The sequence below is a fragment of the Agromyces sp. NPDC055520 genome (assembly GCF_053619715.1).
The window spans coordinates 227,686-285,356 of record NZ_JBSHJY010000001.1; the positions used below are offsets into that span (position 1 = coordinate 227,686).

Below are 57,671 nucleotides of genomic sequence, written 5' to 3' on the forward strand. Positions count from 1 at the left end.
TCGACCGGGCCGGGAGCGCCCGAGCCGAGCCGCTGCGCGAGCAGCTTCAGGTCTTTGCCGGTGAGGTCGGGGTTCTGCTCGCTGCCCGAGAGCGCGAACTCCTTCTCGATGATCTTCTGCGTGAGCACGAACCACGAGTGGTCGTGGCCGGTCGTCATCAGGTGCTCGAGCGTGCCGAGTGTGTCGAATCCGGGGAAGAGCGGCACGGGCAGTCGCTTGCCCGTCGCGTCGAACCAGAGCGATGAGGGGCCCGGCAGGATGCGGATGCCGTGCATCGGCCAGATCGGGTCCCAGTTGGTGATGCCCTCGGTGTAGTGCCACATGCGGTCGCCGTTGACGAGCCGCGCACCGGATGCCTCGGCGATGCCGAGCATTCGCCCGTCGACGTGTGCCGGCACACCCGAGAGCAGGTGCTCGGGGGGCGTGCCGAGGCGGTCGGGCCATGCCGCGCGCACGAGGTCATGGTTACCGCCGATGCCGCCCGAGGCGACGACGACGGCGGGTGCGCGCAGCTCGAACTCGCCGACGACGTCGCGGTTCGAGGGCTCGCCGCGGCCTGCACCGTCGGGGGCGAGTTCTGCGCCGCGGATGCCGACGACGGCTCCGCCTTCGACGACGAGCTCGTCGACGCGGTGCCGGTGGCGGAACTCGACGAGTCCTGCCGCCTCACCCGCCTTCACCTTGGCGATGAACGGCGCGAGCACGCCGGGGCCGGTGCCCCAGGTGATGTGGAACCGCGGCACGGAGTTGCCGTGCCCGATGGCGTTGTAGCCGCCGCGCTCGGCCCAGCCGACGATGGGGAAGAAGCGCACGCCCTTCTCGTGCAGCCATGCGCGCTTCTCGCCAGCGGCGAACTCCACGTAGGCGTCGGCCCAACGCCGACCCCAGTCGTCTTCGTCGTCGCGGTCGAAGCCCGCGGTGCCGTCCCAGTCCTGCTTCGCGAGCTCGAGCGAGTCCTTCACACCCATGCGGCGCTGTTCGGGGGAGTCGACGAGGAACAGCCCGCCGAACGACCAGTGCGCCTGGCCGCCGAGGCTCGCCTCCGGCTCCTGGTCGACGATCACGACGTGCTTGCCGGCGTCGACGAGCTCGGCCGCGGCGACGAGACCGGAGAGTCCGGCGCCGACGACGATGGCGTCGGCGGGCTTCTGCGTGCGTTCAGTCGCGGCGGGTGCGGGGGAGGCGGCCACAAGGACTCCTTCGTCTCGGGTGGTGAGGGGGTGCGTCGGGTGGGGTGGTGGTGCGTCGGGTGGGGTGCTGCCGGCCGGCTACTCGTCGAATGTGTTGATCATCGCGAACGCCGCCCGCTCGAGATAGTCCCACAGGGTCTCTTCGGCGAGGGGCGGCAGTTCGAGCGAATCGAGCGCGACGCGCATGTGGGCGAGCCAGCGATCGCGCGCATCGGGGTTCACCTTGAACGGTACGTGCCGTTGGCGCAAGCGGGGGTGTCCGCGCTGCTCGCTGTAGGTGCCGGGGCCGCCCCAGTACTGCTCGAGGAACATCGTGAGCCGCTCGGCGGCGGGTCCGAGATCCTCTTCGGGATACATGGGCCTCAGCACAGGGTCGTCGGCGACGCCGCGGTAGAACTCGGTGACGAGCTTCTCGAAGGTCGCCCGGCCGCCGACGATCTCGTAGAACGAGGCGCCGACCGACCCGTCGTCCTGGGTGCTGCGGGGCGGCACGTTCGCCGGGCGGGGGCCGCCGGACGCCTCGATCGGCAGTTGCTCGCTCATGATGTCCCTCCGGCCGGCGGGGCCGGCGGCTTCGGTGCGCGGGGTGCCCGCGGCTTCGTGACGGCAGCACGGGCTGCGGCCGCTCCGGTGTCGCCGGCGACGACGGCGTTCGGCGAGGTCTTCGGGGGCTTCGCGCCTTTGACGCGGGTGGCGCCGTCGAATCCGGCCAGCACGACGCTGTTCAGGCTCGGGAGCTTCACGCCCATCTCGTCGAGCGCGTGCTTGAGTCGCATGCGCAGCTCGCGAGCGACGTCGTCCTTCGCCGAGGAGCGCACTTTCATGACCACGCGGATGACGAGAGCTTCGGCCGTGATCGACTCGAGTCCCCACACCTCGGGCTTCTCGAGGATTCGGGAGCGCCACTTGCCCGTCTGGGACATGTCGGTGGCGGTGCGCAGCAGTTCGGCCTCGACCGCGTCGACGTCCACGTCGTACGGAACAGCGAGGTCGAGGATGACCCGGGCCCAACCCTGCGACATGTTGCCGACACGCAGGATCTCTCCGTTGCGCACGAACCACAGCGTGCCGTTCACGTCGCGCACCTTGGTGATGCGGATCTGCACCGCTTCGACGATGCCGGTGGCAGGCCCGAGATCGACGATGTCGCCGACGCCGACCTGGTCTTCGACGACCATGAAGAGGCCGTTGAGCACGTCTTTCACGATGTTCTGCGCGCCGAAGCCCAGACCTGCGCCGATCGCGGCTGTGAGCAACGCGAACGAGGCGAGCACCTCTTGATTGATCGTGTTGACGACGAGCAGTACGACGATGATGAAGAGCGTCACGTTGACGATGTTCGTGAGCACCGAACCGAGGGTTCGGGTTCGCTGCACGAGGCGCACGGCGGCGAGCGGTGAGGCGGTCGCCTGCAGCGCCTGGGTGTCGGTGACGTCCTGCTTCTTCTTGACGCCCGTGACGATCTGCTTGACGACACGTTCGATGACGAAATGCAGCACCCAGCGGATGAGCAGCGCGATCGCGATGATGAAGATGATCGAGATGAGGTTGCCGAGCACGTCGTCCCAGTTGGCGACCCAGTAGTCGACGATGCCAGTCCAGAAGTCACCGCTCACCGGATTGTCCTCACCTGGGGTCGCTGCGAATCCGAACATGGTGTGAAAGTCTACTGAGCCGCGCCCGAGAGCTCGCTGGCATCGCGTGCCTGCGCGGCGAGTGCCCGCTCGAGTTCATCGAGGTGCTCGGAGACGAGCCGGTGCAGCGGCGCAGGCGTCGGGTTCGCCGCGAGCCAGGTGCGGGTCATGGCCGCGAGCTCGGTCGAGACGAGCGGCGCCGGGTACAGTCGCTTCACGATGAGCGAGCCCATCGTGAAGCTCCGACTCGCCCAGATGCTCTGCAGCGCGTCGAAGTACCCGATTGCGGTGCTCGCGAGCAGTTCGGGTTGCGTCGTGCGCTGCCAGCCGTCGGCGATCGCACGCGCGAGGTCGTTCGAGAGCGAGTCGTCCGTCGCGACGCGTCGCCACGCAGCATCCTTCACCGCCTGATCGGGCCGGGCGGCACGCGCGGTCTCGGCGAGGAGCCGCCCCTTGGCGGTGTCGTCACGAGCGAGCGCCTCGTCGATCTCGTCGTCGGAGGCGGCGCCGAGCGCGGCGCGGGCGACGACCAGCTCCCAGTGCAGGTCGAGGTCGACGTCGAGCCCTGCGAGCTTGATCGAACCGTCGAGCAGGCTGCCGAGCACGTCGGCGTGCGCCGCGGTCGAGGCGATGCGCGTGAATCCCTTGACGAACTGCAGCTGGGTGTCGGAGCCCGGCTCAGCGAGCTCGGCGAGCGCCCAGACCGCGTCGCCCGCCTCGGCTGCGACGCGTTCGCGGTGCTCGTCGGCGAGGTAGCGGCTGATCGCGAGTTCGAGGCGGGCGAGCGCGAGACCACGCGCCGACGACTGCGTCTCGTGGCCGACGCTGCCGATCACGAGCCGCACGAAGTCGATCGTGGGCACTTCGGCGTCACGCAGGGCGTCCCACGCGGAGCCGAGCACCACGGCGCGTGCGACGGGGTCGGCGAGCTCGGGCAGGTGATCGATCGCGATGCGCAGCGAGTCGGGGTCGAGCCGTACCTTCGCGTACGTGAGGTCGTCGTCGTTGACGAGCAGCAGCGCCGGGCGCGCGAGTCCCACGAGTTCGGGCACCTCGGTCACCGCGCCGTCGACGTCGAGTTCGATGCGATGCGTGCGCTCGAGCCCGTCGTCGCCGAGTTCGTAGCAGCCGAGCGCCAGGCGATGCGGTCTGAGGGTCGGATGCCCCGGGGCCGCGCTCTGCTCGATGCGGGCGGCGGTGATCGTGCCCGCGTCGTGCTGGTCGAGCCCGCTCGAGACCTCGATCACGGCGCGCAGCGTGTTGACGCCCGCCGTCTCGAGCCAGAGCGCCGACCAGCGCGTGAGGTCGCGGCCGCTCGCGGTCTCGAGCTCGTCGAGGAGGTCGCGGAGCGTCGCGTTGCCGCCGGCGTGGGCGGTGAGGTAGGCGCCGACACCGCGCTGGAACGCGTCGAGGCCGACCCAGGCGACGAGCTGCTTCAGCACCGAGGCGCCCTTGTCGTAGGTGATCGCATCGAAGTTGACCTCGACGTCGGCGAGGTTCGCGATCTCGGCGACGATCGGATGCGTCGACGGCAGCTGGTCCTGCTCGGCCGCGTGGGTCTTCTCGTCGCTCGCGAACGTCGCCCAGACACCCGTGAACTCGGTCACCGCCGCGGTCGCGAGCGTCGAGGCCCACGTCGCGAACGACTCGTTGAGCCACAGGTCGTTCCACCACTTCATCGTGACGGAATTGCCGAACCACATGTGCGAGAGTTCGTGCAGCACGACGATCGCGCGCTGCTCGCGCCGCGCGTCGGAGACCCGGGAACGGAAGAGGTAGGACTCGTTGAACGTGACGGCGCCGACGTTCTCCATGGCGCCCCAGTTGTACTCGGGCACGAAGATCTGGTCGTACTTGCCGTACGGGTAGGGCACGCCGAACGCGGTCTCGTAGAAGGCGAGGCCGGCCTGCACGAGTTCGAACATGACCTCGGGTTCGGCGTACTGCGCGAGGCTCGCCCGGGTGAGCACGCCGAGCGGGATGTCGCGGCCGTCGACGCTGCGCGCGCTGCCGTGCCAGGCGGCGTAGGGGCCGGCGACGATCGCGACGATGTAGCTCGAGATGACCGGGCCGGGCTCGAACGACCACGTCGCGAAACTGCTCCCTGAGCGTGTCGAAGAGAGCTCGACCGGAGTGCTCGATTCGACGGGCTCAGCGAACGGTGACGGCTCGGGCGAGGCAGCATTGCTCAGCACCGTCCAATCGGCGGGCGCCGTGATCGTGAACGTGAACGACGCCTTCAGGTCGGGCTGGTCGAACACCGCGAACACCCGGTTCGCCTCGGCGACGGCGAACTCGGTGTAGAGGTAGCGCGCTCCGTCGACGGGGTCGACGAAGCGATGCAGGCCCTCGCCGGTGTTCGTGAACGCGGCCGTCGAGACGACACGCAGCTCGTTCTCGGCGGCGAGATCCTCCAGGCGGATGCGCGTGCCGTCGCTGGCCGTCGCGGGGTCGAGCGGGCGGCCGTTCAGTGTGATCTCGTGCACCTCGGTCGTGCAGGCCTCGATGAAGGTCGACGACCCCGGAGCCGCCCCGAACGTCACGAGCGTCTCGCTGCGGAACGTCTCACCCGTGCCCGTCAGGTCGAGGCTGATGTCGTAGCGCGGCGACCGCACGAGGCGGGCGCGTTCTTCGGCTTCGAGTCGGGTCAGATCGGCAGCGGGCATGCAGGGGCCTCCGTGGTTTCGTTGCCCCGTCAGCCTACTGACTCAGGATGCGCCGGGCATCGGCAGCAGCTCGTGCTCGTAGGCGTAGATCACGAGCTGCACCCGGTCTCGGGCGTCGAGTTTCTGCAGCACCCGGCCGACGTGGGTCTTCACCGTCGACTCCGACAGGAAGAACGCCTCGGCGATCTCGGTGTTGCTGCGGCCCTCGGCGACCGCGATCAGGATCTCCCGCTCGCGAGGGGTGAGCGCGTCGAGACCAGGAGCTTCGCGCGGTGCCGCGTCTCCGGGCAGATCGCTCGCGAAGAGCTCGATCATGCGGCGCGTCACGCGGGGCGCGAGCGCGGCCTCACCCGCGTGCACGGTGCGGATCGCGCCGACGAGCTCGGCGGGCCGCGAGTCCTTCAGCAGAAACCCGCTCGCGCCCGCGCGAATGGCGGCGAACGCGACCTCGTCGAGGTCGAACGTCGTCAGCACGAGCACTCGCGTACGCCGACCACCGCCCACGATCGCCTCGGTCGCGGCGATGCCGTCGACCTCCGGCATCCGAACATCCATCAGCATGACGTCGATCTCGTGGCGCTCGGCGAGATCGATCGCCGCGCGCCCGTCGCCCGCTTCGCCGACGACGGCGAGGTCGGGCTCGGCTTCGAGCACCATGCGCAGCCCGGTGCGCACGAGGGCCTGATCATCGGCGATGGCGACTCTGATCGGTGGTCGGGCGGGAGTCACTCGGTCTCCTTCGGGTGGGGCGGCGTCGTCTCGGCGCGGAGCACGGCGTGCACGCGCCATCCGCGCACCGGGCGGGGGCCGGCTTCGAGTGCGCCGCCGTACACGGCGACCCGCTCGCGCATGCCGACGAGCCCGTTGCCGCCCCCGGCGATCTCCGGTGCCGACGAGGTCGTGGCGGCAGGCGCCGGGGTCGCGGTGGCAGCTGCGCCCGCGCCGCCGGCGGCGGGCGCGTGGGACGAGGGCGGAGCGTCGTCGACCACGTCGACGCGCACGATGCCGTCGGCGTGGTCGACGGTGACGTCGACCCGATGCGCGGTCGCGGCGTAGCGCAGTGCATTGGTGAGCCCCTCCTGCACGATGCGGTAGACCGTCAGCTGCAGGTTCGGGTCGCCGACCGGCGCACCGATGGTCGTGAAGTGCACCGGCAGCCCTGCGGTGCGGAAGCTCTCGACGAGCGCGGGCATGGCGGCAGCGCCGGGTTGCGGGGCGAGTTCGTCGACGGGTGCGCCGGGCTCGGCGAGCACACCGAGCATGCGGCGCATGTCGGCGAGCGCCGCACGGCCGGTTTCGGCGACGTGCCCCATCGCTTCGGCGGCGCGGCCGGGATCGCGGGCCGTCGTCACGGCCGAGCCGTCGGCGAGCGTCACCATGACGGTGAGGCTGTGCGAGACGATGTCGTGCATCTCGCGGGCGATGCGGGAGCGCTCGAGCGCGGTCGCGAGCTGCGCCTGTTGGTCGCGTTCGCGGGCGAGGTCGTGGGCACGATCGATGAGCGCGTTCAGGTAGCGGCGCCGATTGCCGACGGTCACACCGACGAGGGTCGCGATCAGCAGCAGCACGGTGAACTGCGTGGCGGATGCCGCTGGCGGCGCGCCGAACGGCGTCACCGAGTCGCGGCCCTGCACGAACACGGCGAGTTGGGTCGAGATCGTGGCGACGACGACCGAGCCGGCGAAACCGATCCAGGCGTCGCGGGTCGAACGGTAGACGGCGAGCGCATACAGCGCGAAGACCATCGGCAGCACGTCGACCGAGCTGAACGGATACACGCACAGTGCCGCGATCCAGGCGACGGCCGTGAGCAGCCAGGGCCGGCTGCGCCGAACGAACACGAGCGCGGCCGCGGTGCCCACGACGCCCCCGACTCCCGCGAGGATCGCGGCGGGCGGCCTCGGTTCCGGGAGGAACCCGCCGGCGAGGGTCGCGGCGAAGGTCGGTACGAAATACAGGATCGCGACGAGCCAGTCGACGAGTCGCGGATGCCTCGCCCAGAACTGCCGGATCACCCCGGGTGGTTTCGGCAGACGAAGTTCTCCCCCGACTACCGAAGCCGGGTAGCCGGGGGAGAGCGGTGCTTCCGTCATGGACTGGACTCTACGCGTCCCGTCGCTTCAGCAGCACCGCAGCGCCGGCCATGGATGCCCCCACCCAGGCGAGCACGATCAGGAGGTTCACCCAGGCGCCGAGTTCGTCGGCGGTCGGCGCGGCCGTCGTCGACGTGAAGATGCCGAGGCCCGCGCTCGAGAAGAGGTACGGGATGACCTCGCGCGCCCAGTCGGCGGGGATCATCTGCAGCACCGTCGGCAGCAGCAGCATGACGCCGAGCACCGTGGCGATGCCGCCCGCGCTGCTGCGGATCATGGTGCCGACACCGAGCGCGAACACCGAGACGAGCGCGAGGTAGAGCGCACCGCCGAGCAGCGGCAGGAAGATCGCGGCGTCGGCGATGTTCGCCGAGACGTCGATGCCCGCGAACACGACCGACGAGACCAGGAACGCACCGAGGTTTGCGAGAAGCCCGACGACGAACGTCGCGACGAACAGCACGATCGCCTTGGCGGTGAGGGCCGGCAGCCGCTTCGGCACGGCCGTGAGCGTCGAACGGATCATGCCCGTGGTGTACTCGCCGCTGACGACGAGCACGCCGAGCACGCCGGCGACCAGTTGGCCGAAGAAGACTCCGAACACCGACGACTGCATGATCAGCGTGGACTGCTCGGAGGCGGGGGCGCCCGCCGCATCCGCTCCGCCGTTCATGCCGCTGACCATGCTGAGCGACATGATGAGCGCCATGCCGAGCGAGATCGCGATGACGATGAGGTACGACCAGGTGGTCGAGCGGAGGCTCTTGAGCTTGATCCACTCGGAGCGGAGCACGCCGCCGAACGTCAACGAGGTGGAGTGCGCGCGCTGCGACGGGTGCGCCGGCGGGGTGATCGTGGTCATCGGACTGCCTCCGTGCGGTATTCGACGGCGTCGGAGGTCAGGGCCATGTAGGCCTCTTCGAGCGACGCGCTGAGGGGAGTGAGTTCATGGATCGTGAGCTGGTTGAGGGCCGCGAGGTCGCCGATTCCGGATGCCTCGACTCCCGTCACCTCGAGCACTCCCGCCTCGGAGCGGATGACCGCGACCTCGGGGGCCGCGAGCAGCTCGGCGAGCTGCGACGAGTGCGGTGAGCGCACGAGCACGCGGGGACGCGTGCCGCCCGCGATGATGTCGGCGACCGGTGCGTCGGCGATGATCTCGCCGCGGCCGAGCACGATGAGATGGTCGGCCGTGAGCGCCATCTCGCTCATGAGGTGCGAGGAGAGGAAGATCGTGCGGCCCTCCGAGGCGAGGTGGCGCACGAACTGGCGCACCCACAGCACGCCCTCGGGGTCGAGGCCGTTGACGGGCTCGTCGAGGATGAGCGTCGCCGGGTCGCCGAGCATCGCCGCCGCGATGCCGAGTCGCTGGCCCATGCCGAGCGAGAACCCGCCGACGCGCTTGCGGGCGACGGACTCGAGGCCGGTGAGCTCGATGACCTCGCGCACGCGGCTCGCGCCGATGCCGTGCGTGGCGGCCATTGCGAGCAGGTGGTTGTAGGCGCTGCGGCCGGTGTGCACGGCCTTCGCGTCGAGCAGGGCGCCGACCTCGTGCAGTGGCGCCCGGTGCGCGGCGTACGGCTTGCCGTTGACCGTGACGCTGCCGTCGCTCGGGCGGTCGAGCCCGACGATCATGCGCATCGTGGTGGACTTGCCCGCGCCGTTCGGTCCGAGGAACCCGGTGACCTGCCCCGGGCGGACGGTGAAACTGATGTCGTTGACGGCGGTCTTCGCGCCGTAGCGCTTGACGAGCCCTTCTGCCGTGATCATGCTTCAACGCTAGAGATCGCGCGGCTCGGCGACATCCGTCTTGAGAATGGTTCAGGGCGGGCCGAGGTGGTACCGAAGTACCACTCGACCCGCCCTGAGCGGTCGTGCGAGGTTCTACTCTGCGTCGCGCGCCTGCGCGGCGAGTGCGCGCTCGACGCCGGCGACGTTCTCGACGACGAGGCGGCGCAGTGCCGGCGCCGCGTCGGCGTTGGCCGCGAGCCAGGCGTGGCTCGCATCGACGAGCTCGTGGCTGGCGAGCGGCGCGGGGTAGAGCAGGTCGACGAGCTTCTCGGCGATCGCGTAGCTGCGGCTCGTCCAGACGCCGTCGAGCATGCCGAAGTACCGCTCGATGTACGGCGCCAGCAGCGACTGGTCGTCGGCGCGCACGAAGCCGGCCGCGGTCGTGCGCACGATCGAGTTCGTCGCCGTGTCGACGTCGATGATCGAGGCCCACGCGCGCTGCTTGCCCTCGGCGGTCGGCGTCGCCGCGAGGGCATGCGCGGCCGACTCCTGGCCCGTGGCGGTCTTGTCCGAGGCGAGGCGTGCGTCGATCTCCGCATCGCCCGCTCGGCCGGCGGCGACGAGCGCGATGAGCAGCTCCCAGCCGAGGTCGGTGTCGATGTCGAGACCGTCGAGCGTGATCGAGCCGTCGAACAGGCCCGCGAGGGCGTCGATGTGCGATCCGGCCTCGGCGATCGAGGCGAACGCCTTCACGAACTGGAACTGGGCGTCGCTGCCGGCCGCGGCCTCGCGTGCGAGCTGCCAGAACCCGTCGGCGAGGGTGCGGCGGGCGTCGGCCCGGCGCTCGGGGGCGACGTACGAGCTCGCCGCGAGCTGCGCGTTCGCGAGGATGATGCGCAGCGTCGTCGACTCGGTCTCGCTCGCGATGTTGCCGAGCACGAGCTCGAGGTAGTCGCTCGCGCTCGTCTCGGCGTCGCGCACGGCGTCCCACACCGAGCTCCAGACGAGGGCGCGTGCGAGTGGGTCCTCGATCTTCGACAGGTTGGCGATCGCGACCTGCTGCGACGCCTCGTCGAGACGGATCTTCGCGTAGGCGAGGTCGTCGTCGTTGAGCAGCACGAGGTCGGGGCGGACGAGACCGACGAGCTCCGCGACATCCGTTTGCTCGCCGTCGATGTCGAGCTCGACGCGGTGCTCGCGCACGAGCTTGCCGTCGACGAGGTTGTAGAAGCCGATCGCGGCGCGGTGCGGGCGGATCGTCGGGTAGTCGGGGTGCGCCGACTGCAGCACGGTGAACGCGGTGATCGTGCCCGCGTCGTCCGTCGCGATCTCAGGGCGCAGGGTGTTGACGCCCGCGGTCTCGAGCCAGAGCTTCGACCAGGCCGACAGGTCGCGGCCGCTCGCGACCTCGAGCTCGGAGAGCAGGTCGGCGAGGGTCGTGTTGCCCCACGCGTGCTTCTTGAAGTACGCCGAGACGCCCGTGAAGAACGCCTCGATGCCGACCCAGGCGGCCAACTGCTTGAGCACCGAACCGCCCTTGGCGTACGTGATGCCGTCGAAGTTGACGAGCACGTCTTCGAGGTCGCGGATCTCGGCGACGATCGGGTGCGTCGAGGGCAGCTGGTCCTGACGGTACGCCCAGCTCTTCTCCATCGAGTTGAAGGTCGTCCACGCGTGGTGCCACTCGGTGGCCTCGGCGGTGGCGATCGTCGACGCCCACTCGGCGAACGACTCGTTCAGCCACAGGTCGTTCCACCACTTCATGGTGACGAGGTCGCCGAACCACATGTGCGCGAGCTCGTGCAGGATCGTGACGACCCGGCGCTCCTTGATCGCGTCGGTGACCTTCGAACGGAACACGTAGACCTCGGTGAAGGTCACCGCGCCCGCGTTCTCCATCGCGCCGGCGTTGTACTCGGGCACGAAGAGCTGGTCGTACTTCGTGAACGGGTATGGCACGTCGAACTTGCCCTCGAAGTAGGCGAAGCCCTGCTTCGTCTTCTCGAAGATGTAGTCGGCGTCGAGGTACTGCGAGAGGCTCTTGCGGCTGAACACGCCGAGGGGGATGACCCGCCCGTCGGAGCTCGTGAGTTCGTCGCGCACGACGTCGTAGGGGCCGGCGATGAGCGCGGTGATGTAGCTCGACATGCGCGGCGTCGGCTCGAACGCCCATGTGGCCGTCGAGACGTCTCCGGTGGTCGACCCGCCCTCTCCGCTGGTTGAGCCTGCCGAAACCGGCTCGGGCGTCGGCTGGTTCGACACGACCTGCCAGTGCGACGGCGCGGTGACCGTGAACCTGAACTCGGCCTTCAGGTCGGGCTGCTCGAACACGGCGAACATGCGGCGCGAGTCGGGCACCTCGAACTGGGTGTAGAGGTAGACCTCGCCGTCGGCGGGGTCGACGAAGCGGTGCAGGCCCTCGCCCGTGTTCATGTAGCGGCCGTCGGCGACGACGACGAGTTCGTTCTCAGCGGCGAGGTTCGGCAGCTGGATGCGCACGCCGTCGCTCACCTCGGCGGGGTCGAGTTCGACGCCGTTCAGGGTGACCGAGTGCACGGTCGCCGTGATGGCGTCGATGAACGTCGACGCACCCGCGGTCGCGGTGAATCGCACGGTCGTCTGGCTGCGGAACACCTCCGGCCCTGTGGTGACGTCGAGCACGACGTCGTAGTCGCGCACCGAGACGAGCGCTGCACGCTCCTCGGCTTCGATTCGGGTGAGGTTCTCTCCGGGCACGTCTGCTCCTTCGGCAGTCATCGACGCGGCTCGTGGCCGCAGGCAACGTGCATCAGCCTAGCTCTCGAGGCGGGCTGCGGTCATCAGGTCGGGCGGTCGAAGGGCGAGCGGATGCCGCGGCTCACGTCACCAGTCGGCGCGCGAGTAGTCCTTCAGGAACACGCCCGTGACGTCTTCGCCGGCCTCGCCGCGCACGATCGGGTCGTACACCCGCGCCGCGCCGTCGACGAGGTCGAGCGGGGCGTGGAATCCCTCCTCGGCGAGCCGGACCTTCGTGGGGTGCGGCCGCTCGTCGGTGATCCAGCCCGTGTCGACGCTCGTCATGAGGATGCCGTCGGCGAGCATCTCCTTCGCGCTCGTGCGTGTGAGCATGTTCATCGCGGCCTTCGCCATGTTGGTGTGCGGATGCCCCGGGCCCTTGTAGCCGCGACTGAACACGCCCTCCATCGCCGAGACGTTGACGACATAGGTGCGACGGGCCACCGACGCGGCCAGCGACGCCCTCAGGCGGCTCACGAGGATGAACGGGGCCGTCGTGTTGCAGAGCTGCACCTCGAGCATCTCGAGCGGATCCACGTCCTGCACGACCGCGCTCCAGCTGTTCTCGTGGTGCAGGTCGGGCACGAGGCCGCCGGCGTCGATCGCGGTGCGGTCGGCGAGCTTCGCGAGCGAGCTCGAACCGGGGGCGAGGGCGAGGGCCGTGAGGTCGTCGGCCGTCATCGTGCCGGCGAAAAGCCCCGACGAGAGCACCGGGTGGCTCGACACGGAGTCGGCCAGCGCGAGCGGGTGCGCGTCGTTCGTGTGGCCGAAGCTCACGAGCTCGGGCATCGGGCCGCCCGGCAGCGGCGAGGACTCGGCCTCGACGAGGGGCGAGTACGAACCGGGGGAGCGGCGCACGGTCTGGGCCGCGTTGTTGATGAGGATGTCGAGGGAGCCCTGCGCAGCGACGTCGTCGGCGAGCGCGATGACCTGTGCGGGGTCGCGCAGGTCGATGCCGACGATCTTCAGTCGGTGCAGCCAGTCCCCGGCGTCGGGCATCGCGGCGAACCGGCGGGCGGCGTCGCGCGGGAACCGGGTCGTGATCGTGGTGTGCGCGCCGTCGCGCAGCAGGCGCAGCGCGATGTACATGCCGATCTTCGCGCGGCCCCCGGTGAGCAGGGCGCGCTTGCCCGTGAGGTCGGTGCGAGCGTCGCGCTTCGCGTGGCTCATGGCCGCGCAACTCGGGCAGAGCTGGTGGTAGAACGCGTCGACGAGGGTGTAGCGCTGCTTGCAGATGTAGCAGGGTCGCGCCACCTGCAGCTCACCGGCGGTGCGCGCGTCGGTGCCGCTCACGAGGTCGGCGCCGCGGGTCTCGTCGTCGATGCGGGTCGGTGCGCCCGTCGCGGTCGCGGCGATCACGGCTCGGTCGGCATCCTGCACGATCTTGCGCTTGGCGAGGCGGCGGGCGACCTTGACCGCCTTGAACATCTTCGCCGTCGCGCGGCGCACGGTCTCGAAGTCGGGATCGTCTTCGTCGAGCTCGCTGAGCGTGGCCAGCACCCGCAGCGTCGTCTCGAGATCGCGCGCGTCGATCGTGGGCGCGCTGACGGAGGCGGAGGCGTCGGAGGGCATCCGGCGATTCTACGTGCCGGAACCCCTGATCACCTGTGTGTGCCGCCACCCCGTTGGTCGAGTAGCGCGTCATTCGTTGGTCGAGTAGCGACGAAGGAGCGTATCGAGACCGCACCAGGTCTCGATACGGCGCTGGCGCGCCTACTCGACCAACGGAAGCGGGGGTAGCGTGACGCCATGAGCACCAGCACCGACGCCTCGGCATCGACCGCCGACCGGTACCGTGCGTTCGCCGAGGTCGAGGCGCACGGCATGTCCGCAACCTACGAGGCCTGGGCGGCGGGCGTGGCGATGGATGCCGCGGTGCTCGCCCTGATCGACGAGCTGCCATCGCAGAAGCGGCAGCCGAACCTCGTCTTCTCATCCGCTCGCCTGCTCGGCGTCCCGAGCGGCGACTACGCGGTGTTCGCGGCGTGGTTGGCCGAACACTGGAGCGCGGTGCGCGATGTCGCGTCGACCCACGCCACGCAGACGAACGAGGCCGCCCGATGCGCTCTGCACCTACCTGTGCTCGGCGGTATCGACGGCCCGATCGCGCTGCTCGAGGTCGGGGCATCCGCCGGCCTCTGCCTCTACCCCGATCGGTACAGCTACCGCTATTCGGGGCGAAGGCAGTTCGACCCCGTCGACGGCCCGAGCGAGGTCGTGCTCGACTGCACCCTGCGCGGTGGCGTGCCCGCGCCCGTTCCCGCGGTCATGCCCGAGGTCGTGTGGCGCGCCGGCATCGACCTGCACCCGCTCGACGTGCGCTCCCCGGCCGACGTCGACTGGCTCGACGCCCTGGTGTGGCCCGAGCACGATGATCGTCGAGCGCGGCTCCACGCCGCCGCCGAGATCGCGGCCCGCACTCCGCCGATGCTCGTCCGCGGCGACCTCAACGAGCAGCTCGCCGCGCTCGCCGCATCCGCCCCCGCCGATGCCACGCTCGTCGTCTTCCACACGGCGGTGCTCATGTACCTCGACGAGGCCGGCCGCGAGGACTTCGTCCGGCAGGTGGGTGAGCTGCCCGGTCACTGGCTCTCGGTCGAGGGGCGGAGCGTGGTTCCCGGCATCCGCGTGCGCGACGACGTGCCGAACGAGCGCAGCGATCTCGTGCTCGCCGTCGACGGGGTGCAGCGGGCCTGGGCGCAGCCCCATGGGCGTGCGCTCACCTGGGCGCCGAATCCCTAGACTTGGCGCATGCGCATCCACATCGCGACCGACCACGCCGGCCTCGAATTCAGCCGCACGCTCGTCGATCACCTGACCAACGGCGGTCACGAGGTCGTCGACCACGGCCCGGCCGTCTACGACGCCCTCGACGACTACCCGGCGTTCTGCATCAACGCGGCGCTCGGCGTCGCCCGCGACCAGGCAGCCGGCGTTCGCGCGCTCGGCGTCGTATTCGGGGGGTCGGGCAACGGCGAGCAGATCGCGGCCAACAAGGTCCGCGGCATCCGCGCAGCCCTCGTCTGGAGCATGGACACGGCGATCCTCGCGCGCGAGCACAACGACGCGAACGTCATCTCGATCGGCGCGCGCCAGCACACCGTCGAAGAGGCGATCCGCTACATCGACGCCTTCATCGCCGAACCCTTCTCGGGCGACGAGCGCCACGTGCGCCGCATCGCCCAGCTCGCCGAGTACGAGACGACGGGCGACATCGCGGGCAAGGGCGTCGACGTCTCGACAGGCACGACCAGCGGGCTCTGACGTGCCCGAGGGTCACTCCGTCCACCGCATCACCCGCCAGTTCGAGCGCAACTTCGTCGGGCGCGTCGTGCACGCCTCGAGCCCGCAGGGCCGGTTCGTCGCCGGGGCCGCCGAGATCGACGGTCGGCGCATGACCGATGCCCGGGCCGTCGGCAAGCAGATGTTCCTCGGTTTCGAAGGCGACGTCTGGCTTCGCGTGCACCTCGGCATATACGGCGCGTGGGACTTCGCGGGCGAGATCCTGATGGACGCCACGATCGCCTCGGCGAACGGGCGCATGGGCCAGACGAACCAGGCGGGCACGTTCCTCGACCGCCCGAACCCCGACGCGGTCGTCTTCGACTCGGCGGGCGAGAACTCACTGCAGTCGATCGGCGCGCCCCGCAAGACCCGGCTGCGCATGTCGGAGTCCGAGAAGGAGAGCGGCGCCAACGGTCTCGACACCTTCCCGCCCGAGCCGGTCGGGCAGGTGCGGGTGCGCCTCCTCACCGACACGATCTGCGCCGACCTGCGCGGCCCCACCGCGTGCGAGGTGCTCGACCCCGCCCAGGTCGAGGCCGTCGTCGGCCGTCTCGGCCCCGATCCGCTGCTCGACGACGGGCCCGAGGCCGAGGAGCGCTTCACCCGCACGATCCTGAAGAAGGCCACGCCGATCGGCCTGCTCCTCATGGACCAGAACGTGGTCGCGGGCATCGGCAACGTCTACCGGGCCGAACTGCTGTTCCGGGCGAAGCAGAATCCGCACACGCCGGGCAAGCTCGTGCCCGAAGAGCACGTGCGCCACCTGTGGCGCGACTGGGCGAAGTTGCTGCGCATCGGCGTCGAGACCGGGCAGATGATGACCATGGACGACCTCGACCCCGAGGCGTACCGCGCTGCAATGGCCAGCCGCGACGACCGGCACTGGGTGTACAAGCGCGAGGGCCTGCCCTGCCGGGTGTGCGGCACGAACATCGTTCTCGAGGAGATGGGCGCCCGCAAGCTCTACTGGTGCCCCTACTGCCAAGCATGACCCCCACCCCCACCCCACCTCGCACCGCCGAGTGTTAACGTTGCCGACGCGGGCCGGCGTGGTAGCGACCTCACTCGCGGGCCGGCGTTAACACTCGCGGAGGGCGACCAACGATGAGACAGAACCCCAGCTTCGCACTCGCGAGCGACGACGGCCTGAAGCGCCTCGTGCGCGAGCACCCGTGGATGACGATCGTCAGCATGACGGATGCCTCGGGCCTCGTCGCCTCGCACTACCCCGTGCTCCTCGACGAGACCGCCGACGGCATTTCGCTGCTCACCCATGTCGGGCGCCCCGACGAGGTCCTGCACGAGCTCGGTCGCCACGAGGTCATGGTCATCGCGCAGGGACCGCACGGCTACATCTCGCCCGGGTGGTACGACGCGAAGCCCGCACTGCCCACCTGGAACTTCGTCTCCGCCCACATGTACGGCACGCCCGAGATCCTCTCCGACGAAGAGAATCTCCGGGTGCTCGAAGCGCTCGTCGATCACTTCGAAGACGCCATGCCAGAGCCGCGGCGCATGCGCGGAACCATCGAGAACGCCGAGTACGCCGACCGCATCGCTGCAGGCACCGTCGGCCTCCGCATCCCGATCACGCGCTTCGTCGCGAAGAACAAGATGAGCCAGAACAAGCCGGCGGAGACCGTCGAGCGCATCATCGGCGAACTCGAGGGCGACGGCCGCTACGCCAGCCCCGCGCTCGCCGCGGAGATGCGTCGTACGCACGACGAGATGCGGGCGGCCACGGCATGAGCGACGCGATCGTCGCCGGCGCGCCGGCTGGCCGAGCGGATGCCGCTGAACCCCTCATCCTCGCCGGTGTGCGACTGCCCGGCACCGAGGGGATCGTCGACGTGCACCTCGCCGACGGCCGCGTTGTCGCGGTGGTGCCGAGCGGGGAGACGCCGGGGGAGACGCCGACGAGCGGCATCCGTCGTCTCGAACTGGACGGACGCTTCGTCGTGCCGGGCCTCTACGACCGGCACGTGCACTTCTCCCAATGGGCCATGGTCTCGCGCCGTCTCGATCTCGACGGCGCGGAGTCGGCCGCGGCCGTGGCGTCGCTCGTGGGGGCATCCGTCGACCGCGGCGAGCGCGAGGTGATCGGCTTCGGCTACCGTGACGGGCTCTGGGCCGACGCCCCGACCCGCGCGGTGCTCGACACCGTCTCCGGCGACGTGCCGGTCGTGCTCGTCGCCGCCGACCTGCATGCCTGCTGGCTGAACTCCGCTGCCCTGCGCCGATACGGGGTGGAGGAACTCACCGGTGCGAGCGGGGTGCTCCGCGAAGACGACTGCTTCCGGCTCGTGCGCGAGATCGACGACGTCGCCGATGACGTGCTCGACGGCTGGGTCGCCGATGCCGCGCGCCAAGCGTCGCGCCGGGGCGTGGTGGGGATCACCGAGTACGAGATGCGGTGGAACCGCGACGACTGGGTCCGCCGGGTCGCCGGGGGAGCCGACGCGCTGCGCGTGTCGTTCGGCATCTACACGCAGCACCTCGAACGTGCGATCACCGAAGGGCTCCGCACGGGTGACGAGGTGCCGGGCTCTGCCGGGCTCGTCACGGTCGGCGGATACAAGGTCATCACCGACGGCTCGCTCAACACCCGCACGGCGTGGTGTTTCGACCCGTATCCCGGTCTCGGCGCCGACGAGCACCCCTACGGGCTCGCCACCGTGCCGTACGACGAGCTCGTGCCACTCATGCGACGCGCCCACGAGGCGGGCATCACCCCGGCCGTGCACGCCATCGGCGACCAGGCCAACGCCCGGGTGCTCGACGCGTTCGAAGCCGTCGGCTGCACCGGCTCGATCGAGCATGCGCAACTGCTGCGCCGCGACGACGTCGCCCGCTTCGCACGACTCGGCGTCGTCGCGAGCGTGCAGCCCGAGCACGCCATGGATGACCGCGACGTCGCCGACCGGTACTGGGCCGGGCGCACCGACCGGGCGTTCATGCTCGCCGGCCTCGCGGCGGCGGGTGTCGAACTGGCCCTCGGCTCCGATGCCCCGGTTGCCCCGCTCGACCCGTGGGTCGCGATCGCCGCCGCAGTGGGCCGTACCCGTGACGGGCGCGAGCCCTGGCATCCCGAGCAGGCGATCGAAGCACGCATCGCGCTCGCCGCATCGACCGGTCGGCACGGCGCCGACGTGCGCGCCGGCGGCCCCGCCGACCTCGCCGTGCTCGAACTCGACCCGTTCGCGGCATCCGTCGACGAACTGCGCGCCATGCCAGTCGCGGCGACCCTGCTCGCCGGGCGCCTCACCCACTCGTCGTCGGTCGAGTAGCGACGAAGGGGGAAAACCCCCGCACCGATTCGGCTGCGCACCGGCTGTGGCGGATTCGTGCCGCTCGCGAGGCTTGAATCATGCCAGCGACACGCCATCACCCCTCTCGCCTTCGTCGACCCCGAGCCGTGCTCGGCACCGCGCTCGCCGCAGTGGCCGCCGGGGGCCTCGTCGCGATCGCGTTCGCCGGGTGCGGCGTCGTCGGGCCCGGCCCGATCTCGACCGTCGGCGAGGTCGCCTTCGACACGCCGCTCGCGATCCCGCCGCTCGCCGAGTCGACCGTCGACGTCGACGGCACGCGGGTGTTCTCGCTCGACGCGCAGTCAGGCACGACCGAGTTCACGTCGGGCGTGCCGAGCGACACCTGGGGCTTCAACGGCAGTTACCTCGGGCCGACCCTCGTCGCCGAGCGCGGCGAGCACGTGCGCGTCGACGTCACGAACTCGCTCGACGAACCCACGACCGTGCACTGGCACGGCATGCACCTGCCGGCCGAGATGGACGGCGGCCCCCACCAGATGGTGGCCCCGGATGCCTCGTGGTCGCCCGAATGGGACATCGACCAGCAGGCCGCAACGCTCTGGTACCACCCCCACCCGCACGGCGAGACCGAGAAGCACGTCGCCAAGGGGCTCGCGGGCATGTTCATCGTCAACGACGAGCACGAACGCTCGCTCGGCCTGCCGTCGGAGTACGGCGTCGACGACGTGCCCGTCATCGTGCAGGACGCGGGCTTCTCGGCGGGCGGCGAGCGGGAGTCGACGCAGCGCGGCTACGCCGGCGGGATGGGCGACGAGCTCATCGTCAACGGCACCCGCGGGCCGTTCCTCGACGTGTCCGACGAGCTCGTGCGCCTGCGATTGCTGAACGCCTCGACGGCGCGTACCTACGCATTCACGTGGAGCGATGCGCGCCCCGTCGAGCTCATTGCGACGGACGGCGGGCTGCTCGAGTCATCCGTCTCGCTCGATCACGTGCGGCTGTCGCCCGGTGAGCGCGCCGAAGTGCTGCTGCGCGTCGCACCCGGCGAGCGGGTCGTGCTGCAGTCGAAGATGACGCCGGAGATCGCGGGACTCGTCGGACCGGTCGCCGCGACCAACGGCGGCAGTGACGCATTCGACGTGCTCGAGGTGCGCGCCGCCGGGGCGCTCACGCCGTCGCCGCCGGTGCCCGCCGTGCTCAACACGATCGACGACTTCGACGAGGCCGAGGTCGCGACGACCCGCACCTTCACGCTGGGCGACAGCTTCGAGATCAACGGACGGTCGATGGACATGGGTCGCATCGACGAGACCGTGACCGTCGACACGCTCGAGCGCTGGATCGTGGAGAACCCGAACGCCGTGCCGCACAGCTTCCACGTGCACGACGTGCAGTTCCGCATCGCATCGATCGACGGCGCGGCACCGCCGCCGGAACTCGCCGGCTGGAAGGACACGATCTTCGCCGAGCCCGAGAAGAAGTACGAGCTGCTGATGCGCTTCGAGGACTACACCGACCCCGACACGCCGTACATGTACCACTGCCACCTGCTGTGGCACGAGGACCAGGGGATGATGGGCCAGTTCGCCGTCGTCGAGCCCGGCCAACGTGCGACGATGACTGAAGGAACCGAACATGAGCACTGACACCAGCATCACCGCCACGCCGTCCGCTCCTGCAGCGACCACGGAGGCGGCAGCGAAACGCCGCGGCTACTGGTCGCTCTGGGCCACGGTGCCGCGGGAGTTCGCCTTCCTGATCCTCACGATGCCCATCGCGATCACCGGGCTGGTGGTGCTCTCGACGACGTTCTTCACCGGTCTCGGCCTGATCTTCCTCGTCTTCGGCATCTTCATCGTGGTCGCATCGCTCTTCGTCGCCCGCGGTTTCGGCACCCTCGAGCTCGTGCGGCTGCGCTGGGCGGGCCGCGCCGAGATCGTTCGACCGGCGTGGGAGCGCGGCAACCGCGAACAGGGCTTCTGGCGTTCGTTGTTCGCACCGTTCGTCGACGGGCACTACTGGCTCTACATGTTGCACGGGTTGGTGATCAACCCGATCATCAGCGTCATCTCGTGGAGCATCACGGTCGCATGGACCTCGGTGGCCCTCGGCGGCACGACCGGATGGATCTGGCAGCGCTTCATTCCCGACGGCCGAGACGACCAGGACTTCTGGCTCTACGACGTCGTCGTCGACTGGATGTTCCCGGGCAACACGCTGAACGTCGACGCGCGAGTCGGTGAGGCGGTCTTCGAGTTCGTCATCGGCGTGATCTTCCTCGCGACGCTGCCGTTCGTGTTCCGCGGACTCACCCTGCTGCACGACGTCATCGCACGCGGAGTGCTCGGAACCTGGCGCTCGGAGGCGCTCGAGCGCGAGGTCGCACAGCTCGACGCGTCGCGCGGCGCTGCGGTGCAGGCCGAAGACGCGTCGCTGCGGCGCCTCGAACGCGACATCCACGACGGCCCGCAGCAGCGGCTCGTGCGACTGCAGATGGACCTCGCCGCGATCGAGCGCAAGCTCGAGCGCGACCCCGAGTCGGCACGAGAACTGCTCGGCGAGGCCCGCGACCAGGCCCGCGAGACCCTCGACGAGCTGCGTGCGCTCTCGCGCGGATTCGCCCCGCCGATCCTGCAGGATCGCGGACTCGCCGTCGCCCTGCAATCGGTCGCGGCGCGCAGTCCGATTCCGGTGACCGTCGAGATCGAACTGCCGACGGATGCCTCGCTGCCCGCGTCGATCGAGCGCAACGCCTACTTCGTGGCCGCCGAACTGCTCACGAACGCCGTCAAGCACGCCGAGGCGAGCGGGATCCGCCTCGCCGTCGCGACGCGTGACACGGGAGCGACCGGGCACTGGCTCGACCTGTGGGTGACCGACAACGGCCGCGGCGGGGCAGCGCTCACCGCCGGACACGGCCTCGCCGGCCTCGAAGAGCGCGTGCAGGGCCTCCGGGGCATGCTCGTCATCGACAGCCCCGTCGGCGGCCCCACGACGATCGGTGCACACATCCCGTTCGCGCCGCTCGCGGGCACGCTGGTCGAGTAGGCCCGGACCACCGGTGCTCCGGTGATCGAGTAGGCCCGCCAGGGCCGTATCGAGATCCCGCAACGACCCGCCGATAGTGTGGGGGCATGACCGATCGCGCCCCGCTCCGCATCGTGCTCGCCGAGGATTCGGTGCTGCTCCGCGAGGGGCTCGTGCGGCTCTTCGACGAGGCCGGGTTCGAGACGGTGGCGGCGTACGGCGAGGCCGATTCGCTGCTCGCGACGCTCGACGAGACCCGGCCCGACCTCGCGATCCTCGACGTGCGCATGCCCCCGACCTTCCGCGACGAGGGGGTGCGCGCGGCCATCGAACTGCGGCGCCGCATGCCGAAGGTGGGCGTGCTGCTGCTCAGCCAGTACGTCGAGGGAACGTACGCCCACGAACTGCTGTCGTCGGGCGAAGGCGGCATGGGCTACCTGCTGAAAGACCGCGTCGCCTCGCTCGACGAACTCGAAGACGCCGTCGAGCGGGTGAGTCAGGGCGGCACCGTGCTCGACCCGCAGGTCGTTCGCGAGCTGCTCGCCCGGCGCAGCGACCCCCTCGAGACCCTGACCCCCCGCGAGCGCGAGGTCATGACGCTCATGGCCGAGGGCCGCACGAACGCGGGCATCGCGAAGCAGCTCTTCATCGGCGTCGGCGCGGTCGAGAAGAACGTCACCTCGATCTTCCAGAAGCTCGGCCTCGAAGACTCGGGCACCGACCACCGCCGCGTGCTCGCCGTGCTCACCTGGCTGCAGCGCTGAGCTTTGCCCGTCATGCAGCCGTGCGCGCGTCGTCGGCTCGGCCGCTCGGCCGCTCGGCCGCTCAGCCGCTCAGGCCGTGGGACCGCTGCGGAGCGGGACGTGCGTGCGCAGCACCTGCAGGTAGCTCCGGTAGCCCCGAACCATCCAGAACAGGAACGAGATCACCGCGACGACCGAACCCGCGGCGATCGACCACCCCACCGACGCGCTGAGGGCGTAGATCAGCGCACCGGTGAAGAGCCCGATGAGTGCGGTGTTCACGACGAGCATCACCATCATCGAGCTCGCGAACACCTGCGAGCGGTCGCGTGCCGCGAACGGATAGTAGGTGATGCCGATGCCCGTCTCGTCATCGCTCGTGCCCATCAGGAAGTACCGCCCGATGCCCGGGTCGAGATCGAGGTAGGCGCCGCGCAGACGATTCATCGCGAGCACGTACGCGAGATCCTCGGTCGCGGTGTTGAACACCCGCAGTTGGGTGATCACTCCGAGCAGCACGAGAAGTGCCAGCACGCCGAGGGCTGCGACTCCGAACCATCCGCGGAACCCGGTCGCGTTGCCGAGCACGCCGAGCGTGACGAGCCCCGCCGACACGAGCGTGAGGAAGATCGCGATGCGGGTGAGCACTTCGCTCTGCGTCGTCGATCGCGAGGCGAGCAGGCTCCAGTGCTCGGTGGCCAGCATCTGCGCGCGCAGCGACTTCTGCGCATCGGTCAGGGGCGGGCCGGATGCCGCGGCCGAACCTGCGCCCGCGGCATCCGCCGAAGACGAAACAGGCCCGGGTGCGTCGGCCGTCATACCGGCATTCTGCACCCGGGCCCGTCAGCCCGCCATCGCGCGTTACTTCACGGCGACGTGGGAGAAGAGGAACCAGCGGTCCTTGTCGAGCCCCTGACGGATCTCGATCACGATGTCCTGGCTCACCGGGTCGAGCTCGGCCAGGCCGTCAATCGCCTCGGCGACCTTCGCGGCCGCGATGTCGATCTGCGCGACGACGTCGGCGATCGCCTCGTCGTAGGGCTGGAACCCGAGCTTCGGGTTGACCGCACCGCTCTTCTCGGCCACCGACTTCAGGCGGCCGTCGACGGGGAGGCCGAGGGCGACGACCCGTTCGGCCGCGAGATCGGTCCACTCCTGCGCGTGTGCCACGACGACGTCGAGCAGCTCGTGCACCGCGATGAAGTTCACTCCGCGCACGTGCCAGTGCGCCTGCTTGGCGTTGACGCCGAGGGCCACGAGCTCTTGCACGACGGGAGTGAGGAACTGGGCGACGCCTGCGGCGACATCGGCGTTCGCGCCGGCGTTGAGGGTCGTGGAGGCAGTCTTGGTGTCGGTCATCGGTAAACCTTCCCTTGAACGTGTGTGCTAACTACAACGCTACGTGGGTGCCCCGATATTTCAAGGAAGGGAAGGCTCGGCTGATGCGGGGGTGACCGTCGCCACCATCATCGCGGTGATGGCGACCTCGTTGCGGCGGCGGCGGTGGCGTCGATCGTTGGTCGTCGAACCGTTGTGCGGCCGACGAGAGCGGTTGGAGAGTCGTGGACGACACGGGTGATCTACCGTGTCTCGATGGAGGGGATGACGGGAATCGAACCCGCGTAATCAGTTTGGAAGACTGAGGCTCTACCATTGAGCTACATCCCCGCGCACCCGTTCGCGGGCACTGGATCATCGTAGTACACGATGGCCCCTGTCTCGTTTCGCACGCACGCTCGGCGCCGGATCGAGCCCTACCGCAGCGCCGCGATCGACCGGATCGTGCCGCGCGCGAGCCGCAGCTGCCGCTCATACGTCGCGGCGAGCACGACGAGCAGCACCCCGGCGACGCCGAGCCACAGCCACCACCAGTCGGCGTCGTAGAGCGCCGTGATCCACGGCCAGAGCTGCACGAGTGCGTGCGCGAGCAGCACCGCGCCTCCGAGTAGCAGAGGCGCTTGCAGTCGCCGCGTCGCACCGACGGCGACGGCGACGACCGCGACCATCCCGAGCGTCACGATGCGCCAGAGCTCCGGATCGGTGAAGTCGGCCGCGAGCGGCGGAACGAGCAGCACGGCGAGCCCCGGCCCGAGCGCGGGCCAGCTGCCGAGCTCGGGGGAGCGCCGCATGCGGAACACGCCTGCGCCGAGCAGCGCGACGCCGAGCGAGGCCGTGACGAGGTCGAACGGGTCGACGTGTCCCGACGCGAGTGCGATAGTGCCGCCGACGGCGAGCACGCCGAGCGTCGTCCACCCGACCCCCGCACCCGCGATCGGTCGCGCGGTCGTCGCGGCACTCGCGATGTGCACCAGCGCGAGCGCCGGGAACAGCACGGCCGCGCGCACCAGCGGCGCGTCGTCAGAGACGATCGCGACGAGCGTCGGCACCGCTGCGAAGGCGATGGATGCCGCGAGCAGCACCTCCGCCGGCCAGGCTGGTCGTGACGCGGTGCGGGCCCAGATCAGGGCGATCGCGGCGCCTGCCACGAGTGCGATGAGCGGCCAGAACTCGGTGAAGAGCACGCTGTCGCCCGCGACTGCGCCCGAGGCGACGTCGCCCGCGACCGCGCCCGAGGCGACGGCCGAACCACGCACGAGCGCGGCGCCCGTGAATGCGACCCACCCGGTCAGCACTCCGAGGAGCCGCACGGGCACTCCGCGCGCGATCTCGGGCAGGAACGACGCGGCGATCGCGAGGACGAGGCCGATGGCGACGAGCATGAGGGTGCGCAGCTCGGAGTCGCCCGCCATGCCGACGCTGGGCAGCACCGCGACGGCAGCCGCCGACCCGAACAACGCCGTGCGGCCGTCGGCGGCACGCGCGCCACCTCGAGCACCCGTGCCGGCCGTGCCGGCCGTGCCGGCCGTGCCGGCCGTGCACCGCCAGGTGATGAGCCCGCCCGTCACGGCGAGGGCCGCGGCGAGCGGCAGGGTGTACGCCTCGACATCGTCGACCCCGTCGCCCGAGAGCCGGGTCCACACGGTCGCGACGCCGAGCCCGAGACTCACCCAGCTCAGATGCCGCAGCGGCCGATCGCCGCCGATCGGGTCGCCGTCGAGTGCCGCGATCACGAGCGGTACCGGGGTGAGCAGCAGCAGGACGAGCCATGGCTCCGCGACGGAGAAGGGGCCCGAGAGACCCGAGACGAGCGCAGTCAGGCCGATCAGCCCGACGGCCATGGCCCAGACAGCTCGGGTCGGATCCGCGCGTGGCGGCACGACGTGCGCGAGAGCCGCGGCGAGCAGGGCGGCGCCGGCGAGGCCGATGCCGATGAACTCGGGGCCGAACACGAGATCGACGACCACAGCCGAGCCGAACGCGAGGGCGATGGGCGCCACGGCTGCGAACGCGACGCGAAGAGCCGTGGGCGTGCCGAGGCGGAGCCACAGCACTCCCGCGGCGACGAAGAGCGCCGCGGGCAGCCAGCGCAACGAGGCATCCGCTTCGAATGCGAGCCCGAAGATCGAGACGACGGATGCCGCGAACAGCGGAACCACGGCGGCCAGGCGATCGACCGCACTGCCGACGCCAACGAACACGGCGGCGACGAGCAGCGCCGCGGCGACGGTGGCGAGCCACATCCACGGCGACGACCACGCGGCGACGAGCGGGGAGAACCCTGCCTCGACCCAGAGCGGAATGGAGAAGACCGCACTCGCGACGAGCGTCGAGGCGATCGCGAGATGGGCGGCGCCGATCGCCGGAGCCGTCGTGGCGGGCCAGACCCGAACAGCGAGCACGCGCCCGGCGACGGTCAGCACGATCACGAGCGCCACCGCCCACGGCCACACCGGCGAACTCGAGTACCCGACCCACCAGGCGAGGCCGGAACTCGCGACACCCGCGGCGGCGAGCACCGTGAGCAGGCCAGGGATCGCGAGACGGCGCGTGGCGATGGCGAGCGCGGCCGCGGCGAGCACGAGCAGCACTGCAGCGGCGATGCCCGGGCCAGGGGAGACCGCGGCAGCGGTGATGCCGCCCGCGAACGCCGCTCCGGCGGGGATCGCGGCGAGCGCTCGGCCGCGGCGCAGCAGCATCGTCACGACGAGCGCGCCGGCCGAGACGACGAACGGCACGAGCACGACCGCGAGGTCGTGGTCGGGCGCGGCCGACGACAGCGGCTGTGCGACGTCGAGACCCCACGGCGGCACGCTGGCCGCGAGCCGCGACCCGATCGCACCGAGGCCGAGGAACGCGCCGGGAACTGCGGAACCGCCGGCGACGAGCACCGCGGCCATGCCCGCCGCGAACGCATCGCGTGCCGGGGAGCCCTGCAGTCGCGTGCCCACGGCGAGCACGCTCGCGACGAGGCCGGCGGCCGCCGGCGCGAGCCACAGCGAGGGCTCGTCCGCGAGCTCGCGGAAGATCGCCGCGGACGGGGCGAGCGCGAGCGCCAGCCCGAACGCCGGTGCCGCGATCTGCCCCCAGGCCGGCGCCATCGCGCGCCGTCTGCGCACCGCGACGAGCGCGATGAGCCAGGCGGCGGCGACCGCGAGATACTCCCACAGTTGGCTCCAGGCGACCTCGGGCACCGCCCAGTACGCCGGCAGGAAGGCGAGGGCTGCGGCGAAGAAGCCCGCCGCCATCACGATCACGCGCTCGACCATGGCCGGCAGCAGCACCGCGACGGAGCCGAGCAGCGAGACGGCGAGCAGCCCCACCAGGAACGGCGTGCTGAGCTGATCGTCGGGGGCGGCCTCGCTCGCGAGGAGGAACACGCCGACCGGTGCGAGCACGGCAGCGGCGAACCCGGTGACGCGGATGCCGCTCGCCGCGCGCACGCCGACGAGCGCGACGGCGACGATGAGCAGTGCGCCGCCGGTGTACGCGGCGCTCTCGATCGCGTCGGTGCCGAACAGCGCGTTGGCACGCACGATCCAGACGTCGAGCAGCAACAGCACGATGGCGACGGATGCCACGCCCTCCGCCGTTCCCGGAAGGCGGCGCGCCCGAAGCAGCCAGGCGACGCCGAGCACGGCGACGCTCGCGACGGCGATGATGACCGAGCGCACCTCGAGGCTCGCGACGAGGTAGGCGACGAAGAGGAAGACGATCGCCGTGATCGAGATGAGCACGACGCCGAGCGTCAGGAGCAGCACCTGCACGCCCGAGCGACCGGATGGCGGGGCGGCCGGTGTCGGGGCGACCGGCGCCGGGGCGGCGGGTGTCGGGGCGGCCGGTGTCGCAACCGCTGCCGCGCCCGTTGCGACAGCTCGGACTCGTACCGCCTGCGCCGCGCGCAGGCTCGTGATGAGCGATTGCCGCGCGACCTCGTCGTCGAACACCCGGCGACCGGCGCCGAGGAGCCCGGCGGCCGCCGGCACCGACAGGTCGAGACCGCAGCCGGCGCACACCGCCGAACCGAGCACGCTGAAGCACGCCGGGCAGAGCGTCGTGTCGATGAGGTGCGCGGGGGAGGCGGGCCAGCGTCGCAGGTCGCGGCGATCGGCGGGGTGCTCGGTCATGGCGACACTCTGCCACGGCGAGGGTCCGGTCCGTCGAACTCGTCCACAAGCACCGGCGGGGCGACGCTCGGCGCTTGCACATCGAGTGCCCCGAGCTGTGCAGTAGACTTTCCGGGGTCCATCCGTCTGACGCATGCTTCGGCATGCCCGCGCGGCTGAATCGACGAGTTGAGAGTCGCGACTCGGGGCGTAGCTCAGCTTGGTAGAGCGCCCGCTTTGGGAGCGGGAGGTCGCAGGTTCGAATCCTGTCGCCCCGACGAGTTGCACGACTCGACACGAACTTCCACACAACAGGAGAACTTCCACATGCCGACCACTTCGGTTGAGAAGCTGAGCCCCACTCGCGCCAAGCTCACCATCTCGGTGACGCCCGAGGAGCTGAAGCCCAGCATCGCCCACGCGTACGAGCACATCGCCGAGCAGATCAACGTGCCCGGCTTCCGCAAGGGCAAGGTGCCGCCGCCCATCGTCGACCAGCGCGTCGGCAAGGGTGCCGTGCTCGAGCACGCCGTCAACGAGGGACTCGACGGCTTCTACCGCGCCGCGGTCGCCGAGCACGAGCTGCGCCCGCTCGGCCGGCCCGAGGCCGACATCGTCGAGTGGCCCAGCGACAAAGACTTCTCGGGCGAGCTGCTGCTGGCCATCGAGGTCGACGTGCGCCCCGAGATCGAACTGCCCGCCTACGACGGCCTCGAGCTCACGGTCGACTCCGTCGAGGTCGCCGACGACGAGGTCGCCGAAGAGCTCGATCGTCTGCGCAGCCGCTTCGGCACGCTCATCACGGTCGACCGCCCCGCCAAGGCCGGCGACTTCGTGACCCTCGACCTCGTCGCCAAGATCGACGACGCCGAGGTCGACACCGCGAGCGGCATCTCGTACGAGCTCGGCTCCGGCGACCTCATCGAGGGCATCGACGAGGCGCTCGACACCCTCTCGGCCGGCGAGGTCACGACCTTCGAGTCGAAGCTCCTGGGTGGCGATCACGAAGGCGAGACCGCCGAGATCACCGTCACCGTCTCTGCGGTGAAAGAGCGTGAGCTCCCCGCAGCCGACGACGACTTCGCGCAGATCGCGAGCGAGTTCGACACGCTCGCCGAGCTGACCGACAGCCTCAAAGAGCAGGTCGCCCGCAACAAGTCGTTCGGTCAGGGCAGCCAGGCCCGCGACCTCCTCGTCGACAAGCTCCTCGAGCTCGTCGAGGTTCCCGTCGCACAGGCCGTCATCGACGACGAGGTGCACCGCCACCTCGAGAACGAGAACCGCCTCGAAGACGACGAGCACCGCGCAGAGGTCGCCGAGTCGAGCGAGAAGGCGTTCAAGACGCAGATCCTGCTCGACACGATCGCCGAGGCCGAGGAGGTGCAGGTCAGCCAGGACGAACTGACTCAGTACCTCGTGCAGGGCGCAGCCCAGTACGGCATGGACCCCAACGAGTTCGTGCAGATCCTCAGCCAGAACGGCCAGATCCCCGCCATGGTCGGCGAGGTCGCGCGCAACAAGGCGCTCGCGATCGCGCTCGGCAAGGCGAAGGTGACGGATGCCGCGGGCAAGCCCGTCGACCTCTCGGAGTTCACCGCCGTGGCCGCTGCCGAGGCCGAGGCCGAGGCAGAGGTCGTCGACGAGGCTGAAGAGATCGTCGAAGAGGCCGAGGCCGCCGAGAAGCCCGCGCCGAAGAAGCGCGCGCCCAAGAAGGCCGCCGCCGCTGCTGACGAGGCCGAGGCCGCTGCCGAGAAGCCCGCGCCGAAGAAGCGCGCTGCCAAGAAGGCCGACGCCGAATAATCGAGCATCGAAACGACAGGAGGGGCCGGGCGATTCGCTCGGCCCCTCCTGCGTTCGAACCGTCGCGGGAGCACATCGAGACCAGGGGAGTGCGATGAACTCGGGCGCCCGAGGCCGGGGAGCTGTGCGACGCGGTCGTCGCGTTCCGCGCCCTCGCGCGGGTCGATGCTGGCGACGCCCGCCACGCGGCATCCGAAGCCCTCATGGCCCTCGCACCGCACCTGCAGCGGTACCGCGTGTCGCTCGCCGCATACGCTGCGGAGCTCGCGGCATCCGCCTAGGGCGAACAGCCCCGTTCGCGTGCGTTGCACCGGATAGATTCGAGTGAACGCGACAACGGAAACGGAGCGACACATGGCCGAACCGACACCAGGCACCGGTGTTTTCGATCGACTGCTGAAAGACCGCATCATCTGGCTTGGCTCCGAGGTGCGCGACGACAACGCCAACGAGATCGCGGCGAAACTGCTGCTGCTCGCCGCCGAAGATGCCAAGAAAGACATCTTCCTCTACGTCAATTCGCCCGGTGGCTCGATCACTGCCGGCATGGCGATCTACGACACGATGCAGTTCGTGCCGAATGACATCGTCACCGTCGGCATCGGCATGGCCGCTTCGATGGGCCAGCTGCTGCTCACGGCCGGCACCAAGGGCAAGCGGTACATCACGCCCAACGCCCGTGTGCTGCTGCACCAGCCGCACGGCGGCTTCGGCGGCACCGCGAGCGACATCCAGACGCAGGCGCAGCTCATCCTCGACATGAAGAAGCGGCTCGCAGAGATCACGGCGGCGCAGACCGGCAAAACCGTCGAGCAGATCAACGCCGACGGCGACCGCGACCGCTGGTTCAACGCGCAGGAGGCCCTCGAGTACGGCTTCGTCGACCACATCCGCGAGTCGGCCCTCGACGTGGCCGGCGGCGGCGGAACCGACCAGGCGTAGGCACTCGAGAGAAGAGAGAACGAGCGAATGAACATCCCCGCTTTCGGTGGTACCGCCTTCAACGGCGTCCAGGCACCGGGCTCGCGCTACATCCTGCCGAGCTTCGAGGAGCGCACGGCCTACGGCTACAAGCGTCAAGACCCCTACGCCAAGCTGTTCGAAGACCGCATCATCTTCCTCGGCGTGCAGGTCGACGACGCCTCGGCCGACGACATCATGGCGCAGCTGCTGGTGCTCGAGTCGATGGATCCCGACCGCGACATCATCCTGTACATCAACTCGCCCGGCGGCTCGTTCACGGCCATGACGGCGATCTACGACACGATGCAGTACATCCGTCCGCACATCCAGACGGTCGTGCTCGGTCAGGCGGCGTCGGCCGCAGCGGTGATCGCCGCCGCGGGCACGCCCGGCAAGCGCCTCGCGCTGCCGAACGCGCGAGTGCTGATCCACCAGCCCGCCATGGGCGAGGCGGGGCACGGTCAGGCGTCCGACATCGAGATCCAGGCCGCAGAGATCCTGCGCATGCGCGAGTGGCTCGAAGCGACGCTGTCGCGCCACTCGAACCGCTCGCCCGAGCAGGTGCACACCGACATCGACCGCGACAAGATCCTGTCGGCTGCAGAGGCGCTCGAGTACGGCCTCATCGACCAGGTGCTCACCTCGCGAAAGAGCGTGCCCGAGATCACGCGATAGGGCGCACCGCCGTGAACGAACGCGGCGGACGGTCGGCTGCATGAGAGCCGCGCCGTCCGCCGCGTTTCGTCGTCTCGGGATGCCGCGGCGCGCCCATGCCCGTCGGCCCGGGTCCGGTTCGCGACGCGCGAACAGCCGAGCGTGTCGAATCCCGCGGGCTACCCTCGATCGGCCCGATCTCGGGCTAGGCTCGGAACAGACTCGTCGACAGGGAGGGTTTCGATGGCACGCATCGGAGAGAGCGCCGACCTGCTCAAGTGCTCGTTCTGCGGAAAGAGCCAGAAGCAGGTGCAGCAGCTCATCGCCGGACCAGGCGTCTACATCTGCGATGAGTGCGTCGAGCTCTGCAACGAGATCATCGAGGAGCGCCTCGCCGAGGCCGGCGACACCGAGGCCGGCGAGTTCGAGCTGCCCAAGCCGAAAGAGATCTTCGGCTTCCTCGAGGAATACGTCATCGGCCAAGAGGCTGCGAAGAAGGCGCTCGCCGTCGCGGTCTACAACCACTACAAGCGCGTCCGCGCCCGCACGACCCTGACCTCCGCCGACGCGCGTGACGACGTCGAGCTGTCGAAGTCCAACATCCTGCTCATCGGGCCCACCGGCTGCGGCAAGACCTACCTCGCGCAGACGCTCGCGAAGCAGCTCAACGTGCCCTTCGCCGTCGCCGATGCCACCGCGCTGACCGAAGCCGGCTACGTCGGCGAAGACGTCGAGAACATCCTGTTGAAGCTCATCCAGGCCGCCGACTTCGACGTGAAGCGCGCCGAGACGGGCATCATCTACATCGACGAGGTCGACAAGATCGCCCGCAAGGCCGAGAACCCGTCGATCACGCGCGACGTCTCGGGCGAGGGCGTGCAGCAGGCGCTGCTCAAGATCCTCGAGGGCACGGTCGCCTCGGTGCCGCCGCAGGGCGGCCGCAAGCACCCCCATCAGGAGTTCATCCAGATCGACACGACGAACGTGCTGTTCATCGTGGCGGGGGCCTTCGCCGGACTCGAAGACATCATCTCGTCGCGGGCGGGCAAGCGCGGCATCGGCTTCGGCGCACCGCTGCACAACAAAGAAGACGAAGCCGACATCTTCAGCGAGGTGCTTCCCGAAGACCTCCACAAGTTCGGTCTCATCCCCGAGTTCATCGGTCGCCTTCCGGTCGTCGCGACCGTGACGCCGCTCGATCGCGAGGCGCTCATGGAGATCCTCACGGTGCCCCGCAACGCGCTCGTGCGACAGTACCAGCGCATGTTCGAGCTCGACGGCGTCGAACTCGACTTCGAAGAAGAGGCGCTGCAGGCGATCGCCGACCTCGCGGTGCTGCGCCAGACCGGCGCCCGTGGGCTTCGCGCCATCATGGAGGAGGTGCTCGGCCCGATCATGTTCGAGGTGCCGTCCTCCACCGGTGTCGCCCGCGTCGTGGTCACCAAGGCCGCCGTGCTCGACAACGCCGCACCCACGATCGTGCCGCACGCCAAGCAGCGTCGCACCGAGAAGTCCGCGTAGCCCGGTCGAGAGCGAGCGCCGCCCATCTTCCAGACCGTCGTCGCCGGCGTCATCGCGGCCATCACGGGTTTCGCGAGCTCGTTCGTACTCGTGATCGCCGGGCTGAGGGCGGTCGGTGCCACCGAGACGCAGGCCGCGTCGGGACTCTTCGCGCTCTGCATCGGCACGGGCCTGCTCTGCATCGTGGTGCCGCTCGTCACCCGCATGCCCGTCTCGTTCGCGTGGTCGACCCCCGGCGCCGCGCTCCTCGTTGCGGCAGCGGCCACCACGCAGCAGTTCGCCGCCGCGATCGGTGCGTTCATCGTCTGCGGCGTGCTCATCGTGCTCTCCGGGCTCTGGCCCGCGCTCGGACGTGCGATCACGAGCATCCCGAAGCCGATCGCGAGCGCGATGCTCGCCGGCATCCTGTTCCCGATCTGCCTGGCGCCCGTGTTCGCCGCCGTCGAGCAGCCGGCGATCGCCGTGCCCATGGTGATCGTCTGGCTGCTGCTGGCCCGCCTCGCCCCGCGCTGGGCGGTGCCCGCCGCGATGCTCGTCGCGGTCGTCGGCATCGCCGTCATCGCGGGGCCCGCGGTGCTCGAGAGCGAGGCGGTGCACCCCCAACTGCAGTTCACGGCGCCCGTCTTCGACCCGTTCGTGATCGTGAGCCTCGGTGTGCCGCTCTTCATCGTGACGATGGCCGGCCAGAACGTGCCGGGCTTCGCCGTGATGTCTACTTTCGGCTACCGTCTGGCGCCGCGACCCGTGCTCGTGGCCTCGGGCGTCGCGTCGGCGGGGGCGGCGTTCGCGGGCGCTCACGCCTTGAATCTCGCCGCCATCACCGCCGCGATCATGGCGAGCCCCGAGGCGAACCCCGATCCGCGGCGGCGATGGGTGGCCACGTTCACCTCGGGCGTCGTCTACCTCGTGCTCGGTGCCGGTGCGGGCCTCGCGGCCGCAGTCGTGCAGGCGTCGCCGCCCATCATCATCACCGCGGTCGCAGGGCTCGCGTTGCTCGGCGCCATGGTGACCTCGGTGACGGGCGCCTTCGAAGACCCCACCCAGCGCATCACCGCGATCGGCACCTTCCTCGTGACGGCCTCGGGCGTTGCGATCGCCGGCATCGGCTCGGCGTTCTGGGGGCTCGTCGTCGGTGGAGTGCTCATGCTGTGGCTCGGCCGGCCCGCGGCACGCACCGTGCAGCCCTCAGCGGCGACCGGTGACCGCACGAGCGACGACGAGCGGGATCGCGACCCCGAACCCGCCTGACGGCGACGAGCTCGCCGACGGGTGTCTGGAGACCGGGCGACGCAGCGAGCCTCAGGCGAGGTCGTCGTCGGTGCGTGCGCCGAAGACGATCTCGTCCCAGCTCGGCATCGACGCGCGGCCCTTCTTGGCACCGCCGCGAGCGCCGGGGCTCGCCGTGACGCCCTTGCCGCCCCAGATGCCGCGGGCGGCAGCGCCGGGCTTCTCTTCCGCGGCCTGCTCGGGTTCGCCTGAGTCGTGCACGGGCGTCGTGGAGGCCGCGGGGGCATGCGATCGCTCGGGCTCGCTGACGGCGGCCTCGCGTTCGCCGCGCCGACGGCGGAGGGCCTCGAGCAGATCGGCCGTCTCGCCGAGTGATTGCTTCGGTTCGTCGGCTCGCTTGATCGCGGCCCGCGCGACGGCCGGGCTCGACGCCTGGGGCGTCCGTGCATACGGCAGCGGCTCGAGGTGTGGTTGCGTGTCGAAGTCGCCGTGCTCGGCGGGCTCCTCGAACGTGAAGGCGCCGCTGTCGAAGCGCGACTCCTCCGATTCGGGGCCGACGGCGCGCAGGCGGGGGATGAGCCCGCCCTTCATCTCGCCCTGTTGCGAGAGCGTGATCGCCTCGGAGTTCAGCGGCTGCAGCGACTGCTTGCGGGGCTCGAAGCTCCAGCGCGCGTCGTGGTCGATGGTCTCGGCGGTGAACTCAAGCTTGACCATCCAGCCGCGCTCTTCGTCCTTCCAACTCGCCCATCGTTCGCCGTGGGCGCCGAGCTGCGCGAGTCGCTCGCGGATGACGCCGCCGAACGAGGGCTGCTCATCGGCGGGATCGGACTCCGCCGTCACGTGCACGGGCACGGCGAGCGCCGACGTGACCATGTGTTCGCGCTCGGCGAGCACGGGCCCCTCGAAGCGGCGGATGTAGTCGATCGAGGCTCCAGTGACCTGGGCGACCTCTTCGGCCGACATTCCTGCACGGATGTGCGCCTGCACCTCGCGGGGCGAGGGTTTGGGGCCGGTGTGCTGCTCGGGTTGCGCCTGACGGATGCGGGATTGCAGCACCTCGTCGATCTCGATCCGGAAGCGTGCTCCATCGTCGGAGGCGGCGAGCAACGCGCCGTTCTCGACTCCGATTACCTTGAGTTCCTGCATCGCGACAAGCCCTTCCGTGCTTTCGTCTCCGCCCAAGGATGCCACGTCCGGATGGGTGCTCGTGGGAATAGCGCGGGCGCGCCGGAAGTTGAGCACGATGCAGCTGGGGAAACGCTGCGAAAGTGGTTTGCTTACGCCACCGATTTGATGCAGACTATGCCCGCCGAATCATCGGCGATGAAGAAATGGATGGGAATGGCAACGGATTACGACGCACCGAGGAAGACCGAAGACGACTCAGAGTCGATCGAGGCCCTCAAGGAGCGCGTCCCCGACAAGATGTCGGGCGTAGTGGATGTCGACGACGCCGATAACCCCGGCGGGTTCGACCTCGCTGGTGCCGATCTCTCCGACGTCGAACTCGACGTCGTGGTGCTCCCGCCGCAAGCCGACGAATTCACCTGCGTGAACTGCTTCCTCGTGAAGCACCGCTCGCAGATGGACCACGAGACGAAGCTCGGACCGATCTGCTTGGAGTGCGCGTCCTAGACGCTCGGCTCGGTACCTTCAGGCCGTCGCGATCCATTGATCGCGGCGGCCAGTTCTTTCGGATGACGCGTCGAGACGAGCCAGTACGGCGTGGGATCCGACGGATCGGTGATCGGTACCCGCACGACGGGCGTCACCCAGCCGCGGATGACGAGGAAGGCCCGGGCGTCGAGACCCGTGCCGCGTTCAGCGCGAGCCGCGGCATCCGTCGCCCCGACCGCGGTGCCGGTGTCTGCGAGCGCGATCGTGGCGCGACCGGCCCGCAACCGGCCGCCCGCCACCTCGATGACGGGAGCGGTGACGCTCAGTGCGGCGACCGTGGCGCCGTAGAGGATGACGCCGGTGGCGATGCCGGCCGGCATCGAGACGGGCGCCAGCACGAGGATGCTGGAGGGGACGAGCAGCAGGCTTGCGATGTAGATCCATGGCGTCGGCCAGAGTTTCTCGCGGTAGTCGGGCATGGCTCTATTCGACCAGACTTCTGCACTACCCTCGAACAGTGACCGATTCCGTCGATGTGCTGATCACCGCAGAGCGCGTGCCGAGCTATGCCCATCCGGGCGACGCGGGCGCCGATCTCCACGCTTCCGAGGCCGTCGTGCTCGGCCCCGGCGAGCGGGCCACGGTGGGCACCGGCGTCTCGATCGCCCTGCCAGAGGGCTTCGTCGCCTTCGTGGTGCCCCGGTCGGGTCTGGCCTTCAAGCACGGCATCACGATCGTCAATGCGCCCGGCACCGTCGACGCCGGCTACCGCGGCGAGATCAAGGTCGCGCTGCTCAACACCGACGCGCGCGAGTCGCATGCGATCGAGGTCGGCGATCGCATCGCCCAGATCGTCGTGATGCCGGTGAGCCGGGCCCGGTTCGTCGAGGTCGAGCAGCTGCCCGGCAGCCTGCGCGGCGAGGGGGGATTCGGTTCCACGGGATTCGGGGAGCACAAGCAAGGAGTGAACGCGTGAGCGACATCGAAATCGGCGGCGAGCTGCCCGTCGAACAGCCCAAGTCGGCCCCCGAAGACCGCGCAGAGGCGGGTCCCTTCGACGAGGCCGAGGCGAACCCGGTTCGCCCCTACGTCGACCTCGGCGGCGTGAAGGTGCTGCCGCGCGAGGGCCTGCACCTGCGTCTCGAGGTCGAAGAGGGCACCAAGCGCGTCGTGGCGATCGGCCTCGACTATGCGAACTCGACGCTGCAGGTGCAGCCGTTCGCGGCCCCGCGTTCGAGTGGGCTGTGGCATGAGATCCGTGCGCAGATCGCCGACCAGATCGCCCGCCAGGGCGGCTCGACGACCGTGCGCGAAGGTTCGTTCGGCCCAGAACTGCTCGCGCAGATCCCCGTCGCGGCGGGCGAGGGTCAGCAGGGTCAGATGCGACTCGCCCGCTTCGTCGGCGTCGACGGGCCGCGCTGGTTCCTCCGCGGTGTCATCGCGGGTGAGGCGGCGGTCGATCCCACCGCCGCAGCGAAGGTCGAAGACCTCTTCCGATCGATCGTCGTGGTGCGCGGCACCACGCCGATGCCGCCGCGCGATCTCATCCCGCTGCGCATGCCGGCGTCCTCCGCCGGCGCCCCCACGGTGTGACCGAGATGACGGATCCGTCGGGTTCGCCGCGCCCAGACGAGGGTGAGCGAGCGGATGCCGCGGCGGAACGTCGGCCCGACGGCGTCGACGCGACCGAAGCAGGCGACGCGCCCGGGGTCGACGCGCCCGGCGAGTTCGGCCGGCAGTTCGCCGCCGCCGCCGAGAAGAGCGGCCTCGGCGCGCTCGCGCGCGAAGAGAAGCTGAGCGGCCGCGACCTGCTGACCGCGGTCGGGGGTGTGCGCGGCATCCTCGAGGCGCTGCTTCCCGGGCTCGTGTTCCTCCTCGTCTACAGCGGTCTCACGAGTTTCGCCGGTCAGGACCCGCAGGCTGCGCTCGTACCTGCGCTCGTGGCATCCATCGGCCTCGCCGTGCTCTTCACGCTCGCTCGTCTCGTGGCCAAGGGGCAGCCGACGCAGGCCATCGCCGGCCTGATCGGCGTGCTCGCCTCGGCGGCGCTCGCCCTCTGGTCGGGCGATGCTCGCGACAACTACGTGCTCGGGTTCTTCACGAACGCCGGGTACGCGCTCGCACTGACGGTCTCGCTCGTCGTGCGGTGGCCGGCCATCGGGCTGATCGTGGGCTTCCTCATGGGAGACGGCCTCGCGTGGAAGCAGGACAAGCGCAAGTACCGCGCGGCGCAGTTCCTCACCATCGTCTGGATCGGCCTCTTCGTCGCGCGACTGGCGGTGCAGCTGCCCTTCTACCTCGCCGACAACGTCGAGGCGCTCGGCGCCATGCGCCTGCTCATGGGTCTGCCGCTCTATGCGCTCGTGCTGATCTTCTCCTGGCTCGTCGTGCGGGCCGTCTACCCGTCATCCGCTCGCACCGCCGAGTGATAGAGTTATCTCGACGTCAAGATAAATCAGCACACCGTGCGAGGCCTGTCGGCTGGCAAGCGGCTTAGGTTACCCTTGCTGGAACAGCCCCATGTCTGACGGAGAAGATGGAGTGCCGTCGGCATGTCCGGCGGCATCCGTGAAGGAGAGGACATCGTGTCTGCAGTGAACAGTTTCGGGGCGAAGGACACGCTCCGCGTCGGTGAAGAGTCGTACGAGATCTTCCGACTCGACACCGTGCCGGGGCATGAGAAGCTCCCGTTCAGCCTCAAGGTGCTGCTCGAGAACCTCCTGCGCACCGAAGACGGCAAGAACGTCACCAAAGAGCAGATCGAGGCCCTCGGTTCGTGGGTGCCGACGGCTGAGCCCGACACCGAGATCCAGTTCACGCCCGCGCGCGTGATCATGCAGGACTTCACCGGCGTGCCCTGCATCGTCGATCTCGCCACCATGCGCGAGGCGGTCGTCGGCCTCGGCGGCGACCCCAACAAGATCAACCCGCTCGCGCCGGCCGAGATGGTCATCGACCACTCGGTGATCGCCGACCTCTTCGGCACCGAGAACGCACTCGAGCGCAACGTCGAGATCGAGTACGAGCGCAACGGCGAGCGCTACCAGTTCCTCCGCTGGGGCCAGACGGCCTTCGACGACTTCAAGGTCGTGCCGCCGGGCACCGGCATCGTGCACCAGGTCAACATCGAGCACCTCGCGAAGGTCACGTTCACCCGCACCGTCGACGGCGTGCTGCGCGCCTACCCTGACACTTGCGTCGGCACCGACTCGCACACCACGATGGTCAACGGCCTCGGCGTGCTCGGCTGGGGCGTCGGCGGCATCGAGGCAGAGGCCGCCATGCTCGGCCAGCCCGTGTCGATGCTCATCCCCAAGGTCGTCGGGTTCAAGCTCTCGGGCGAGATTCCCACGGGCGTCACCGCGACCGACGTCGTGCTCACGATCACCGACATGCTGCGCAAGCACGGCGTCGTCGGCAAGTTCGTCGAGTTCTACGGGTCCGGTGTGGCCTCCGTGCCGCTCGCCAACCGCGCGACCATCGGCAACATGAGCCCCGAGTTCGGCTCGACCGCCGCGATGTTCCCCATCGACGACGTGACGATCGACTACCTGCGTCTCACGGGCCGCAGCGACGAGCAGCTCGCCCTCGTCGAGGCGTACTCGAAGGTGCAGAAGCTCTGGCACGACGCCGACACCGAGCCCGAGTTCAGCGAGTACATCGAGCTCGACCTCTCGACCGTCGTTCCGTCGATCGCCGGCCCGAAGCGCCCGCAAGACCGCATCGAGCTCTCCGAGTCCAAGAGCGCCTTCGAGAAAGACCTGCTGAACTACGCGACGGTCGACCACGATCTCGTCGACCTCGAGGGCGCCGAGTCGTTCCCGGCCTCCGACCCGCCCGGCAACTCGCCCGAAGACGAGTACAGCCACCACGAGCACCACCACAAGAGCCACGCCCCGGCATCGGCGTCGAAGCCGACCGACGTCACGCTCGGCACCGGTGAGACCTTCGTGCTCGACCACGGCGCGGTCGCGATCGCCGCGATCACCTCGTGCACCAACACGTCGAACCCCTCGGTCATGCTCGCCGCGGGCCTCCTCGCCCGCAACGCGGCGAAGAAGGGCCTGAAGGCCAAGCCGTGGGTCAAGACCACCCTCGCGCCCGGCTCGAAGGTCGTCACCGACTACTACGAGAAGGCCGGCCTCACCGACGACCTCGAAGCGCTCGGCTTCTACACCGTCGGCTACGGCTGCACCACCTGCATCGGCAACTCGGGCCCGCTGCTCGACGAGATCTCGGCGGCCGTCAACGAGCAAGACCTGGCGGTCACCGCGGTGCTCTCGGGCAACCGCAACTTCGAGGGCCGCATCAACCCCGACGTCAAGATGAACTACCTCGCGAGCCCGCCGCTCGTCATCGCGTACGCCCTCGCGGGTTCGATGAACTTCGACTTCGAGGTCGACTCGCTCGGCACCGACACCGAGGGCAACGAGGTCTTCCTGAAAGACATCTGGCCCGACGCCGCCGAGGTGCAGCACACGATCGACACCTCGATCGACAAGGACATGTTCGTCACGCAGTATGCGAGCGTGTTCGAGGGCGACGACCGCTGGCGCAACCTCGAGACCCCGACGGGCGCCATCTTCGAGTGGGACGACGAGTCGACGTACGTGCGCAAGCCCCCGTACTTCGACGGCATGACGATGGAGACGACCCCGGTTGCCGACATCGTCGGCGCCCGCGTGCTCGCCAAGCTCGGTGACTCGGTCACGACCGACCACATCAGTCCGGCCGGTTCGATCAAGGCCGACAGCCCGGCAGGTCACTACCTGACCGAGCACGGGGTCGATCGCAAGGACTTCAACTCCTACGGCTCGCGCCGCGGCAACCACGAGATCATGATCCGCGGCACGTTCGCGAACATCCGGCTGAAGAACCAGCTCCTCGACGGGGTCGAGGGCGGGTACACGCGTGACTTCACCAAGGCCGATGCGCCCCAGTCGTTCATCTACGACGCGAGCCAGAACTACCAGGCTCAGGGCACCCCGCTCGTCATCTTCGGCGGCAAGGAGTACGGCTCGGGTTCGTCGCGCGACTGGGCGGCCAAGGGCACGAGCCTGCTCGGCGTCAAGGCGGTCATCACCGAGAGCTTCGAGCGCATCCACCGCTCGAACCTCATCGGCATGGGCGTCGTGCCGCTGCAGTTCCCCGCAGGCGAGAGCTGGGCGTCGCTCGGCCTCGACGGCACCGAGGTCGTGTCGATCTCGGGCCTCGAGCAGCTGAACGAGGGCGTCACGCCGAAGACCGTGCACGTCGTCGCCGCGCCGAGCGAGCACTCGGCTCCCGGCAAGGCGACGGTCGAGTTCGACGCGGTCGTGCGCATCGACACGCCGGGCGAAGCCGACTACTACCGCAACGGCGGCATTCTGCAGTACGTACTGCGTTCGCTCGTCTGAGCGCTCGCACTGAGATCCTGGGGGCGGTCGGCTGCGTGCCGGCCGCCCCCTTCTCTGCCCGGCTTCCCGCACTGCCGGGCTTCGCATGAAGCCCGGCGTAGACTCGTTTTCGATCGGCGGCAGCGCCCGCGACCATCCGGAGGCAATTGCATGACCCTGCTCGAGACCATTTCGGGACCCCGGGATCTCGATGTGCTGAGCCCCGCACAGCTCGAGCAGCTGGCGCGCGAGATCCGCGAATACCTCGTGGAGTCCGTCTCGAAGACGGGCGGGCACCTCGGCCCGAACCTCGGCGTCGTCGAACTGACCATCGCGATCCACCGCGTCTTCGAGTCGCCGCGCGACGCGATCGTCTTCGACACCGGGCACCAGTCGTACGTGCACAAGCTGTTGACCGGTCGCCGCGATCTCTCGACGATCCGCAAGACCGGCGGCCTCGCCGGGTACCCGCAACGCTCCGAGTCCGAGCACGACATCGTCGAGAGCTCGCATGCGTCGAGTTCGCTGTCATGGGCCGACGGCATCTCGAAGGCCTTCGAGATGACCGGTCAGAACGACCGGCACGTCGTCGCCGTGGTCGGCGACGGTGCACTCACCGGCGGCATGACGTGGGAGGCGCTCAACAACATCTCCGACGACAACACGCGCAACCTCGTCGTCGTGGTCAACGACAACGGCCGCTCCTACGCTCCCACGATCGGCGGCATGGCGCGGTTCCTCAACACCGTGCGCACGAAGCAGGGTTATCGCAACCTGCACCTGTCGAGCCGTCGGGCCTTCGATCGCATGGGCGGGCCGGCCAGGGCCCTCTATCGCGGCGTCCGCGGTGGCCTGCACGGGTTCCTCGCCCGCTTCACCAACAACGAGGCGCTGTACTCGAACCTCGACATCAAGTACATCGGTCCGGTCGACGGCCACGACGAGCGCGCCATGGAGGCCGCGCTGCGACAGGCCAAAGACTACGGTGCGCCCGTCATCGTGCACGCCATCACCGACAAGGGGCGTGGCTACGAGCCCGCCCGTCGCGACGTCGCCGACCAGTTCCACGCCGTCGGGCAGATCGACCCCGAGACGGGCGAGTCGCTCGAGACCGCGGCGGCGCCGTCGTGGACGAGCGTCTTCGCCGACGAGCTCATGCACCTCGCCGAGCGCGATGAGCGTCTCGTCGGCATCACCGCGGCGATGCTGCGGCCGACCGGCCTGCATCGCATGGCCGAGCGCTTTCCGAGCCGGGTGTTCGACGTCGGCATCGCGGAACAGCACGCCGCGACATCCGCCGCGGGCCTCGCATTCGGCGGCCTGCACCCGGTCGTCGCCGTCTATGCGACCTTCATCAACCGCGCCTTCGACCAGGTGCTCATGGACGTCGCGCTGCACAAGGCGGGCGTGACCTTCGTGCTCGATCGCGCCGGCGTCACCGGCCCCGACGGACCGAGCCACCACGGTGTGTGGGATCTCTCGATCCTGCAGGTGGTGCCCGGCATCCGCATCGCTGCGCCACGCGACTCGGTGCGTCTCGTGGAAGAGCTCGGCGAGGCCGTGGCCGTCGACGATGCGCCGACCGTCATCCGCTTCCCGAAGGGCACGGTCGGTGTCGACTTCGATGCGGTGCGACGCACCGACGACGGCGTCGACGTGCTCGTCGAGTCCGAGCGCAAAGACGTGCTCATCGTCACCGTCGGTCCGATGGCCGAGACCGGTCTGCAGGTCGCCGAGCGGCTCGAAGCACAGGGCATCGGTGCCACGGTCGTCGATCCGCGCTGGGTCGTGCCCGTTCCGCGCAGCGTCATCGACCTCGCCGACGAGTACCGCATCGTCGTGAGCATCGAAGACGGTGTGCGCGTGGGCGGCATCGGCACGCGCATCCGCCAAGACCTTCGCGAGGCCGGCGTCGACACGGCGGTGACCGAGCTCGGCCTGCCCGACGAGTTCCTCGACCATGGCGCGCGCAGCGACATCCTCGAGCGGGTCGGGCTCACGCCCCAGCACATCGCGCGCGATGTGACCGCGATGGTGCTCGGCTCCAAGCTGCCGCACGCGCGAGGCGCCGGCCTCGACGCCGAGGCGGGCGTCTCGACCGACACGCGCCCGCAGCCGCGCGTCTGACACCGCCCCGTCTTCGCCACAGGGTCGGAGATCACGACAACTTCGGACGCCTCAGGCGATCGCGCCCGATTTCGTGCAGATCACCGAAGTTGCGGCGGTGCGTTCGCGCGCCGTCGAAGCGAGCGGATGCCGCGTGGCCCGCGTGGGCCGACGTGCAGGACTACCCCTGCGAGCGGATGCCGCGTGGCCCCGCGGCCCGGCGGCCCGGCATGAGAACAGCCCCCGGCTCTCGCCGGGGGCCGTTCTCATCGAGCTGGGGCTACGCGCCGACGCCCGTGATCGTCGGGTGGTGGAACGTGTCGCCGAAGACGCGCTCGGACGCACCGACCCGGTCGAGGTACGGCGTCAGGCCACCCATCTGGAACGGGAAACCGGCTCCGAGCACCATGCAGAGGTCGATGTCCTCGGCTGCTGCCACGACGCCGCCGTCGAGCATGAGGCGCACCTCTCGGGCCAGACCGTCTTGCAGGGCCACGAGGATGTCGCCTGCCGAACGCGGGTTCTTGCCGCCGGCGACGAGCTTCAGGGCGCCCTTGTCGAAGCCCTTGACCTTGCCCTTGTCGTCCTTGTCGAGCAGCTTGCCGTAGTCGGCGAGCTTGTGCAGGTTCTCGCTGCGGTAGAACCGCTCGGGGAACGCGGCGTGGTGGGTATCGAGCACGTGCGCGCCGACCTTCAGGCCCACCAGGTCGAGCAGCGCCGACGGCGCCATGGGCAGGCCGAGCGGCGCGATCGCCTCGTCGACGGTCTGGAACGAGGTGCCCTCGTCGACCGCGCGCATCGCCTCGCCGAGCAGCACGGCCAGGAGCCGGTTGACGACGAAGCCGGGCGTGTCGGCCGTGATCACGGCGTTCTTGCGCAGGTTCTTCGCGGTCACCATGGCGGTCGATAGCGTCGCCTCGTCGGTGTGCGGCGTCTTCACGACCTCGATCAGCGGCATGACCGCGACCGGGGTGAAGAAGTGGAAGCCCACCAGGCGCTCGGGGTGCGCGAGCTTCGCGCCGATCTGCTCGACCGACAGCGACGAGGTGTTCGTGGCGAGCACGGCCTCGGGCGAGATGAACTGCTCCACCTCGGCGAAGACGTTCTGCTTGATCTCGAGCTCCTCGAAGACGGCCTCGATGACCCAGTCGCAGTCGGCGAAGTCGGCCTTGTCGGTGGTGCCCGTGACGAGCGCCTTCAGACGATTGGCCTCGTCGGGGGAGATGCGGCCCTTCACGAGCAACTTGTCGATCTCCTCGGCGATGTAGGCCACGCCCTTGTCGACGCGTGCCTGGTCGATGTCGGTGATCACCACGGGCACCCGCAGGCGGCGCACGAAGAGCAGGGCGAGCTGGCTCGCCATGTAGCCGGCACCGAGCACGCCGACCTTCGTGACCTTCTTGGCGATCGCCTTGTCGGGCGCGCCCGCGGGTCGCTTGGCCCGCTTCTGCACGAGGTTGAAGGCGTAGATCGAGGCCTGCAGCTGGTCGCCGACGATGAGCTCGGAGAGCACCTCGTCTTCGCGTTCGAAGCCCTCGGCCATCGTGCCGCTCTTGGCGGCCTTCATGAGCTCGAGCGCCGCGTACGGCGACTTCGGCACCGAGCCGATGCGGCTCTTCAGCATCTTCGTGGCGATCGCGATCGCGGCGTCCCACTTGACGAGACGCTCGACCTTGCCGGGCTCGTTCGGGCGCTTCACCTTGATGCGGCCCGAGACGACGCCGTCGGCCCACTTGATCGAGTCCTCGAGGAACGCGACCGAGTTGAACTTCGCGTCGGCGATGCCGAGCTCCATCACGTCGTCGGCCTTCATCGTGCGGTTCTGCTTCAACGGGTTCTCGATGACGACCTTGAGGGCGTTCTCGATGCCGATGAGGTTGGGCAGGAGGTAGGCGCCGCCCCAACCGGGGATGAGCCCGAGGAACACCTCGGGGAGGGCGACGGCGGGCACCGAGGCATCCACTGTGCGGTAGTCGGCGTTCAGCGCGATCTCGAGGCCGCCGCCGAGGGCGAGGCCGTTGATGAACACGAACGAGGGCACGCCGAGCTCTGCGGCCTTGCCGAGGGCGTAGTGGCCGAGCTGGCCCATCTTGCGCGCGGTCTCGCGGTCGGGGATCTCGGCGACCTTCGACAGGTCGGCGCCCGCTGCGAGGATGAACGGCTTGCCCGTGATGGCGACGGCGTGGATCTCGCCGGCCGAGGCGCGCGATTTCAGCTCGTCGAGGGTCTTCGCATACTCGAGCAGCGAGACCGGACCGAGCGTGTTCGGGCGCGTGTGGTCGCGGCCGTTGTCGAGCGTGACGAGGGCGAGCGTCTTGCCGCCCGAGATCGGCACGTCGCGCACGAACGAGTGCGTGACGACCTCGTCGTCGGAGAGGGCGGCGAGCGAGTCGAAGTCGATCTTCGTGTAGTCGGTCATCGGGCCGTCTTCGCCTTCTTGTCGTAGTTCGGGTTCTCCCAGACCATGGTGCCGCCCTGGCCGAGGCCGACGCACATGCTCGTGATGCCGTAGCGCACGTCGGGGCGCTCGGCGAACTGACTCGCGAGCTGGTTCATCAGGCGCACGCCCGAGGAGGCGAGGGGGTGGCCGACCGCGATGGCGCCGCCCCACGGGTTCACGCGGGGGTCGTCGTCGGCGATGCCGTAGTGGTCCATGAACGAGAGCACCTGCACCGCGAACGCCTCGTTCATCTCGAAGAGGCCGATGTCGTCGATCGAGAGGCCCGCCTTGCGCAGCGCCTTCTCAGTGGCGGGGATCGGGCCGATGCCCATGATCTCGGGGTCGACGCCCGCGAAGGCGTAGCTGACGAGCTTCATCTTCGGCGAGAGGCCGAGCTCTTTCACCGCGGCACCCGAGGCGAGGATCGCGGCGGTCGCACCGTCGTTCAGGCCAGAGGCGTTGCCGGCCGTGATGCGGCCGTGGGGGCGGAAGGGCGTCTTCAAGGCCGCGAGGCCCTCGAGCGTCGTCTCGGGGCGCATGACCTCGTCGCGCGTGGCAAGGCCCCAGCCCTCTTCGGTGCGGATGGCCACCGGCACGAGGTCTTGCTGGATCTTGCCCGCGGCGTAGGCCGCCGCCGTCTTCTGCTGGCTCGCGAGGGCGAAGCGGTCGCTGCGCTCCTTGGTGAGCTGCGGGAACCGGTCGTGGATGCGCTCGGCCGTCGCGCCCATGACGAGGGCGTCCTCGCCGACGAGGCGCTCGCTGAGGAACCGCGGGTTCGGGTCGACGCCCGAGCCCATCGGGTGGTGGCCCATGTGCTCGACGCCGCCGGCGATGGCGATGTCGTACATGCCGAAGCCGATCGAGCCCGACATCATGGCGGCGGCCGTCATGGCGCCGGCGCACATGCGGTCGATCGAGAAGCCGGGAACCGTCTTCGGGAGCCCGGCGAGGATCGCGGCCGTACGGCCGAGGGTGAGGCCCTGGTCGCCGGTCTGGGTCGTCGCGGCGATGGCGACGTCGTCGATGCGGTCCTTCGGGATGTTCGGATTGCGCTCGAGGAGCCCGACGATCGCCTTCACGACGAGGTCGTCGGCCCGGGTGTTCCAGTACATGCCCTTTTCGCCGGCTTTGCCGAACGGGGTGCGAACCCCATCGACGAAGACGACTTCAGCTTGATCAGCCACGCTGCAGCTCACTTTCGGTCAGTTGCTTCGATCCTACGAATGCCGCTGTGGAGGCGCTGTATCGCTTGACGGAACCTACGAAGCGTCGGAGGTGGCGTCCTCGAGGGATTGTGCCGCCTCCACAAATGCATCGGCGATAATCTGTGCGGTTGCGTCAATCTGCCAGGGGCGCGCGCCGAGCGCCGACAGCGCGCCGCCGATGGCCTCCGCCGTCGTCTCGGTCGGCGGCGTCCACGCCACCCGGCGCAAGTGGTCGGGCGTGAGCAGGTTCTCGACGGGCATGTTCATCTGCTCGGCGATCTCGGTCACGGCGGCCTTCGCGAGCCTGAGCCGCGCGTCGGCGTCAGGATGACGTGCAGACCAGGCCCGCGGCGGGGGAGGAGCGTCGCTCGGCACCCGGACCTGCGGCAGCTCGGTGGTCGTGAGACCGCGTTCGACGGCGCCCCACCAGCGGTCGAGCTCTGTGCGGCTGGCGCGGCCGTTGAACTCGCGCAGATCGGCGAGCGCGCGCCGGGTCGACGGGAGAGTTCGGGCGACGGCGAGCAACGAGGCATCCGGAACCAGGCGACCTGGCGCGACGTCGAGCTCGGTCGCGAGCGCGTCACGTGAGAGCCAGAGTTCGCGGGCCACCGCGAGATTGCGGGGGCTGCGCATCGCGTGGATGCCCGAGAGTCGTCGCCAGGGCTCGGCGGCCGGCGGCTTCGCGGCCCGGTGCAGCACGGCCTCGAACTCCTCGTGCGCGAGTTCGGCCTTGTGGTCTTCGTCGAGTTTGACGCCGAGCCGTTCGCGCACGTCGACGAGCAGCTCGACGTCGAGTGCCGCGTACTTCAGCCACGACTGCGGCAGGGGCCGCGTCGACCAGTCGGATGCGGAGTGCTCTTTGGCGAGCTTGATGTCGAGCAGCTCTTCGACGACCGAGGCCAGTCCGACGCGCGGCATGCCGAGCAGCCGCGCGGCGAGCTCGGTGTCGAAGATGCGCTCGGGGTCGAGACCGACCTCGCGAAGGCAGGCCAGGTCTTGGCTCGCGGCGTGCAGCACCCACTCCTCGGCGTGGATCGCGTGCTGCAGGGCCGAGAAGTCGGGGATCTGCGGCGGATCGAAGAGAAACGTGCCCGAGCCGCGCCGGTACATCTGGATCAGGTAGGCCCGCTGCGAGTAGCGGAACCCGCTCGCCCGTTCGGCGTCGACCGCGATCGGCCCCTCGCCGTCGAGAATCAGCCCGACTGCCTGTTCGAAGGCGGCCGGGGTCTCGATCACCTGGAATTCATCCACGGTTCGTCCTCCGACGGGGCAGGGGCGTCACCCCTTCTGAACGGGGCGGCAGACCTGCGAGCATGCACAACAACTCAGCCCAGCCTTCCACATGCGGGGCGATGGTCGAATCGAGCGGGGTCCACGACGCCCGCAGCTCGATCTGCGCACCGTCGCCCTGACGGGCCAGCTCGCCGAAGCCGGTCGAGAGGATCTTCGTCGCCGTGCCCGAGGCCGCGATGTACCGCGCATTCCGGGCGTCGAGGGCGTCGACGAGCCACGACCACGCGACGTCGGCGAGAAACGGGTCGAGGCCGATGTCGGTCTCGAGCGGCGCCTGGGCGAAGCACACGACCCGGAAGCGGCCGCCCCACGCCTCGGGTTCGCTCTCGTCGTGCAGCAGCACGAATCGGCCGGTGCCGAGTTCGGAGTCGTCATGACGGCTGGGCGTGACGTCGGCCGAGAGCGCGACCGCGTTCGGGGCGAGCGAGCCCGGGGCGGGAATCTCCGAGATGCGCAGCTCCGTCCTCGGAGCGGCGGCCCTCAGCGATGCGAGGGCGGCCTCGAACTCGGGGGGGAGCGGGGGCGCTGAGTCGGGCACGAGTGCAGACTAGAGTCTCGACTACCGGGGGAGTCGGCGGCACGCCGCGCCGCCGGTATACGGGCTCTGCTTCGAAGGGATACGGATGCGTCGCAAGCGTGGTGCAGTTGCAACGATCGGCCTCGCTGCGGGTGCCGTCGGGCTCGTCGCCCTGACGATCGGGGCCGCGACCGCCGCTGCAGCGGTCTACTTCGCGCGCAAGGTCGTCACGCCGCCCGAGAAGCGCGAAGAGGATGTGCGCATCACTCGCGTCGACCTCGCCGCCGGTGAGATCACGCTCGCCCCCTCCGACGAGACGCGCATGCCCGGCCGCTACGGGCTCTGGTTCGACCGCGATGCCGGTCACGCCCGTATCGGCGACGTCGTCGACGACGGCGAGCGCGACGTGCGTCGCAGCATCGAGTCGGTCGACTTCGGGCGTCTCGACCGTGCGACCCGCGGCCGCATCGACGGCTGGTACCACCTCGGTCCGTGGGAGCTCGACGTGCCCTACGACAACGTCGTGATCGAGACCGAGCTCGGCCCGGCCCCCGCCTGGTACATTCCGACGACGGATGCCTCGGCGCGCTGGGTGATCCAGGTGCACGGTCGCGGTGCGAAACGAACCGAAGCCCTGCGCGCGGTGCCGCCCGCCCGAGAGGCGGGCTGGAACTCCTTGCTCATCTCGTACCGCAACGACGGCGAGGCCCCAGAGAGCGAAGACCGCAAGTACGGCCTCGGCGGCACCGAATGGGGCGACGTGGTCGCCGCGACCCGATTCGCCCTCGAACACGGGGCCGAGCAGATCGTGCTCATGGGCTGGTCGATGGGCGGTGCGATCTCGCTGCAGGCGGTGCTGCGCTCGGCAGAGGTGCGCGAGCGGCTCGTGGGCGTGATGCTCGACTCGCCGGCGATCGACTGGGCCGACATCCTGCGCTTCCAGGGCCAGCTCTACAATCTGCCGCCCGAACTCGGCGACCTCGTGGCGGGCCTGCTCGGCGCTCCGATCGCCGGCAGCCTGACCGGCGTCGGCGCCCCGATCGACGTCGACGAACTCGACCCCGTCGCCCGCGCCGACGAGTTCGAGGTGCCGATGCTGCTCATGCACAGCGTCGACGACGGCTTCGTGCCGATCGACGGGTCGCGCCGCTTCGCCGCCGCCAGGCCCGATCTCATCGAGTACGAGGAGTTCGAGGGGGCCCGGCACACGAAGCTCTGGAACGCCGAGCCCGAGCGATGGACGGGTCTCGTGCGCTCGTGGCTCGAACGCCGGAGCGACGTCAGGCCGTGACGCGCTCGCGCACCTGCCGCTTGATGCGACCGAGCATGCCCGTCATGCCGCGCACGCGCAGCGGTGAGACGGCCTCGCCGAGACCGAGTGACTGCGGGTAGTCGGCGGGCACGTCGAGCACCTCGTCGGCGGTCAGCCCGTCGAGCCCCTGCACGAGGATCGAGGCGAACCCCCGCGTGGTCGGCGACTCGGCCGGCGCCGTCGCGAAGAGATGCACTCGCCCGTCGACCACCTCGACGAAGATGAACACCGGCGACTGGCACTCTTCCACCCGTTCGAACAGGTCGGGGTGGTCGGCGTAGCGCTCGGGCAGCTGGGGCAGTTCGTTCGAGAACTCGAGCAGCAGTTGCAGGCGGTCGCGCACGCCGAGGGCGAGGAAGTCGTCGCGGGTCTCGGCGAGTCGTGCGGGCAGGGTCGTCGTGTTCATCGGGATCCATTCTCCCATGTCGTGCGGCGCCCCCGCCCGTCGATCATCAGCGGGCGGGCGCCTCGCCGCGTGCGTCGCCCGTGACGATCGGCACGCGCACGGCGCTGCCCCACTCGGTCCACGAGCCGTCGTAGTTGCGCACCTTCTCGAAGCCGAGCAGGTGGTTCAGCACGAACCAGGTGTGGCTCGATCGCTCGCCGATGCGGCAGTAGGCGATGATGTCGTCGCCGTCGGCGAGGCCGATCTCGTCGCGGTAGATCGCGTCGAGTTCGGCGCGCGGCTTGAACGTGCCGTCGGCGGCCGCAGCGCGCGCCCAGGGCACGGATGCCGCGGTGGGGATGTGACCCGCTCGCAGGGCGCCCTCTTCGGGATAGGCGGGTGCGGTCGTGCGCTCGCCGTTGTACTCCTCGGGAGAGCGCACGTCGACGAGCGGGTTGCCGAAGTGGGCGAGCACGTCGTCTTTGTAGGCGCGCACGACGCTGTCGTCGCGCTCGACGACCGGGTACTCGACGGGCGTCACCTCGGGTGCGGCCGTCGTGAGTTCTCGGCCCTCTGCGATCCAGAGGTCGCGGCCGCCGTCGAGCAGGCGCACGTCTTTGTGCCCGAACAGGGTGAAGACCCAGAGGGCGTATGCGGCCCACCAGTTGCTCTTGTCGCCGTAGATCACGACGGTCGTGTCGCGGGCGATGCCCTTCGAGCCGAGCAGCGCGGCGAACTGCTCGCCGTCGACGTAGTCGCGCACGACCGGGTCGTTGAGGTCGAGGTGCCAGTCGATCTTCACGGCGCCGGGGATGTGACCGGTCTCGTAGAGCAGCACGTCCTCGTCGGATTCGACGACGACCAGCCCGGGTTCGCCGAGGTGTTCGGCGAGCCATTCGGTGGTGACGAGACGCTCGGGGTGCGCGTACTCGGCGAGCTTCGCCGTGGTGTCGAACTCGGCGGACATGGGTGCCTCCTGAGGAGCCTGATCGGGCGGGGGTGTTCGGGGGAGCGGACTAGGCTGATCTCCTGTCCACCTCGAATCTACGCGTCGCACGGAGCGAAGTCACAAGCCCTGTCATCCGTTGCAACAGATGCACACCGGGAGCTCCTCCAGCATGACCACGGCATCGAGCCAGCCACTCATCCGTCTCGTCGAGCGGAACCCGACGATCTCGGGTGCCGAGATCGCCGCCGAGCTCTCGCCGCCGCCGCAGTTCGAGCATGCCTCGTTCGAGTCGTACCGCCCAGATCCCGACTTCCCGTCGCAGCAGGCGGCACTCGACCGCCTGAAGGAGTTCGCGGGCGCCTGGCGTGCAGCGCAGCGCCCCGGCGGCTTCTTCTCGCGCAAGCGCCCCGCGCGCATCGAGCTGCCGGGCGTCTACCTCGACGGCGGCTTCGGTGTCGGCAAGACCCACTTGCTCGCGGCGCTCTGGCACGTCGCGCACGGGCCGAAGTACTTCGGCACCTTCATCGAGTACACGGCGCTCGTCGGCGCACTCGGGTACCAGCCGGCGATCGAGCTGCTGCGCGGCGCGAAGCTCATCTGCATCGACGAGTTCGAACTCGACGACCCGGGCGACACGATGCTCATGACCCGGTTCCTCGGCGAACTCATGGCCGGCGGCACGCGTGTCGCCGCGACATCCAATACGCCGCCGAACGCGCTCGGCGAGGGGCGCTTCGCCGCCTCCGACTTCCTCCGCGAGATCCATGCCCTGTCGTCGAACTTCGAGACGCTGCGCATCGACGGGCTCGACTACCGCCGGCGCGACACCGAGGGCCACGCCGAGTCCCTCGCGGGCGACGCAGACGTCGCGCGCACGGCGGCGGCGCTCGCTGCGCACGGCCACCAGGTCTCGCTCGACGGATTCGACGCCCTCATCGCGCACCTCGCGACGGTGCACCCCTCGAAGTACGTCAAGCTCGTCACGGGGCTCGAGTTCATCGCCCTCGAGGGCGTGCACGAACTCACCGACCAGAACGCGGCGCTCCGGCTCGTCGCCTTCATCGACCGCGTCTACGACGCCGAGGTGCCGATCATCGCGAGCGGTCTGCCGCTCGACGAGGTCTTCGGCGGTGACATGATGTCGGGCGGCTACCGCAAGAAGTACCTGCGTGCGATGTCGCGCATGATCGCGCTGACCACGGGCGAGCTGCCGCCGCACGACTGAGCCGCGCCACGCGGCATCCATCGTTCTCTCAGCTTTTCGAACATTCTCGCAGCCACTCGGCGGCACTCGGAAACGCGCTGTTTACCTGCAGGCCCCGCACGTAACAGGCGCGAAACACCAGACCGACCCGATCGAAACCTCCACTCGTGAAACTTGGCGGCACAGGTTCCCCTGCCTGTACTCCTGAGAGAGGTTCGAGATGGATCAAGGCAACACCGCGTTCCTGTTGATCATGGCGGCCCTGGTGCTGCTCATGACCCCCGGACTCGCATTCTTCTACGGCGGACTCGTCAAGGCGAAGAGCGTCATCAGCATGATGATGATGAGCTTCGGCGCGATCGGCCTCATCGGCGTGCTGTGGGTGCTGTACGGCTACGCGATCGCCTTCCCCGGTTCCGAGGGCCTCGTCGCACCCTGGTCCATCGACTGGTCGGCCATCGGCCTGACGAGCCTGCTCGAGACGCCGGAGGGCGCTGCGTACCCGCCGCTCGCCTTCGTGGCCTTCCAGGCGACGTTCGCGATCATCACGGTCGCGCTCATCTCGGGCGCGATCGCCGACCGCGCCAAGTTCGGCGCGTGGATGGTCTTCGCCGCGATCTGGGCGACGATCGTCTACTTCCCGGTCGCGAGCTGGGTGTTCAACTTCGGCCTCGCCGACGACGGCTCGTTCGCCTACGGCGGCTGGACCACCTTCGGCATGCAGGAGGCCTTCGGCGTCGGCGTCATCGACTTCGCCGGTGGCACCGCGGTGCACATCAACGCCGGCGCAGCAGCGCTGGCCCTGGCGCTCGTGCTCGGCAAGCGCGTGGGCTTCTCGAAGGGTGCTCACGTGCCGCACAACCCGCCGTTCGTGCTCCTCGGCGCGGGTCTGCTGTGGTTCGGCTGGTTCGGCTTCAACGCGGGCTCCGAGCTCGCAGCCGACGGCACCGCGGCCCTCGCCTGGGTCAACACCCTCGCGGCTCCCGCAGCGGCACTGTTGGCGTGGCTGTTCGTCGAGAAGATCAAGGACGGCAAGCCCACGTCGGTCGGCGCCGCCTCCGGTGCGGTGGCCGGTCTCGTGGCGATCACCCCGGCCTGCGCCTCGCTCACGCCCGGCTGGGCGATCGTGCTCGGCCTCATCGCCGGAGCCGTCTGCGCCCTCGCGATCGATCTGAAGTTCAAGTTCGGCTTCGACGACTCGCTCGACGTCGTGGGCATCCACCTCGTCGGCGGCCTCATCGGCACGCTCTACCTCGGCTTCTTCGCGAACGGCACGGGCCTCGTCTACAGCGGCGACCCCACGCAGCTCATGGTGCAGGCCATCGCGGCCTTCACTGTGCTGGCGTACTCGTTCGTGCTCGCCTTCGTCATCGGCACCGTCATCCAGAAGACGATGGGCTTCCGCGTGACAGGTGAAGACGAGATCGCGGGCGTCGACACCGTGCTGCACGGCGAGGACGCGTACAAGCTCGAGACCGTCTGAGCGTTCTCCGCTCCGTCGGCGGTCTCGGCCTCGGTCTCTGAGCCTGTCGAAGGGTCGCGCGGGCGGTGGGGTAGTGTGCCGGTGTGTCAGACACCAGCCGCTTCCTCACCGCCCTTCTCCGCGCCGTCGGCCAATTGCTCAGCGGCGGGCCGTCACGGTCGTCGGGTTCGTCTGGTTCGTCGGGTCCGTCTGGTTCGTCAACGGGCCGGTCACGGTCGCGGGCCGGCAGCACGACTCGAACGGTGGATGCCTCGGCGCAGGCGTCGATCTCGACCGACATGCTGTCGCCGGGGCAGGCGGGTGAGTCGGCCACGATCGAGGTCGATCCTCGGCGCCTCCGCGGCGTCTCCCTGGGGTACTCGCCGTCGCACGACGGCGAGCCCGATCCGGGCGAGGTCGTCTGGACCTGGGTGCCATACGAAGAGAACGACGGGCGCGGAAAAGACCGGCCAGTCGTCGTCGTGGCCGCATCCGGTGCCGGCGACTACCTGGCGGTGCAACTGACGAGCAAGGCGCACGACGGCGATCGCGACTTCGTGTCGCTCGGCACCGGCGCATGGGACGGCGAGGGTCGCCCGAGCTGGGCGCGCATCGATCGGGTCTTCCGGGTGCGCGCGGGCGGCATGCGCCGCGAGGCGGCCTCGCTCGACACCGAGCGCTACGGGCGAGTCGCGGCTGCGCTCGATGCGCGATACGGCTGGCGCTGACGGCGACGTTGCGCCGACTCCTGAATCGAAGGACACGCGGATCTCGGCTCCACGGGATGCGCGCGGCCGCGCCATCCGCCGGCCTGAAATGAAGAAAGCCCCCAGTGGAGTGGGGGCTTTCGTGGGCGATGCCGGGCTCGAACCGACGACCTCTTCCGTGTGAAGGAAGCGCGCTACCAGCTGCGCCAATCGCCCATGTGGGATTCGCGGTCACACGCGGTGACCGCGGATTCGATACTAGCCGACCGAAGCGGGTGATTGCACATCGAGCGGAGCGCAGGCCGCTGGGGTGGTCTCGCACGGCCGTCGAACGGCCTCGACACGCCCGGGAAGCGGGGTCGGAATCGACCCGTGATCAGCGCGAATCCGCCGCTCGACCCCGTCAGTTTGTGAATCGTTCAGGGAATCAGTTAGAGTCTTCCTGCACGCAGAAATGCGAGCAACGCGGATGTGGCGCAGTGGTAGCGCATCACCTTGCCAAGGTGAGGGTCGCGAGTTCGAATCTCGTCATCCGCTCTGATCAGGATCGGGCGAAAGCCCGGTTCCTGTTCTTTTGGTGGTGAACCCAGACACGGTGGATTGGCCGAGAGGCGAGGCAGCGGCCTGCAAAGCCGTATACACGGGTTCGAATCCCGTATCCACCTCCAAGCTGAGAACTTCCATTCTCGACTTGGGCGATTGGCGCAGCGGTAGCGCGCTTCCCTGACACGGAAGAGGTCACTGGTTCGATCCCAGTATCGCCCACCACAAGAAGGCCCCGGCATCGCCGGGGCTTTCGTCGTTTCCCGGGTGCGTTCGTCGGTGCTGCGCACTGCGCGGGATGCGGTCACCCGACCTGCTCGAACACGAGCGGCGGGTAGCTGATGCGCGTCGAGTACCACGACCACGATGCACCCGCGGTCTGCTCGACGGACGCCGAGCCGCCGGAGGCGGGGAGATTCTTCAGGGTGATGCTCACCGTCTGCTTGCCGGTCACGCTCCTGGGGCCGGCACCGACGACGGTTCCTCCCGCTGCATAGCCGTCGGCGTTGAGCGTCACCGGACCGCCCGACTCCACCGAGAACGTGCAGACGTAGGTGCCCGCACCGGTGATGCCGTAGGCGGCCGGCTCGAAGTGGATCGAGACCGCGGGGTTGCGGGTCGGCGACTCGCGGCGGTCGAAGCCGGCGTAGGGCGTGGCGGCGTCGGTCTGCACGATCGTCGGGCGGATGAGCGTGAGGTTCGTGCGCCCCTTGCCGACGGTGTGCACGGGGGAGAGGACGTCGATCGGCGCCCAGAAGATCGGGCCGAGCACGAGTTCGCCGAGGCGGTACTTCTCCGCCCACTCCTCGAGGCGGATGTCGGGTTCGAAGTCCGCGAGTTCGACGACTCGCTCGTCGAACTCGCTTCGGGCGTCGTCCAGTTTCGATGTCTCGTTCATGAGGAAGACTCTAAAACTGATCGGCGACAGCCGTCTCAGGGGTAGCCCCGAGGTGCTGATCGGCTTCGGTCGCGGCGACTACAGTTGAAGGGTTCTGTAGACCCTATTCAAGGAGTGGATCCAGGTGGCTGACGGCTTCGAGCTCTTCACCGACCGTTCCGTTGTCGCGATGCGCGTCAACGGCGAGCTCAAGGACCTCGCCGCGACGGTCACGGAGGCCGACGTGGTCGAACCCGTCACGATCGACTCGCCCGACGGCTTGAACATCCTCCGCCACTCGGCTGCGCATGTGCTCGCGCAGGCGGTGCAGTCGATCAACCCCGAGGCGAAGCTCGGCATCGGTCCGCCCGTCACCGACGGCTTCTACTACGACTTCGACGTCGCCGAGCCGTTCACGCCCGAAGACCTCAAGGCGCTCGACAAGGAGATGTCTCGAATCATCCGTGCCGGCCAGCGCTTCATGCGCCGCGTCGTCACCGACGACGAGGCGCGGGCCGAGCTCGCGAACGAGCCGTACAAGCTCGAACTGATCGGCCTCAAGGGTTCAGCCGGGCACGGGGCAGGCAGCGGTGACGACCACGAGTCCGTCGAGGTCGGCGCCGGCGAGCTCACGATCTACGACAACGTCGACCCGAAGACCGGTGAGACCGTCTGGAAGGACCTCTGCCGCGGCCCGCACCTGCCGAACACCCGCATGATCGGCAACGGCTGGTCGCTGACCCGCATCGCCGCGGCCTACTGGCGCGGCTCGGAGAAGAACCCGCAGCTGCAGCGCATCTACGGCACCGCGTGGCCCACGAAAGACGAGCTGCGCGCATACCAGCACCGCCTCGAAGAGGCTGCGCGCCGCGACCACCGCAAGCTCGGTCGCGACCTCGACCTCTTCAGCTTCCCCGAGGAGATCGGCTCGGGCCTCTCGGTCTGGCACCCGCGCGGCGGGGTCGTGCGCATGGAGATGGAGCAGCACGCGCGTCGTCGCCACATCGAGGGCGGCTACACCTACGTGTACACGCCGCACATCTCGAAGGAGGACCTGTTCCTCACCTCGAACCACCTCGTCACCTACAAGGAGGGCATGTTCCCGCCCATCGTGATGGACGAGGAGCGCGACGCCGAGGGCAACATCACCAAGCAGGGCCAGGACTACTACCTGAAGCCGATGAACTGCCCGATGCACATCCTCATCTACAAGGAGCGCGGTCGCAGCTACCGCGACCTGCCGATGCGGCTGGCCGAGAACGGCACCGTGTATCGCAACGAGCTCTCCGGTGCCCTGCATGGCCTGACCCGCGTGCGCGGCTTCACTCAAGACGATTCGCACCTCTTCGTCACTCCCGACCAGCTCGAAGAGGAGGCGACCAAGGTCATCGAGTTCGTCATCTCGATGCTGCGCGACTTCGGCCTCGACGACTTCGAACTCGAGCTCTCGATGCGCGACGACGAGAAAGACAAGTGGATCGGCTCCGACGAGTTCTGGGAGTACTCGACGAACGCGCTCCGCAACGTCGCCCGCTCGAGCGGGCTCAAGCTCACCGAGATGCCCGGCGAGGCCGCGTTCTACGGCCCGAAGATCGACCTCAAGACCCGTGACGCGATCGGCCGCACCTGGCAGCTCTCGACGGTGCAGGTCGACCCG

Annotated in this window: 47 protein-coding genes and 6 tRNA genes (2 of these 53 only partly in view); 29 read left to right on the plus strand and 24 right to left on the minus strand. The window is 69.5% G+C overall.

The features are described 5' to 3' along the window. The 10 genes from ACWGST_RS01050 to ACWGST_RS01095 form a co-directional block, all read right to left on the minus strand. Window positions 1-1,190, minus strand: the 5' portion of a protein-coding gene (locus tag ACWGST_RS01050) for an FAD-binding dehydrogenase (protein WP_452044782.1). It extends 499 nt beyond the left edge of the window; 1,190 of the gene's 1,689 nt are visible here — the first part of the coding sequence; the start codon lies at window positions 1,188-1,190; its stop codon lies beyond the left edge, outside the window. A gap of 78 nt (window positions 1,191-1,268) precedes the next feature. Next, complete coding sequence (locus tag ACWGST_RS01055) at window positions 1,269-1,733, minus strand: globin (protein ID WP_452044783.1); 465 nt, start codon at window positions 1,731-1,733, stop codon at window positions 1,269-1,271. Further along, entirely contained in the window at window positions 1,730-2,845 is a 1,116-nt protein-coding gene (locus ACWGST_RS01060; protein ID WP_452044784.1) for a mechanosensitive ion channel family protein, read from the minus strand. The genes ACWGST_RS01055 and ACWGST_RS01060 overlap by 4 nt, the downstream gene beginning before the upstream one ends. 11 nt (window positions 2,846-2,856) lie before the next feature. After that, entirely contained in the window at window positions 2,857-5,490 is a 2,634-nt protein-coding gene (pepN, locus tag ACWGST_RS01065; protein ID WP_452044785.1) for an aminopeptidase N, read from the minus strand. A 42-nt stretch (window positions 5,491-5,532) separates the two neighbouring features. Continuing rightward, window positions 5,533-6,219: a response regulator gene (locus tag ACWGST_RS01070; protein WP_452044786.1), complete on the minus strand. Its 687-nt coding sequence runs from the start codon at window positions 6,217-6,219 to the stop codon at window positions 5,533-5,535. Further along, window positions 6,216-7,583, minus strand: coding sequence for a sensor histidine kinase (locus tag ACWGST_RS01075; protein ID WP_452044787.1), 1,368 nt, complete (start codon window positions 7,581-7,583; stop codon window positions 6,216-6,218). Before ACWGST_RS01075 ends, ACWGST_RS01070 begins: the two co-directional genes overlap by 4 nt. Before the next feature lie 10 nt (window positions 7,584-7,593). Beyond that, complete coding sequence (locus tag ACWGST_RS01080; RefSeq protein ID WP_452044788.1) at window positions 7,594-8,445, minus strand: ABC transporter permease; 852 nt, start codon at window positions 8,443-8,445, stop codon at window positions 7,594-7,596. Beyond that, window positions 8,442-9,353, minus strand: a complete 912-nt coding sequence (locus ACWGST_RS01085) for an ABC transporter ATP-binding protein (RefSeq protein WP_452044789.1) — start codon at window positions 9,351-9,353, stop codon at window positions 8,442-8,444. Before ACWGST_RS01085 ends, ACWGST_RS01080 begins: the two co-directional genes overlap by 4 nt. Window positions 9,354-9,467: 114 nt before the next feature. Then, window positions 9,468-12,050: an aminopeptidase N gene (gene pepN, locus ACWGST_RS01090; RefSeq protein WP_452044790.1), complete on the minus strand. Its 2,583-nt coding sequence runs from the start codon at window positions 12,048-12,050 to the stop codon at window positions 9,468-9,470. 126 nt (window positions 12,051-12,176) lie between these two features. Continuing rightward, window positions 12,177-13,661: an SDR family NAD(P)-dependent oxidoreductase gene (locus ACWGST_RS01095; RefSeq protein WP_452044791.1), complete on the minus strand. Its 1,485-nt coding sequence runs from the start codon at window positions 13,659-13,661 to the stop codon at window positions 12,177-12,179. A 177-nt stretch (window positions 13,662-13,838) separates the two neighbouring features. Here ACWGST_RS01095 and ACWGST_RS01100 point away from each other — a divergent pair, with 177 nt between their 5' ends. The 8 genes from ACWGST_RS01100 to ACWGST_RS01135 all read left to right on the plus strand — a co-directional run bounded on the left by ACWGST_RS01100 (window position 13,839) and on the right by ACWGST_RS01135 (window position 22,434). After that, window positions 13,839-14,831, plus strand: a complete 993-nt coding sequence (locus ACWGST_RS01100; RefSeq protein WP_452044792.1) for a DUF2332 domain-containing protein — start codon at window positions 13,839-13,841, stop codon at window positions 14,829-14,831. Window positions 14,832-14,840: 9 nt separating this feature from the next. Continuing rightward, window positions 14,841-15,353 carry a ribose-5-phosphate isomerase gene (locus tag ACWGST_RS01105; protein WP_452044793.1) on the plus strand — a complete coding sequence of 171 codons (513 nt, stop codon included), beginning with the start codon at window positions 14,841-14,843 and terminating at the stop codon, window positions 15,351-15,353. Window position 15,354: 1 nt separating this feature from the next. Further along, a complete protein-coding gene (locus tag ACWGST_RS01110) occupies window positions 15,355-16,365 on the plus strand; it encodes an Fpg/Nei family DNA glycosylase (protein ID WP_452044794.1) in 1,011 nt (336 codons plus the stop codon). Between the two features lie 113 nt (window positions 16,366-16,478). Beyond that, window positions 16,479-17,123 (plus strand): FMN-binding negative transcriptional regulator, encoded by a 645-nt coding sequence (locus tag ACWGST_RS01115; protein ID WP_452044795.1) that lies wholly within the window; start codon window positions 16,479-16,481, stop codon window positions 17,121-17,123. Further along, window positions 17,120-18,661, plus strand: coding sequence for an amidohydrolase (locus tag ACWGST_RS01120; RefSeq protein WP_452044796.1), 1,542 nt, complete (start codon window positions 17,120-17,122; stop codon window positions 18,659-18,661). Before ACWGST_RS01115 ends, ACWGST_RS01120 begins: the two co-directional genes overlap by 4 nt. An 80-nt stretch (window positions 18,662-18,741) precedes the next feature. Next, window positions 18,742-20,289 (plus strand): multicopper oxidase family protein, encoded by a 1,548-nt coding sequence (locus ACWGST_RS01125; protein ID WP_452044797.1) that lies wholly within the window; start codon window positions 18,742-18,744, stop codon window positions 20,287-20,289. Continuing rightward, complete coding sequence (locus tag ACWGST_RS01130; protein WP_452044798.1) at window positions 20,279-21,691, plus strand: sensor histidine kinase; 1,413 nt, start codon at window positions 20,279-20,281, stop codon at window positions 21,689-21,691. Before ACWGST_RS01125 ends, ACWGST_RS01130 begins: the two co-directional genes overlap by 11 nt. Before the next feature lie 86 nt (window positions 21,692-21,777). Beyond that, window positions 21,778-22,434, plus strand: coding sequence for a response regulator transcription factor (locus tag ACWGST_RS01135; protein ID WP_452044799.1), 657 nt, complete (start codon window positions 21,778-21,780; stop codon window positions 22,432-22,434). A 69-nt stretch (window positions 22,435-22,503) separates the two neighbouring features. Here the strand turns inward: ACWGST_RS01135 and ACWGST_RS01140 are convergent, their stop codons facing one another. The 4 genes from ACWGST_RS01140 to ACWGST_RS01155 all read right to left on the minus strand — a co-directional run bounded on the left by ACWGST_RS01140 (window position 22,504) and on the right by ACWGST_RS01155 (window position 27,878). Beyond that, window positions 22,504-23,232: a hypothetical protein gene (locus tag ACWGST_RS01140; RefSeq protein WP_452044800.1), complete on the minus strand. Its 729-nt coding sequence runs from the start codon at window positions 23,230-23,232 to the stop codon at window positions 22,504-22,506. Between the two features lie 42 nt (window positions 23,233-23,274). Beyond that, on the minus strand, window positions 23,275-23,772 hold the full coding sequence (locus ACWGST_RS01145) for a Dps family protein (protein WP_452044801.1): 498 nt from the start codon (window positions 23,770-23,772) through the stop codon (window positions 23,275-23,277). A gap of 235 nt (window positions 23,773-24,007) precedes the next feature. Beyond that, a tRNA-Gly gene (locus ACWGST_RS01150) sits at window positions 24,008-24,081 on the minus strand. A gap of 86 nt (window positions 24,082-24,167) precedes the next feature. Next, window positions 24,168-27,878 (minus strand): SCO7613 C-terminal domain-containing membrane protein, encoded by a 3,711-nt coding sequence (locus ACWGST_RS01155; RefSeq protein ID WP_452044802.1) that lies wholly within the window; start codon window positions 27,876-27,878, stop codon window positions 24,168-24,170. Window positions 27,879-28,061: 183 nt separating this feature from the next. On the opposite strand from ACWGST_RS01155, the gene ACWGST_RS01160 reads away from it, so the two are divergent. The 7 genes from ACWGST_RS01160 (at window position 28,062) to ACWGST_RS01190 (ending at window position 34,043) form a co-directional block, all read left to right on the plus strand. After that, window positions 28,062-28,135 (plus strand) — tRNA-Pro (locus tag ACWGST_RS01160). Between the two features lie 49 nt (window positions 28,136-28,184). Then, window positions 28,185-29,657 (plus strand): trigger factor, encoded by a 1,473-nt coding sequence (tig, locus tag ACWGST_RS01165; RefSeq protein ID WP_452044803.1) that lies wholly within the window; start codon window positions 28,185-28,187, stop codon window positions 29,655-29,657. A 122-nt stretch (window positions 29,658-29,779) separates the two neighbouring features. Further along, the gene (locus ACWGST_RS01170; protein WP_452044895.1) at window positions 29,780-29,938 is read left to right on the plus strand and encodes a tetratricopeptide repeat protein; all 159 of its coding nucleotides are present in this window, start codon (window positions 29,780-29,782) and stop codon (window positions 29,936-29,938) included. 73 nt (window positions 29,939-30,011) lie between these two features. Then, a complete protein-coding gene (locus tag ACWGST_RS01175; protein WP_452044804.1) occupies window positions 30,012-30,599 on the plus strand; it encodes an ATP-dependent Clp protease proteolytic subunit in 588 nt (195 codons plus the stop codon). A 27-nt stretch (window positions 30,600-30,626) separates the two neighbouring features. Continuing rightward, window positions 30,627-31,295, plus strand: coding sequence for an ATP-dependent Clp protease proteolytic subunit (locus ACWGST_RS01180; RefSeq protein ID WP_452044805.1), 669 nt, complete (start codon window positions 30,627-30,629; stop codon window positions 31,293-31,295). A gap of 222 nt (window positions 31,296-31,517) precedes the next feature. Beyond that, entirely contained in the window at window positions 31,518-32,795 is a 1,278-nt protein-coding gene (gene clpX, locus ACWGST_RS01185; protein ID WP_452044806.1) for an ATP-dependent Clp protease ATP-binding subunit ClpX, read from the plus strand. Between the two features lie 24 nt (window positions 32,796-32,819). Beyond that, window positions 32,820-34,043: a benzoate/H(+) symporter BenE family transporter gene (locus tag ACWGST_RS01190; protein ID WP_452044896.1), complete on the plus strand. Its 1,224-nt coding sequence runs from the start codon at window positions 32,820-32,822 to the stop codon at window positions 34,041-34,043. 51 nt (window positions 34,044-34,094) lie between these two features. On the opposite strand, the gene sepH is transcribed toward ACWGST_RS01190, so the two are convergent. Beyond that, entirely contained in the window at window positions 34,095-35,168 is a 1,074-nt protein-coding gene (gene sepH, locus ACWGST_RS01195) for a septation protein SepH (RefSeq protein ID WP_452044807.1), read from the minus strand. Window positions 35,169-35,363: 195 nt separating this feature from the next. Here sepH and ACWGST_RS01200 point away from each other — a divergent pair, with 195 nt between their 5' ends. Then, window positions 35,364-35,657: a DUF4193 domain-containing protein gene (locus ACWGST_RS01200; RefSeq protein WP_056009399.1), complete on the plus strand. Its 294-nt coding sequence runs from the start codon at window positions 35,364-35,366 to the stop codon at window positions 35,655-35,657. Here ACWGST_RS01200 and ACWGST_RS01205 read toward each other — a convergent pair. Continuing rightward, window positions 35,654-36,118 (minus strand): DUF3093 domain-containing protein, encoded by a 465-nt coding sequence (locus tag ACWGST_RS01205; RefSeq protein WP_452044808.1) that lies wholly within the window; start codon window positions 36,116-36,118, stop codon window positions 35,654-35,656. The two genes, ACWGST_RS01200 and ACWGST_RS01205, sit on opposite strands and share 4 nt — an antisense overlap. A gap of 38 nt (window positions 36,119-36,156) precedes the next feature. Here ACWGST_RS01205 and dut point away from each other — a divergent pair, with 38 nt between their 5' ends. From dut to dxs, 5 genes are all read left to right on the plus strand, one after another. Beyond that, entirely contained in the window at window positions 36,157-36,615 is a 459-nt protein-coding gene (dut, locus tag ACWGST_RS01210; protein ID WP_452044809.1) for a dUTP diphosphatase, read from the plus strand. Then, on the plus strand, window positions 36,612-37,232 hold the full coding sequence (locus ACWGST_RS01215; protein WP_452044810.1) for a DUF3710 domain-containing protein: 621 nt from the start codon (window positions 36,612-36,614) through the stop codon (window positions 37,230-37,232). The genes dut and ACWGST_RS01215 overlap by 4 nt, the downstream gene beginning before the upstream one ends. Window positions 37,233-37,237: 5 nt before the next feature. Next, window positions 37,238-38,068, plus strand: coding sequence for a DUF3159 domain-containing protein (locus tag ACWGST_RS01220; RefSeq protein ID WP_452044811.1), 831 nt, complete (start codon window positions 37,238-37,240; stop codon window positions 38,066-38,068). A gap of 156 nt (window positions 38,069-38,224) precedes the next feature. Continuing rightward, the gene (acnA, locus tag ACWGST_RS01225; RefSeq protein ID WP_452044812.1) at window positions 38,225-41,035 is read left to right on the plus strand and encodes an aconitate hydratase AcnA; all 2,811 of its coding nucleotides are present in this window, start codon (window positions 38,225-38,227) and stop codon (window positions 41,033-41,035) included. Window positions 41,036-41,185: 150 nt separating this feature from the next. Further along, window positions 41,186-43,141: a 1-deoxy-D-xylulose-5-phosphate synthase gene (dxs, locus tag ACWGST_RS01230; protein WP_452044813.1), complete on the plus strand. Its 1,956-nt coding sequence runs from the start codon at window positions 41,186-41,188 to the stop codon at window positions 43,139-43,141. Window positions 43,142-43,400: 259 nt separating this feature from the next. Here the strand turns inward: dxs and ACWGST_RS01235 are convergent, their stop codons facing one another. From ACWGST_RS01235 to ACWGST_RS01250, 4 genes are all read right to left on the minus strand, one after another. Further along, entirely contained in the window at window positions 43,401-45,539 is a 2,139-nt protein-coding gene (locus ACWGST_RS01235) for a 3-hydroxyacyl-CoA dehydrogenase NAD-binding domain-containing protein (RefSeq protein ID WP_452044814.1), read from the minus strand. Beyond that, a complete protein-coding gene (locus ACWGST_RS01240; RefSeq protein ID WP_452044815.1) occupies window positions 45,536-46,744 on the minus strand; it encodes a thiolase family protein in 1,209 nt (402 codons plus the stop codon). Before ACWGST_RS01240 ends, ACWGST_RS01235 begins: the two co-directional genes overlap by 4 nt. 75 nt (window positions 46,745-46,819) lie before the next feature. Next, the gene (locus tag ACWGST_RS01245; protein ID WP_452044816.1) at window positions 46,820-48,016 is read right to left on the minus strand and encodes a ribonuclease D; all 1,197 of its coding nucleotides are present in this window, start codon (window positions 48,014-48,016) and stop codon (window positions 46,820-46,822) included. Further along, window positions 48,009-48,596, minus strand: a complete 588-nt coding sequence (locus ACWGST_RS01250) for a DUF3000 domain-containing protein (protein ID WP_452044817.1) — start codon at window positions 48,594-48,596, stop codon at window positions 48,009-48,011. Before ACWGST_RS01250 ends, ACWGST_RS01245 begins: the two co-directional genes overlap by 8 nt. Window positions 48,597-48,681: 85 nt before the next feature. Here ACWGST_RS01250 and ACWGST_RS01255 point away from each other — a divergent pair, with 85 nt between their 5' ends. After that, the gene (locus ACWGST_RS01255) at window positions 48,682-49,866 is read left to right on the plus strand and encodes an alpha/beta hydrolase family protein (RefSeq protein WP_452044818.1); all 1,185 of its coding nucleotides are present in this window, start codon (window positions 48,682-48,684) and stop codon (window positions 49,864-49,866) included. Here ACWGST_RS01255 and ACWGST_RS01260 read toward each other — a convergent pair. Together ACWGST_RS01260 and ACWGST_RS01265 are read right to left on the minus strand one after the other, a co-directional pair. Continuing rightward, window positions 49,856-50,293: a SufE family protein gene (locus ACWGST_RS01260; protein ID WP_452044819.1), complete on the minus strand. Its 438-nt coding sequence runs from the start codon at window positions 50,291-50,293 to the stop codon at window positions 49,856-49,858. The two genes, ACWGST_RS01255 and ACWGST_RS01260, sit on opposite strands and share 11 nt — an antisense overlap. A gap of 46 nt (window positions 50,294-50,339) precedes the next feature. After that, entirely contained in the window at window positions 50,340-51,239 is a 900-nt protein-coding gene (locus ACWGST_RS01265) for a sulfurtransferase (protein ID WP_452044820.1), read from the minus strand. Window positions 51,240-51,390: 151 nt separating this feature from the next. On the opposite strand from ACWGST_RS01265, the gene zapE reads away from it, so the two are divergent. From zapE to ACWGST_RS01280, 3 genes are all read left to right on the plus strand, one after another. Beyond that, entirely contained in the window at window positions 51,391-52,446 is a 1,056-nt protein-coding gene (gene zapE, locus ACWGST_RS01270) for a cell division protein ZapE (RefSeq protein WP_452044821.1), read from the plus strand. 199 nt (window positions 52,447-52,645) lie between these two features. Then, window positions 52,646-53,908 carry an ammonium transporter gene (locus ACWGST_RS01275; protein WP_452044822.1) on the plus strand — a complete coding sequence of 421 codons (1,263 nt, stop codon included), beginning with the start codon at window positions 52,646-52,648 and terminating at the stop codon, window positions 53,906-53,908. Window positions 53,909-54,150: 242 nt separating this feature from the next. Beyond that, window positions 54,151-54,615: a type II toxin-antitoxin system PemK/MazF family toxin gene (locus ACWGST_RS01280; RefSeq protein ID WP_452044823.1), complete on the plus strand. Its 465-nt coding sequence runs from the start codon at window positions 54,151-54,153 to the stop codon at window positions 54,613-54,615. 122 nt (window positions 54,616-54,737) lie between these two features. Here ACWGST_RS01280 and ACWGST_RS01285 read toward each other — a convergent pair. After that, a tRNA-Val gene (locus tag ACWGST_RS01285) sits at window positions 54,738-54,810 on the minus strand. Window positions 54,811-55,059: 249 nt separating this feature from the next. On the opposite strand from ACWGST_RS01285, the gene ACWGST_RS01290 reads away from it, so the two are divergent. The 3 genes from ACWGST_RS01290 to ACWGST_RS01300 all read left to right on the plus strand — a co-directional run bounded on the left by ACWGST_RS01290 (window position 55,060) and on the right by ACWGST_RS01300 (window position 55,362). Further along, window positions 55,060-55,131, plus strand: a tRNA-Gly gene (locus ACWGST_RS01290). Window positions 55,132-55,188: 57 nt separating this feature from the next. Further along, window positions 55,189-55,262, plus strand: a tRNA-Cys gene (locus ACWGST_RS01295). A gap of 25 nt (window positions 55,263-55,287) precedes the next feature. Then, window positions 55,288-55,362, plus strand: a tRNA-Val gene (locus tag ACWGST_RS01300). Between the two features lie 79 nt (window positions 55,363-55,441). Here ACWGST_RS01300 and ACWGST_RS01305 read toward each other — a convergent pair. Next, window positions 55,442-56,035: a hypothetical protein gene (locus tag ACWGST_RS01305; protein WP_452044824.1), complete on the minus strand. Its 594-nt coding sequence runs from the start codon at window positions 56,033-56,035 to the stop codon at window positions 55,442-55,444. 169 nt (window positions 56,036-56,204) lie between these two features. Here ACWGST_RS01305 and thrS point away from each other — a divergent pair, with 169 nt between their 5' ends. Then, window positions 56,205-57,671: the 5' portion of a threonine--tRNA ligase gene (gene thrS, locus ACWGST_RS01310; protein WP_452044897.1), read on the plus strand. It continues 480 nt past the right edge of the window; only the first 1,467 of its 1,947 coding nucleotides appear in the window; its start codon is at window positions 56,205-56,207; its stop codon lies beyond the right edge, outside the window.

What these genes read in the sequence shown, in the direction of transcription:
- tig (WP_452044803.1), top strand. Translation starts at nt 28,185, where the DNA reads ATGCCGACCACTTCGGTTGAGAAGCTGAGCCCCACTCGCGCCAAGCTC.
- ACWGST_RS01200 (WP_056009399.1), top strand. Translation starts at nt 35,364, where the DNA reads ATGGCAACGGATTACGACGCACCGAGGAAGACCGAAGACGACTCAGAG.
- sepH (WP_452044807.1), bottom strand. Translation starts at nt 35,168, where the DNA reads ATGCAGGAACTCAAGGTAATCGGAGTCGAGAACGGCGCGTTGCTCGCC.
- ACWGST_RS01135 (WP_452044799.1), top strand. Translation starts at nt 21,778, where the DNA reads ATGACCGATCGCGCCCCGCTCCGCATCGTGCTCGCCGAGGATTCGGTG.
- pepN (WP_452044785.1), bottom strand. Translation starts at nt 5,490, where the DNA reads ATGCCCGCTGCCGATCTGACCCGACTCGAAGCCGAAGAACGCGCCCGC.
- dxs (WP_452044813.1), top strand. Translation starts at nt 41,186, where the DNA reads ATGACCCTGCTCGAGACCATTTCGGGACCCCGGGATCTCGATGTGCTG.
- ACWGST_RS01260 (WP_452044819.1), bottom strand. Translation starts at nt 50,293, where the DNA reads ATGAACACGACGACCCTGCCCGCACGACTCGCCGAGACCCGCGACGAC.
- ACWGST_RS01140 (WP_452044800.1), bottom strand. Translation starts at nt 23,232, where the DNA reads ATGACGGCCGACGCACCCGGGCCTGTTTCGTCTTCGGCGGATGCCGCG.
- ACWGST_RS01085 (WP_452044789.1), bottom strand. Translation starts at nt 9,353, where the DNA reads ATGATCACGGCAGAAGGGCTCGTCAAGCGCTACGGCGCGAAGACCGCC.
- ACWGST_RS01055 (WP_452044783.1), bottom strand. Translation starts at nt 1,733, where the DNA reads ATGAGCGAGCAACTGCCGATCGAGGCGTCCGGCGGCCCCCGCCCGGCG.
- ACWGST_RS01275 (WP_452044822.1), top strand. Translation starts at nt 52,646, where the DNA reads ATGGATCAAGGCAACACCGCGTTCCTGTTGATCATGGCGGCCCTGGTG.
- ACWGST_RS01205 (WP_452044808.1), bottom strand. Translation starts at nt 36,118, where the DNA reads ATGCCCGACTACCGCGAGAAACTCTGGCCGACGCCATGGATCTACATC.
- ACWGST_RS01120 (WP_452044796.1), top strand. Translation starts at nt 17,120, where the DNA reads ATGAGCGACGCGATCGTCGCCGGCGCGCCGGCTGGCCGAGCGGATGCC.
- zapE (WP_452044821.1), top strand. Translation starts at nt 51,391, where the DNA reads ATGACCACGGCATCGAGCCAGCCACTCATCCGTCTCGTCGAGCGGAAC.
- ACWGST_RS01180 (WP_452044805.1), top strand. Translation starts at nt 30,627, where the DNA reads ATGAACATCCCCGCTTTCGGTGGTACCGCCTTCAACGGCGTCCAGGCA.
- ACWGST_RS01130 (WP_452044798.1), top strand. Translation starts at nt 20,279, where the DNA reads ATGAGCACTGACACCAGCATCACCGCCACGCCGTCCGCTCCTGCAGCG.
- ACWGST_RS01305 (WP_452044824.1), bottom strand. Translation starts at nt 56,035, where the DNA reads ATGAACGAGACATCGAAACTGGACGACGCCCGAAGCGAGTTCGACGAG.
- ACWGST_RS01060 (WP_452044784.1), bottom strand. Translation starts at nt 2,845, where the DNA reads ATGTTCGGATTCGCAGCGACCCCAGGTGAGGACAATCCGGTGAGCGGT.
- ACWGST_RS01220 (WP_452044811.1), top strand. Translation starts at nt 37,238, where the DNA reads ATGACGGATCCGTCGGGTTCGCCGCGCCCAGACGAGGGTGAGCGAGCG.
- ACWGST_RS01075 (WP_452044787.1), bottom strand. Translation starts at nt 7,583, where the DNA reads ATGACGGAAGCACCGCTCTCCCCCGGCTACCCGGCTTCGGTAGTCGGG.
- ACWGST_RS01265 (WP_452044820.1), bottom strand. Translation starts at nt 51,239, where the DNA reads ATGTCCGCCGAGTTCGACACCACGGCGAAGCTCGCCGAGTACGCGCAC.
- ACWGST_RS01125 (WP_452044797.1), top strand. Translation starts at nt 18,742, where the DNA reads ATGCCAGCGACACGCCATCACCCCTCTCGCCTTCGTCGACCCCGAGCC.
- ACWGST_RS01145 (WP_452044801.1), bottom strand. Translation starts at nt 23,772, where the DNA reads ATGACCGACACCAAGACTGCCTCCACGACCCTCAACGCCGGCGCGAAC.
- ACWGST_RS01080 (WP_452044788.1), bottom strand. Translation starts at nt 8,445, where the DNA reads ATGACCACGATCACCCCGCCGGCGCACCCGTCGCAGCGCGCGCACTCC.
- ACWGST_RS01100 (WP_452044792.1), top strand. Translation starts at nt 13,839, where the DNA reads ATGAGCACCAGCACCGACGCCTCGGCATCGACCGCCGACCGGTACCGT.
- ACWGST_RS01235 (WP_452044814.1), bottom strand. Translation starts at nt 45,539, where the DNA reads ATGACCGACTACACGAAGATCGACTTCGACTCGCTCGCCGCCCTCTCC.
- ACWGST_RS01175 (WP_452044804.1), top strand. Translation starts at nt 30,012, where the DNA reads ATGGCCGAACCGACACCAGGCACCGGTGTTTTCGATCGACTGCTGAAA.
- clpX (WP_452044806.1), top strand. Translation starts at nt 31,518, where the DNA reads ATGGCACGCATCGGAGAGAGCGCCGACCTGCTCAAGTGCTCGTTCTGC.
- ACWGST_RS01255 (WP_452044818.1), top strand. Translation starts at nt 48,682, where the DNA reads ATGCGTCGCAAGCGTGGTGCAGTTGCAACGATCGGCCTCGCTGCGGGT.
- ACWGST_RS01115 (WP_452044795.1), top strand. Translation starts at nt 16,479, where the DNA reads ATGAGACAGAACCCCAGCTTCGCACTCGCGAGCGACGACGGCCTGAAG.
- ACWGST_RS01105 (WP_452044793.1), top strand. Translation starts at nt 14,841, where the DNA reads ATGCGCATCCACATCGCGACCGACCACGCCGGCCTCGAATTCAGCCGC.
- ACWGST_RS01155 (WP_452044802.1), bottom strand. Translation starts at nt 27,878, where the DNA reads ATGACCGAGCACCCCGCCGATCGCCGCGACCTGCGACGCTGGCCCGCC.
- ACWGST_RS01095 (WP_452044791.1), bottom strand. Translation starts at nt 13,661, where the DNA reads ATGCCCTCCGACGCCTCCGCCTCCGTCAGCGCGCCCACGATCGACGCG.